The organism is Microcoleus sp. AR_TQ3_B6, assembly GCF_036702785.1.
Classification (GTDB): Bacteria; Cyanobacteriota; Cyanobacteriia; order Cyanobacteriales; family Microcoleaceae; genus Microcoleus.
The window spans coordinates 1-57,671 of the sequence record NZ_JAUBVJ010000014.1 but is presented as its reverse complement, the minus strand read 5'-3'; the positions used below and the strand labels follow the sequence as shown (position 1 = coordinate 57,671).

Below are 57,671 nucleotides of genomic sequence, written 5' to 3'. Positions count from 1 at the left end.
TTCCCACTTTGCCGAACAGTGGCAGGTTAAAGGTGGCGATGTAGAAAAGCAGGTACAAGAGAAAGTCCTGCAAGATGTCCTCGAATACTGTCGCGCACACCAACTCGGAGATGCTTATCGAACCTATCGGAAACTAATTATCGATCGCCCCGTCCTCCCCTACCCCGAATACCGCCGCCTCCTATCTTCATCCCAACTCAGACCCCTGCGCGAATTCTTATCGCAAACCTATGTCGATTTAGTCGATTTAGCAGAAGAAAACACCTATCATTTTTGTCCTCGCTGCAACTATTTAATGCGCCGCCGCCGAGATAGAATCCATAGCTGCCGAAACAAAAATTGCGAACAGCTAAGTGCCAAACTTCATCTGCCACCGCTGCCGCCAATTCCCAAACACGAGGCAGAAACTTGGAAAGCCGTTACCCCAGGCGTATATCGCTACGGAACAATCCCAGGAATTTGGGAAATTCAATTAGCAGAAAGTCTCACAAAATTGGGCATCCGCGTCACCCTGTGGCCCGAGATAGATGAATTTGACTTGCTGCTGGAATTTAGCAAAAAAATTCGCTGGGCGATCGATGTCAAAGATTGGGAATATCTCGACGAGGAACGCTTGCACAAAGTGAAGTACCGGCCTGATGCCACCAAAACCTTTATTGTGTTCCCAGACGAGCGAGAAGACAAACTGCGGATTCAAGTGGTACGCCAACAACTCGAACCAGAATTAGGTGGCGTGCGCTTAATGCTGATTAGCGAAATCATCTCCCAGGCGGAAAAAATTATGGAGGATAGAAACCGTGCGCGATCTTGCTAAATGGAGTAAACAATTGCGGGAATCACTCCGCAACTCTGAGGACTTAAAAGCTTATGCCGCTTCTAGCCTTTCCGACGCTGATCCCAAGGTAAAGCAGCGAGAAATTAGCCGCCTTGCCCAACTGATTGCCGAAGTGGAATTAGGGCTAACACTGCTGAGGGAAATAGCTCCTGAAGAACCCGCCGCCTCAGTCTCAGCTTTACTTTCAGGATATCGGTTTCCGGTTGAAGCACTCTTAAATGATCCTAACTGGCGCATGGTAAAAAAAGCCCGTTTTTATCTCCTGCGACGGAAAGGGAATCAATGGGAGCGATCGCTCTGCGAATACATCAGCATTCCTGAAATTTTGAGAATATTCAGCTTAACAGACATCAGCGAAGTACCCCAATTAATTCCCTCAAGTACATACCCCCGCCGCTTGCAGCTATATCAGCAAACCCTATCAGCAACCCCCCAGCACAAAAAACGACAAACCCAACTGGCAAAGCCTGGGTATTGGTATGCCAAAATTTCCCACAAAGGTAACTCTCCCGCTGAAGTTCCTGTCAATATTCCTCAAGCTGTTGCTAATCTTGCACCCGCGCCACAGGTATCTCTTCACCCCAGGCGCACTAAGGACAATCCCTCTCATACCGTCACCCTAGAAGAGTTGCTGATTTCAGCCCAGGAAATGGATTGTAAGCTGGCTGAATCGGGGTACAGCCAAGAAAACTATCACCATCGCCTTCAAGGAATTGCCTTGCGGTTGTACGACGCATCAACCGATGATTTTTCCCCTGGTAGCGAACTGAAACTAGAGCAACTCGTCCACATTGTCGGTTTATTGAACGTTGGCAAATCCACACTGTTAGAAGTTCTGGTTTACCATTTGGCAAAACAGGGATATCGCTGCGGCTTAATTGTTAATGATGTTGTTGCACAGGTGCGCCTCGCATCCTTGTTTTGGCACGGAATGGGCATTTCTGCGGCTCCCGTACTGGGAACCACCGATCGCTCTCAACATTTGGAAAAAATTTACGAACCCATCCTCGCAACAATGGGCGAGGCAATTGCACAAGGAGCCATTCATCCCGCGTGGCGCTGGTTTAGTTTTGTTTGTCCATTATTAGCTTTAGTACAGTCAGAAGATAAGTGGGAATTTGGCGAGGAACCCTGTCACAATCTTTACCAAAAAGTGACCGCTAACCCAAAGGAAAAAGCAATAGACAGTGAAGACTTAGAGGATTGGGAAGAAAGCGATACCGAAGATAAATATACCTGTCCTTTTTATTATAAGTGTCCGCGCCACCAACTAGAACGAGACATCGCTCAATCTTTGGTGTGGGTGCTAACAACCGCCAGCTTCATTCATAGCCGCGTTCCCCGTCAGGTATTTGAGGAAAATTTTACTTTTGCTGAAGCTGTTTACCGCGAATGCCACTTTCTCTTTGTTGACGAAGCTGACCGGGTACATGTGCAATTTGACGAAGCTTTTGCACCGGATGAAGTGTTAGTCGATGCTTCGGGAAACTCCTTATTAAATAAACTCGGAAATAAATTTGCCAATGCTATCTACAATTCCGATCGCCGCAGCATGGCGGCTGAATTAGTTGCAGCAGCAAAAAAAGCGCACGACTACGCTCAAATTGCTGCTGACATCATCCTTCCCAAGCTGCACAACCAACCCGAACTCGTTGAATGGTTGGGTTCAACTCCCTTCACGGGCCGTTCTGTATTTGCCCGCATTATCCGCGACATCCTAGAACCTCCACCGGAGACAGAAAATAGCGAACCCAAAACTAAACTTACCCGCAAAGAACGCAGTCAGCAGCGGCGGAACCGGATTGAAGCCGGTTTGCCGCCTTTCGAGGAACGCCAGCGCCGCAAACAGGTTATGCAGACAATAGAGAATTTTTTGCAAGCACCTCTCAACCGCCGCCAAGGAGGAGAACTTTCAGATATTGCCTTTACCTTGTTGAGTGCAGAAAGCGAGACTTTGGCATTAGCTGAAGTAGCTAATTGGCTAAACAGGTGGCTTGAATCTTTGGGAATTTCTCTTGCCGATAAAAGTAAGTTTGGTGAAGTTTCGCGCCACTTGTACTTTGCAGTTCTCGTGGCTGTGCTGAGTAATCGGTTAGGCTTTTTGGTTGACCATTTAAGCGCCTTAATGAGGTCGCGCGTTATTGATTTGCACGACACCAGTCTTTCCCTAGTGCATCGCCCGCCCCGCGACTATCTGCCCGTGCTGCCATCTGCCCCTGTGGGGAATATTTTGGGGTTCAAATATACGCCGGATCCCAGCAGCAGAGGCGGTAAATTGGAGTATTTTCGCTACGTTGGAGTCGGTCGCGATTTACTCCTGAATTTCCCCACTATTTTTGCTGTTGATGGTTGGCAGGGCCCTCATACAGTGCTAATTTCAGGCACTAGCTACGCTCCGGGTGCTCCCGCTTATCACATTCGGAAAAGACCTACAGTATTGTTAGAACCTGCCTCTAACAATCACCAAGCTGGCGATGCTGGAATTGGCGAAAGTGAGTTTTTTTTCACACCGCAGCAGAATGCTGTTGGAAAGGAAATCGCTCTATCGGGATTGCCTCCTGCGGCGCGGAAAAAAGCAGCAAAGGAGATGGTTGAGGCTGTCTGTAAGAGAGCGGGACAAGCTAATAGCTTTCTCGATCGCCTATTTGAGACGTTAACAGATAAAGGACAGCAAGACCCGCAGCGGTGGGACGATCGCAAACGCCTTTTACTCATCGTTAACAGTTACGACGAAGCTGCACAGGTTGAGTCTGTTTTGAAACCCATTTACCCCGTTGAAAATATTGACGGAATTAAAGTTCTCCGCCGCGACAATGCTCCTGCTGACTTAAGCGGGATTCGCCGGGGTAAAATTCGGGATTTAAACAAACTTCCCACTGAGATTGTAATTGCACCTTTAATGGCTTTAGAACGCGGTCACAATATCCTCAACGATAACCGGATAGCAGCATTTGGAGCAGCGGTATTTTTGAGCAGACCGATGCCTGTTCCCGATGACTGGCAAACCACTGTCCAGCAACTCAACAATTGGGCGCTGGAAAATTACTTTAATTTCGCTTTGTACGAGCCAATTGGGCGGCGCGGCGACACTCTAACCCTGGCAAATGTTCACAGTGAATTTTACAGATATGCAATAGACAAGATGCTCGATTTGAACTGTCGGGCGATGTCTTTCAAACAGTTGACTGATGATGAACGCTCTGTACTTTGTTGGACTCAATTAGTGAGTATCTGGCAAATCATCGGGCGTTTGGTGCGGGGCGGTGTTCCTTGCATTGTTCACTTCCTAGATGTCAAATTCGCGCCGAAATCAGCCTCCGGGGAACGCGACAGCGTTGTTACCTCACTTTTGGCCGGAATTATCAAAGAACTTCAAGATTCGGTTGAGGGGGAAGGAAAACCACCCTGTGACAGAACCCTCGCGCGATCGCTCTACGGAGCTTTCTTAAACGCACTCAAAGAAACAAAGGAGTTGCACTATGAAATTTAATACCATTCTTCCCGGAGCCTGGAAACTGACTCAGGACTTAGAATACAATCTCTTTTCCCTAATTGTTCCTACTGCATGGCAGCAAGTTGCTAAATCCCTGGCACAAAAGCGCGCCAAACTGCTTGGCAAACGTTATCCGTCTGTGCCTGTATACTCGCTCGATCGCATCATAGCGGCGAGTTTCCCGCAAATTATCCAGACGGTGCGTTATGGCTGGCAGCATCCGGGTGCAACTTGGCTGTTTGCAACAGAAAAGGCTGACCTTTCTGATTTGTCAGAATTCATCAAAGATTGGCTTCGAGAAGAATTTAGCACGAGTTTGGGAGAGGCGGAAGTAGATTCCTGTCTCGAAAAGCTAGACGATCGAGATTGGCATTGGAAAAAGCCTAAAACTTATTCTCTGCTGCGGCAGCCCGAACATCAATATGATGAGATCCGTTTCCAAGCAATTCCCGATTACCTAGCTGTTGAATTTCTCAAAAATCCTCAAATCTGCTTTGGTGAAAACGATCGCTATCAACTAACCTTCTACCGAGTTGTCAGCCTCAATAAGGGTGCTGAACTGATGTCGTGGCCTCCCCATCCGGTGTCGCTGATTGAGAAAAACGAACAAGTAGGGACAACAGATATCTCATTTGTCATCCGTTTTAAGCTGCAAACAGTTCCTTGGCGTCGGGAACCCATTATTTACCACCAACTTTCAATTCGGCGGTGGATTGTGGAACCTCTAGAGCGTCTGCCGTACCGAGGAGCCACTGCCTTTATTGGCGATAATCACCGATGGTTAGATGGTGAGCGACAACCGTTCTGTTTTATGCCTTTGCCTGTGAAAAAACGTTCTGGTGGAGAACTTCTGTGGCCTAGAGCCGTCAGCGAGTTACTTCTGATCAATGACTCCCCACTTCCCGACCCAAAAGAGTTAGTTAAACAGCCAAAGCACGATTGGTCTGTGTTTGGCCAAGAACCGGAGGGAATGCAAATAGCCATTGCCTACGACACTCGGCATTCCGGGAATGCACCTTGTTTGCCCGGTGTCAGTCCGCTGGATTTAGCAAGTATCGATCGGGCAATTCAAAATCAGATCGAGCAATCTAATTTCCCTATTCAACGAGTGGGTGAAGCAAAAAAGATATCAGGCAGATCCTTGCCTTTCTGGGAGCCTGGAAAACCCAAAAATAGAGGCGATAAGTCACCTAAAAACCCTGATGATTTATCTACCCCTATGCTGCGACCCCAAATTGCTGCACCGGCTGTATTTAGTTCCGCCGAAAATCCCCTGCATACAATACTTATCCTCTGGGAAACCAAAGAATGTCGAGATAAACTCATTGCTGAAATCTGTAAGCTACTTTCTTTATCACAAAAAGGGGATACTCAGATTTATAAACTCGAAGTTCAAGGGGAACAAACTATCTATGAAAGCCCATTAGGTTCTCTGCAAATCAAAACTCAGCACGTCGAAGACTTGACGCAAAGACTCGATTTGGATAGTGCATCAGTCAAAACTAACGACCGCCAAAAACAGCGAGTTAATCTCATTGAAGAGCGCGTTTTACAGATTGTTTCATCCCTGCCAAAAGCGGAAGGAAGCAGCGGTGCCTTAATTGAAATCAAGCCTAAAAAATCATTCTTTCCGCCCGAGTCCGATCCCAAGTTAGCATTAAGAATTGGAGCCATGCAAGCTGGCTATGTCAACCAACACATTCACGGAGTAACGGCTCACAATAAAAAGGGTGAAGAATATAAAATTAAAAATTTCCCCCATCGAGTACAAAAAGCTGTCTCGGATTTATTTCGACAATTCGGGATTCTGCCTGCTCCGATAATTGATTTAGAGAAGGATGGCATCGATCCGAATTTGTGGCTGACTTGCTTCCAAGTTTTGCGCCGAACTCGAAAAACAACGGCTAGCAATGCCCCTGCGACTGTTGCATTAATGGTGCGAGTTAATCCACTCACGGGAACCGTACAAGTTACCATTCCTTCTTTATTTCCTACATGGGTATCGTATCCAGTCGGACTTGGATACCTGATTAAGGAAAAATGGGACTCGGATTCCGATATTGGTGAAATCACGAGCGATATCGGCGAAGAACAGCAGTCTAGCGACAAAAAAGGCGAACAACAGTTTCTCAATAAATTCGTTGCTGACTGTTTGAAAGATTGCCTAAATACCCCCATAGAAAAGGATAAACTACCCCGCCTACTATTTCTAGCAGAAGCGCAAAATGCTCGAAAAATGCTGGCGTGGCTGCAAAACCCCAAATTACCTGCCAACAATTTACCAGATGAACTAAAACGGCACATGACAGAATCTGAACAAAATCGTCTGTGGGTTGTGCGGGCGCGAATTGTAGTTAACGGTGAAGTTCCTGCTTGTATTGTTAAGGATTCTCCAGGTAGCAGAACCAGCGGTTTATTTTGTTGGGATGGTGCGTGTGATGGCCCAGAAAATGCGCTTTACCTAAGCATGAGGAAGCTGTTAACTACTGAACAAGGTACAAGCACATTGCAGAAGAAGCAGTCTCGGCTCGATAATGGCAGCACACAAGCTGGAAACCCCAAACCTTTAGAGATAGCCGTTGTTCATTCGCCAGGAATTGAGGGCAGCAAATTAGCTTGTTTCGTCCACAATCTGAGAGACCGCTGGCCGTATTTTGCGGATGAGGTTTCTCTGCCGTTTCCTTTTCCCTTTGCCACTTTAGCCAAAGAGTATGCGGTGAGTGCCAAAGATATTGTGGAATTAGAGGAGTCAGAGGAATCTGAGGAGTCAGAAGACTTAGAAGACTCCGACTAATATCTGTTAATTCACTAGCGCGACGCGGCCCGCACCAACAACAATCCCCCGATTCCCAAACCAAACACGATCGGCAGCCAAGCCGACAGAATCGGTGTCAAAACAGCTTTCACGCCCATCGAACTGGTCATGAAAGAAAATACGTAGTAAGTAAAAATCACAACTACGCTAATACCAAAACTCGTTCCTCGGCCGGATCGGCGCGGCTGAGTTCCCAAAGCTGCTCCCACTAAACCAAATACCATGCACACGAAAGGAAAAGCATATTTTTCTTGAATTCGCACCTTTAATTTGCGAATTTGCGGTTCGTCGCCGCTGTTTTTAATGATCTCCAAACGCTCTAAAGCTTGGGCAATGTTCATTTCCTTGAAATCCCGCGCTCTAGCAGCTAAATCCAAGGGCGTGCGGGGGAGTTGCAACTGCTGGTGTTGAAACCTAACTATATTGCGGTAAGAGCCGTCCGGAGAAACTATATAAGCGGTTCCGTTGAAAAAATCCCAGGTATTTTCTGAGGGATTCCAAGTAGCTGATTCTGAAGAAACGATTTGATTGAGGCCTGGGGTAGAGCGATCGATAATTGTTAAACCTTTCATTCGCTGGCCGTCAAACTGTTCTGCATAAAAAAAGCGGGCCAGGGTTTCGTCGCCGCCTTTTTCGGGTTTGCGAAATTCTGTGTAGATAATATTTCTATCTTGAAATATCGGTTTTTCTCGCTTCAGGGCTCTGTCTAAAGTCAGAGTAGCTCTGTAGCTGGCGGCGGGTACGACTAACTCTTGCAAAGCAAAGGTGAAGCCGGCAACAATTAAACTCATAATCACTGCAGGCAGTATCAATCGGTAAACGCTAACTCCGCAACTGCGGAGGGCGATGAGTTCGCTGTCGCTGGACATTCGGCTGTAGGCCATTAATGTTGCTAGCAGCATTGACATGGGGAAAGCCAATACTACGAAGTACGGAATTTGCAGGAGAAAAATTTCTATGGCGGCGCTGTAGGGGAGGCCGGATTCTGTTACTCGGCGGACTAATTCAAATAAGGCTCCAACTGTGACTGCCACGGATGTAAAGAGTCCGACGCCAAAGAGAAATGGTCCGATTAGTTCTTTGGTAATGTACCAGTCCATTACTGAAATTCTCGGCAGCCAGTTGATGGGATTCAAAGAATTGGATATTGCTATTTTCATAGTGGCGCGTTGTCGCAGATTGCTCCTCAATCTAAAATCTAAAATCTCAAATTCGACTGTTTGCCGAAGGCATTAAAAAGACTATCGCACAAAGCTGTCGCCCAAGTAATACTGCCGCACTAAAGGGTTGCTGTAGAGTTCTTCTTCAGCCCCGGAGGCTAAAATCTGGCCGTCTCGCATGATGTAGGCTCGATCGGTAATTTCGAGGGTTTCTCGGACGTTGTGATCGGTGATGAGGATGCCGATTTTGCGATCGCGCAGTTTAGCAATAATGGTTTGAATTTCGTCTACGGCGATCGGATCGACGCCTGCAAACGGTTCGTCTAACAATAGGAACATCGGCCCGTCTCGCCCAGCGGCTAATGCTCTGGCCAGTTCAGTCCGCCGCCTTTCTCCCCCAGAGATTTGAATTCCCAAACTCGATGCTATTTTTTCTAAGCGAAATTCTTGCAACAGGAAATCGACTCGCTCGCGCCATTCCCAGCGCGGCACTTGAGTTTGTTCTAGGACTAACAAAATGTTGTCGCGCACGCTCATGTTCCGGAAAATGCTTGCTTCTTGAGCCAGATAGCCAATTCCCAAATGTGCTCGCTGGTGCATCGCCAATTTAGTGATGTCTAAATCATTTAGCCAAACGGTGCCTTGATTTGGTTTTTCTAATCCGGTTGCTATGTAAAATGTTGTGGTTTTACCGGCACCGTTGGGGCCGAGCAGTCCTACGATTTCTCCTTGGGCTACCGAAAGGTTGACGCGACTGACTACATTGCGTTTTCCGTAGGATTTGTGAATATTTTCGAGTACAATTTTCATTTTCGCTCCCGGCAACCTCTACAAGGTGACATACTCCTACATCGAGCTGAGTACAGCTACGATGTAGGCTTCTTTGCAGCCCGATGAAGGGTATACAAAATTTCCTTCGTGGTACTGTTATCCATAGTTCCTGCTACCGAAAGATTCCCACTACGGCATTTTATACTGGGGAAAACGTCCAACCCCAGTCTTTTCAGATTGATCGCTGCGTTAAGATCGCGATCGACCATTAAAGAATTTTGCTCATCCCAATAGTCTCGAATACCGCAATCGGTGAAAATAATTTCATTCCGATAACTGAGAACCATTGAGGTGTAGGCAGGCTTTTGTGAAATGACGACTGCTCCAGCTTTTTCGGCTATGTAGTCCAGCGTCTTAAAAAATTGACCAAATGCAGCGTCCAACCAAGACTTATTTAGCCCTGACTTAGCTGACTGACCGTTCGGCAGGTAAGTTCCATCATCATCTTGCTTGGCTTTGTTTCGTTTAGTTAAGCCCTTCAATTTTAAGTCTTCATGAAAAAAGAATTTAGCTCCCGACCTCACCAATTTATGAGCAGTCTTATAGTGGAAATCTTGACGAGAACGAGCTATTTTTTGATGTTGTTTTGCTTCTTTTTTAGCTAATTTACGTCTCGACTTAGAACCTCGTTTCCGTTTATTTCGTTTTGTTGAGATACGGTCTAACTTGGCTTGGTTTTTACGAAGCGGTTTTAACGAGGGTAATTTCTCGCCTGACGACGTTGCCAAATAGACATCTTCATTCAGCACTGCATCCAACCCAATTGAATTATTCCAATTTGGGCTAATTTTGTCAGGTGTGAACTCGGGAACAGAAGAGTCTTCAAGCATTAATTGAATAAACCAACCATCAACCTTTCTGGTTACACTAGCTTGCTTGATGGTAAATCCATCGGCGATTGAGCGGTGCATCCGAACTTTTATGACCCCTAATTTCGGCAATCGAATATAAATCCACTTCTTGCGAACCAATTTAATCCAATCATTATTAGCCGTAGAAAAAGTCATCGTTCGGTAATCTGCTTCAGTTTTAAATCGGGGTCTACCCGACTTTCTACCCTTACTATCACCTACGATAAAGCGTTCAAATGCTTTATCTACTCGCTTAGATACATCTTGCAGGATAGTTGAATCTACCTGTTTCAAGTCCAATAGCTCGCCACTATAAAAAACTTTTACTAAGTCTTTCTTGATGACGGGCAATTGTTGTTTTTGAGAGTAGTAGTTTGGCTTTTTCCGGGGCGCAGAAATGCTGGCTATTAAGGGACAAGCATTCACAGTAGTGCGGTTCATCTCCCACCAATCAAATCGATCTCCTAACTGTCTGTTATACCAATAACGGCAAATTCTCAGCCAGTGGTTAAGGCTTAACTTTTGATTAGTGTCGGGATAAAATTGATACTGGTATGTTGTCTTCACTGCGCTACGAGTTTTACGCATTTATTTAGCAATAATGTACCAGAAAATGCTATTTTGTGTCAAGTAATTTAAAAATTATATCGAAAAACAAAATTTGCTCATTAAATAAAGATTTTGTTGATCTCGTCATTCACCTGTTCAGTGCTCAAGATTATACTTTTGAGGTCATAAACAGGTGGAATCCTCGTCTTACGGGCCTTTCATCCCACACTAACCTTCGAGCGGTATAGTGTGGGGATTCCCGTCTGGTTAGCTAAATTTCAGACTGCAGCTTTGTGCGATCGAGTCTCAAGTTGATATTTTACAATCTCCAATTTTTTATTTATAAAAGAGGAAATTTCGCATCTATCCCAAGTAGTATGTTTTTACAGATGCGAAATTTCGCTGCCACCAGCTATTTTTACCTGGGAGCTGTTGGGGGGCTTGCGGGCGGTTTAACAGCGGGCTGAGGATTTACTGGGGGACGTTGGGAGCCAACTGCATTTTGGGCTGCCGCATCTTGTTCTGGGGCAACCAGATAGACCGATTCTACCTGTCCTGGGTTGTCCGGCAGGGCAATAAACCGCCCTTCGTCGATGAGGTATGTTATGGTTTCGCCCCGCAGGCTGTTGCCCTGCTGCAATACGTAAACATCTCCGCTGAGAATGATCCGGCGCTCGCGGCTGAAGTATTGAGCTTGAGCTGCGGTTGCTTGTATTTGGCGGGCTGGATAGTTGATTTGGACGTTGCCGCGGGCTGTCACGATGCCGGTTTTGGAGTCGGCTTCTTGAATGTCCGATCGCACGCTGAGAGTGCGGGGCGGTCCGGCTTGCGGGTAGGTAGGAGAGGCGATCGCGCCTGCCAGAGTCAGGGGCAACAGCAGCGATAATCCTTTAAATATTCGGGAATTGAGCAGTTTAGCGGAGGGCATCATAAGCTTGGAGCCTCAAAATTTTTGAAATTGCTGAAGGGCATTATTTCCACTTAGGTATTTTATCTTAACGGTCAGAAAGATTTTCGTGAGGTCGATTTATTGACCCGAGAGTCTCAACCAATTATCGTAGCAAGACAACCGCGAATTTTATTGGCTGTTTTGCTGAGTGGCTGGAACTGTGTTGACCGAGAACGGGCAAGATGCTAGTTCCACAGCAAATCAATCTGCTTGTCCAGCGGGCAAGAAAGCCAGCCATCCTCTGTGTAGAGGCAAAGTCTGCTGCCCACTCTAATACAAACATTTATTTAACTTTTTGGTACTTTGATAAGGAGCGCGAATTAAATAACTTACAATTTTAATTATTATTGTGGGATGGGCGTCCCGCCCGTCCCACTTTCAAGAGTGGAAGTTATTTAATTCTCATTCCTAATTTGTGGCAATTGCAAGCCTGCAACTTCTGTACCTGCGAACAACGGCACAAATTCTACTACTTTTTCCGGGCCCGCTTGTTGCAAAGCGCTCAAAAGTTTAGCACTTTGTCCGAGCAAGTCTTCAACGGCAATTCCGGCATAACTGGGCTGATAATAACTGAGCCGATTTATTCCTTCTCCTAGCAAGATTACGGCACCGCGCCAGTTGTGATTTCCTAAGTGATAAAGCGCGACGGCAATTTGCAATATTCCCTGATAAAACCTTTTTTCCGGCTCGCCGGCCTCCATCCACAAAGCCTCTAAAGTATCGTGACAAGCGTAAAATTCTTGGCTGTTAAACTGTTCGATACCTTGCCAAAAGTCGAGCGGCATTTCCTCTGTCATTCGATTGGAGATTGGGGATTTTTGATTGCCGATGTGTGTTTGAGTAGGCGGCGATCGATTTTTTTAAAATAGCTAAGTCTTAAAAATAGGAAAACTAACGACCTGTTTTCAAAACTATTGCCATTTCACGACCGCCTACTTAACCGATTACATAGTGTCTCTGACAGCTTGAATCTGATCCATTCCTATTTCCTGACTAGTTCCAGCGAAATCGTTATCTGGCGTCAGAAATAACATACAGTGACACTCTTTGCGCTCGCGCATGGGAATGCAGGGACAGTTCCAGTAGGCGGCTTTTACTTCGGCTTCTTTATCTTCGTAATGGCGACAAGGGCATAAGGGAGCGCCTAGTTCATCCTTGTGTTTTGCTAGTCCTTCTATCACGACAGCAGTGACGGAAGGCTCGGAACAAAAGTATGTTCCCGTGCGCTTGGCGTAGGTTTCGGAGAAATTCTTCATCGCCTCCAAAGTTTTTTCGTTGGAAAGTTTAGATTTTTCTGTTGTGTTCATAGTTAAGGATCGGAGTTGAGGATGCTACGAGCTTTTAATAATTGTAGCGCAGTATGTGATTTTAAACACTTGTATATTTCTGTTTACTTACAAGGAGGAAAACCTTGACAAAGATTGAGTTTTAGGTTGTTGGTTTTTTAGTGGTTTTTGTCTATCCCGGAGGGTGCGGGAAACTGGCGGCAGACCCGGTTTTTGAAGCAGCCCAAAGATTTGGGCGATTGAGGACCCCCAACAATCATCCCCCAAAGGGGATAAAAATCGGATAAGATAGCACAGCCCTGTCCCTGTTAGTGGCATCTGATGGCAACTTCCCCGAACCGTACCAGCACCCGCGATCGAAAATCTCTTCCGTCTGGGCTGATTTGGCCGGCTGACACCGAGTTAGTCGGATTAGTGTTTGAATTGACTCCCGGCACTGCTAGCTATCTGTACGCGCAGTATGCTATAGGTTTGCACGCTTGGTTTTTAGGTCAAGTACACCAAACTGACCCGGATTTATCGAAACTTTTGCACGATGAACAGTCAGAAAAAGCCTTTACTATTTCGGGATTGGAAGGTGATTTGCTCCCCGGTGGCAAAGAATTTCAGCTTTTGGGCGATCGAATTTATCGCTGGTACGTAACAGGACTTTCAAAACCAGTAGTGCAGTGGCTGAGTCAGTGGCTGCAAAATTTGCCCGAAGAGATAGATTTGCGAAATGCTCCGCTGCTAATTCGCTCTTGGGATATTGCTTTTGCTCCCACAACTTACCAGCAATTATTAATCGCAGGACCCCCATTGTCGCCCACCATCAAACTTAGTTTTGTGACTCCTACAAGCTTCCGTAGCAAAGGCCATCACTTCCCTTTGCCAGTTCCCGAAAAAGTTTTTCACAGCTATTTGCGCCGCTGGAATAACTTTTCGGGGGCAAATTTTGACCAAGCAGAATTTTTGAATTGGATTGATGAAAATGCAATTATTAGCCGCCACAAATTGGAGTCGCAAAAGGTAGCCGCGGGCAAAAAAGGCATGGTAACGGGATTCACTGGGGCTGTGGAATTTGGGCTAGGGCGATCGGCTCACAATCGCCCTGATTTTGTACAATTATTTTATGCTTTGGGACGGTTAGCGCCTTATTGCGGCACTGGCCACAAAACAACTTTTGGATTGGGACAAACGCGATCGCAATGGTTGACAGAAGCGCTACCTGAAGTGTCGATACAAAGCGTATTAGCGGCGCGAATAGATGAATTGACACAGAAGTTTATGGCACAAAGAAAGCGTACAGGTGGAAGTCGCGCTGCTGAGATTGCTGAAACTTGGGCGACGATTTTGGCGCGCCGGGAATTGGGGGAATCTTTATTTGATATTGCTGCTGATTTGGAAATGCCTTATGAAACAGTGAAAACTTACGTGAAGTTGGCAAGAAGGGCTTTGAAAGTGGAGGATTAGCACGAATTTGTTGAGTGTTGACTGTTGACTGTTGACTGTTGACTGTTGAATGATGAGTGATGAGTGATGAGTGATGACTACTGACTACTGACTAATGACTGATGACTGCTGACTGTTGAATGATGAGTGATGAGTGATGACTGCTGACTACTGACTAATGACTGATGACTGCTGACTAATGACTCTTAGTAAATAGATATATGTCGTCTCGCTGATATTTTAGTTGAAATTGAGGGGTGTTTTTTAATTTAGTTACTAGGTTTTTTACAAATTCTCGATCGCTCATCCAGCCAGGATATCTGAGGTTGAGCAATACATAATCAAATTCTGCGAGATTTGCGGGCGGCGCCTGAGCCTGAGTTAATTTTACTACAGGGCGGTGCGCTAAGTGCGGAGCAATCTGAGCAGTTGTTAAAACACTACCTTTTGTGTTGACGAGAGCGATGGCTTCTCTGGTAGCGGGCAAAGTGTCGCTCCCATTCAAATAAATAGTCCAAAAATAGCCGTATTTCGCTAAAGCTAAAAAAGCAATCAACGACCAAATTACAATGACTCTAGGCCGTGGGTAATTAGGAAGTGGCAATCTATCAAATATTGTCTTTCCCTTTTGCTGATTGCTAGCTGCTAAACTAGAAATTACGGCAACCACCAAAAACGGCAATATCGGCACAGAATATTGATGAATTAAATCCCGCTGAGCGGGGATATCGGAAAGAATATTCATCGCCAACATCGGCACAGCACTAATTAAAGATGACAGATGAGGCGGGGACAGCCACCAAATTACTGGTAATAGCAATAACGCTAAATATTCAAAAGTATCTAAAGAAAACAAACGCTCTAAAACTAGATTTGGTTTCACTATTAAATTAATAGCAATTTCAAAAACCGAGTTGCCTAAATATTGATATCGCCCGATTCCCGCGTGTTCTCTTCCCTGATTAAAATACGGTATAACTGCCTGAGTAGCTACCAGGAACCAACCCGCGCCTAGAAATAGAGCTATGAGTCCACAATTGCGTTTTTTATCAAAACACAACAGCCACAAACCCATCGCAGCCACAGTTAAAGATAGCACGGCTTTGCAGCTCAAAACTAATACAATAGCAGCACAAAACCACAATGTTTTATTCAGCCTAGCGGCTAAGATTGCTGCTAGCAGTGCTGGTAAAGCAATTACTTCTGGGTGGAAGTCGAAGAGATTGACATTAAAGACTGCGGGATAAAGCAGATATACGGCTGAAATTGCAATTGCTTTTCGTTCGTTTAATCCGGCTTGACGTGCCAAACTCCAAGTGGGCCAAGCACCTAAAGCTAGGGAAACAGCTTGCACTAATAAAAGCCAGTGAACATCGGGATATATTTTGTAAAGTAAAGCTAGTGGATAGAAAATAAAAGCGGCGTGATCGCCCCAAATATTTATTGCCATTAAAGAGGAAAATGGCGTTTGATTTTGGGAGATTAAATAAATTGCTTGGTCAAAAATTGCTAAGTCGAATGCAGTTGACTGAAACAAAGCGTGCCGCGCGCTGCTGGCGGTTAATAAGACTGTCGTTGTCACGACAATCATTAAAAATACTGGATGAGATTTTAGGGATTTTAAAGTTACCATTTTAGTGGTTTAATCAGCGATTCGTTTAAATAGCAGAACTTGGTTTTTTTGATAAGTTAATTTAAAATCTGGAGAGTTTTTAAGTTGATTTGCTAAGGTATCACCAATTTTTTCACTATCAGGCCAGGGATGCCGCAGGTTTAATAATATGTATTGAAAATCAGCTAAATTTGTTTGGGGCGAAATTTGTGAAAGCAATTTTACTATTGGGCGGTGGGCAAAGTGAGGGGCAAGTCTATTATCTGTTAAAATACTGCTTTGGGGTTGAACTTGTGCGACTGCTTCGCGTGTAGCTTGCCAGGTATCTAGTCTATTTAGGTACAGATAAAAATCTTTATATTCGCCCAGAAATAGGAAAATTATTAACGACCAAATTATCATAACCCTCGGCAATTGAATTCCCTGCCTGAGTTGAGCAATTTGGAAATTTTTAAAGGGTAAATTTGCAATTTTGCTCGAGGGGAACTTTGGCACATTTACCGATGTTAAAAGTTGGTTATTTGCTTTATCCTCTTCCTTGTTTTCTCTTATTTCTTCCCTCTTTCTTGTTTCTTCTTTTGCGATAACTGCTAACAATAAAAATGGAATTACAGGCAGTGAATACTGATAGGCTAAGCTGCGTTGAAATGGCAAGTCAGAGAGGATATTGATGAGCAGGGTAGGGATGGCAGGAATTAGTGCTGTTAGATATTGTATCCGTAGTTTGCCCGAGAATGGCAATAGCAGCCAAATCACAGGTAAGGTGAGGAGAAATAAATATTTGAATGTATCGAATGAAAGGAGTTTTCCTAAGACTAACTGTGGTTTTAATATGAGATTGATGATGATTTCGAGTACGGATTTGCCTAAATAGCTGTACCGCCCGACTCCAGCGACTTCGCTGCCGCTAAAGAATGGGATAATTTTCTGGGAAGCTATCAAAAACCAAGCTGCACCCAGCAAAAGTGCGATCGCCCCACACCGTTGCTTTTTTTCGCAAAAAAACAGCCATAAACCTATCGCAGCAACGGTTAGAGACAAAACCGCCTTGCAACTCAAAACTAACAGAATAGCGGTACAAAACCACACAATTTTATTTAAACGCGCCGCCAAAATTGCGGCTAAAAGTGCGGGTAAAGCGATTACTTCCGGGTGAAAATCAAATAAATTGATGTTAAATACCACCGGATAGAGCAAATAAATCAATGCGATCGCACGGGATTGTTCTTGATTTAAACCTGCCAAACGCGCTAAACTCCAGCTAGGCCAAGCGCCCAGGGATAATGCAACTGCTTGTACCAACAGCAGCCAATGCACATCCGGGGAAATTTTGTACAGCCAAGCTAGGGGATAATAGATTACCGCTGCGTGATCGCCCAAAATATGAATCCCCATTAAAGAAGAAAAAGGCGTTTGGTTTTGGCTGATTAAGTAAATTGCTTGGTCAAAAATTCCCAAATCGAAAGCAGTTGATTGGAATAAAGCGTGCCGTAAACTGCTACACAAAAAGAAAATTGCTGCAGCTGTAGCGATCGCCCAAACCAAACTCGACGGTAGCTGCGATCGACCTTCCTCTCTATTTTCGGCGATCGAGACACTGATGTCCTCACGGTCATCAGCAAAATTTTCCCTATTCTGCATGAAATCTGGCACCTTGTGGTCACTCAAAATATGATTCCGTCGAATGTGCTTTCCACGCAATAGTTAACGACTAATTTTCATCCCCGCAATCGTAATATTAGAATAATCCACAAAACATTAAAAAATTGTGAAAGCACTAACTCTTCTCGGATCTACAGGCTCGATCGGCACTCAGACTCTGGATATTGTAGCTCAATACCCCGAGCAATTTAGGATTGTCGGGTTAACCGCGGGACAAAATGTAACGTTGCTGGCCCAGCAAATTCGCCAGTTTAGACCGGAGATTGTCGCGATTTGCAACGAAGATAAATTACAGGAATTGAAGGAGGCGATCGCAGATCTCGACCCTCAACCTATTTTACTTGCTGGCGAGTCAGGCGTTGTCGAAGTTGCCAAATATGGCGACGCTCAAGCCGTCGTCAGTGGCATAGTTGGCTGTGCTGGTTTGCTGCCAACAATTGCGGCTATCAAAGCAGGCAAAGATATTGCCTTAGCCAATAAAGAAACATTAATCGCAGGGGGCCCCGTTGTCAACCCCTTAATCGAAAAATACGGCGTTAAACTCTTACCGGCCGACTCAGAACATTCAGCAATTTTTCAGTGTCTGCAAGGCTTACCTGCTGGAGGGTTGCGGCGAATTATTCTCACTGCTTCGGGGGGTTCTTTTCGAGATTGGCCCAGCGACCAATTAGCAGCAGTAACAGTAGCCGAGGCTTTGAAACATCCGAATTGGTCGATGGGACCGAAAATCACGATCGATTCTGCTACTTTGATGAATAAAGGATTAGAAGTAATTGAGGCTCATTACTTGTTCGGGATGGATTATGACGACATTGATATTGTCATCCATCCTCAGAGCATAATTCACTCGTTAATTGAGTTGCAAGATACTTCGGTTTTGGCGCAATTGGGCTGGCCGGATATGCGGTTGCCGCTGCTTTATGCTTTGTCTTGGCCGGAGCGAATTCATACAGATTGGGAACGGCTGGATTTGGTAAAAGCTGGGGATTTGACTTTCCGAGAACCCGACCACAAAAAGTATCCTTGTATGCAGTTGGCTTATGCGGCGGGACGTGCGGGCGGTTCGATGCCTGCGGTCCTGAATGCGGCAAATGAACAGGCGGTAGCGCTGTTTTTGGAGGAGAAGATTCAGTTTTTGGATATTCCGAAGTTGATTGAGAAGGCCTGCGACAAACATCAAGCCGATAACTGTGAAAGCCCTGGTTTAGACGATATTTTGGCGGCGGACCGGTGGGCGCGGCAGGAAGTTTTGGCAGAGACTATGGAATTGGGCGATCGTATTCTTTCGGTTCGCTAATGGTATCAGCCGACTTGCACTTACCCACAAGCCCGCCGGGGAATTAATTCCCCGTCTCATAGCTAAAGTCGGTTCAAACCGACTGCCCAACCTTAATCAATATTCAGTTTTCTTGGAGAGGACTTTAGCTATGAGACAGGGGTTCCCCCCCCTGACGGACTCGGCCAAAAATTGCAAAATATCGGCAAAACCCTATAAAAAATTGACCTGGTTGTAGTCTTTTATTGACTAACTCCCAACTTGTGTAGCAAAATCAGCCGCACTCATCTTTTCGTACATTTCAAAAGGTTGGTGAATCCAAGGATTGTCAGCCAAATAATCTACATAATAATCCGGCTTTGCAACAGAACAAGCTTTGTACCAGACTACAGCAGTCCGAATTTCCTGAATATCCTCGCCGTAGCGACTCTTCAGCCAAGCGATACCTCGATCCAAACTAATTCCCGAATCCACCAAATCGTCAACCAGGACAATGTGGCTGCCCAAATTATCGCCCACCATTGTCAAATCGCGGGCGAACTCGATCGCACCCCGGAATTTTCCCTCTGCCCCACCATAGGACGAGGCCGCTAAAATCGCCAGAGGTTTGTCGAAAATCCGCGACAGAGTATCCCCAACCCGCAGCCCTCCCCTCGCCAGACAGACAATTCGATCGAATTTCCACTGAGATTTATCAATTTTTACAGCCAAATCCTCAATTTTTCGATGGTATTCAGACCAAGAAACGTAAAGGTCGCTCATGCCTAATATTATTGAAATATCAAAGGTATTATTAAATATTTTGGGGGAAATGACATGGATGCAGATGAACTTCTCAGACGGTATGCAGCCGGAGAACGGGTTTTTCACAAAGTAGACCTGAGCGGTGTCCATATGTCAAGGACAAATTTGCGCGATATTGACCTGAGTCAATCTAGTTTAAAGGGTGCCAGTGCGGTGGGTCTCACCCTCTACAGAGCCAATCTGTATCAAGCAGATATCAGCGAAGCCAACCTCTCCCAAGCCAACCTCATGTCGGCTAATTTTGGCGAATGCGAGGCGGTGGGAACAAACTTGAGCGGAGCCATCTTGCGGAGTGTCTTGCTCAGCGGGGCTGATTTAACGGGGGCGAGTCTCAGGGGTGCAGACATGAGAGATGCAAACCTTCAGCGGGCAATTTTGATTCAAGTTTATGCAGTTAACGCTAACTTGCAAGGTGCAAACTTGACAGAAGTAAAACTTTGTTCCATCAACCTGAGCAAAGCAAATTTAACCGACGCGAACTTAACACAAGCTGACCTCAGCCATGCTAACCTAACTCAAGCAAATCTGAGTTGGGCAAATTTGACGGAAGCAAATCTCGAAAAAGCGGATTTGAAGGGTGCCGATTTGAGCGGAGCTAACTTGAGCTGTGCAAATCTCCATCTAGCTGATTTGAGCGGAGTTTCTCTCAAGGGAGCAAATCTCCGGGGTGCAAACTTGCATCAAGCTTCTTTGCGCGGGACAAATCTGAATGAAGCGAATCTGAGAGAGGCGATGATGCCTGACGGTCAAATCTCTGCCTAAATAAGCTTGCCACATAGAAGTTAAAACTGCAGGGTGCTTGTGGCGCACCCTACATTTAGGCTAAGGCCTAATTTTATTAAGAGAATTTAATTCTGCGTTCATCGGACCGGGCCCAAAAATCGATACAAGCCCCGGACTCCTGTGGTGGAGAGGCAAAAATTTTAGACTCTTGTTCAATATCCCCGATTCATCTGTGGAGTAAATCTCAAATCTCAAATTGTTCGAGTGAGCGCGACTTGACGGCTCGACGCTCGCGTGACTCGACGCTTGCGCTCGCCGAAGCCTCACGCGGAAGCCTAAAATCTAAAATCGACTGACAGTTCTTGTAGAGAGGAGCGACAAAAAAATATTTGGGCGAGAATTTAATCTACAACTTTCAGCCAGCCCCGGCGAACGGCGTGGAGCAAGCGGTTGATGGCTGTTTGATCTTCTTCGGTAAGAGAGTCACTTAACAGCGCTGTCTTGAGCTGTTGTCGGTGAGTGGGAGTCAGCAGACCTGAGTGATATACCTGAAAGACTAACTCTGCAATAGTAAATTGAGGTAAAAATGTTTGGGTGATCATAGGTTTTTTTGTTTGAACTCACTTTTGATAGTATTGACTTATTTTTCCACTATTTATGTGATTCAACTACGCGAGGAAATGTGATCGATTGGGTTTTGATTAGTGATTTGTGTCAGCGGGGCTTGGGGAGCGGATTTTTCCTCGATCGCCCTGCAACTCGAAACACAAACCCTGTCCAGATTCCTCGCTTTTGGCAATTCCCAAATCTCTACTTTTTGTTAAGAGACTGTGACAAATAAATTAAGATGTATCTATTTATAGATTACTACTGAATTCTAGGTATATCGCTAGGCTTAATTCAACGTAAAGGTTTTACGGTGTTTAGAAACCTGCTTTTACGTGCATTTACCTGGTTTCTTGATGTGGGGATTTTTCCGTGTATCTACTTAATTACGCCCAAAGACGGATACAAGTTTCAGACAGGAGTCGCCATCCGTCCAAAATTTTAGGCCCTAGTTCAAGCTCCCAGATTCATCTATAGAGTAAATCTCAAATCTCAACTCTAAAATCTCCACTCTAAAATCTCCACTCTCAAATCTCAAATCTCAAATCTCAACTCTAAAATCTCCACTCTCAAATCTCAAATCTCAAATCTCAACTCTAAAATCTCCACTCTCAAATCTCAAATCTCCACTCTCAAATCTCAAATCTCCACTCTCAAATCTCAAATCTCCACTCTCAAATCTCAAATCTCAAATCTCAACTCTAAAATCTCAAATCTAAAATCTCAAATCGACTGGCTGCTTCAAATCCCAAATCCCGGCTTCTTCAAGAAACCGGGTTCGAGCTTTTCGATCGCAGTAAAATTTTTTTTGAGAGGGTTAATGGAGCGACCTACTCACTTCAATCTGATTGTTGGCAAAGCTTGACAGGAGAGAAAGTAAAAATACCGATCTCAACTTCCTGTGTGAGGGGACTAATCGGAAATCCTGACCCATCCGCGGCGGATGGCGTGAAGCAGGCGGTTGGCTGCATCTCGGGCGTCTTCGCTGAGAGCGCTTTCTCCGAGTGCGCGCAGTCCGTAGCTTTCAGTGCGAGTCAGATTGCCTGAATGGGTGACTTGATAGAACAGTTCAGCGATCGCGCGATCGGATTTTAAAGTCAGAGCTTCCATGAAATCTTGTTGAACTCGACTATTCTAATATCGAGCATTTGAGGACAGAGTAGGGTGATTGCACTCGACTAAGCTGTGTGATTGTTCTTAGCTCGATTTGTGACCGAAGTCTGCGAGTATACCTCTGTTAAATCACAGAGAACCAAAGACCTCGATCACATAAGCTGTCATTGCGGTGGTAGCCTCAAGGTTTGACGAAATCTCGAAAACTTCTGAGCGCAAGACTTTGAGCGCCCCGCGCCGCAGATACTGCGGGAGTGCGTCCGCTCGACATCCCAGGCTCTGAACTCCCAGAGGTGTGAAACTTTGGGTTTTAGACATTTGCAACTTGCACCCCAGGGTCTAAAGTTGCGATCGGCGATCCCAACGCTGAGTTACAATAATTATCAAGACTTCTATCTCCTCTATAGGCAGGCAGGTAAAAAAATGATAATGATTATCTACTTTTCGATTGCCTTAATCGTTTTTCTTGTTTGGTTCAAAATTTTTTGGAACGATACTGCGACATCTAAAAATGACTTGATATCTTGGATAGCCTTAGTAATCGGTCCTCTGGTTTGGCCTGTTGTTCTGCCCCTATCCATTTGGCAAATTACCAGCAAAAAGTCTGTTGTACAACCAGCTACATGCGAGCAAAACTTCTCATAAATTGTTCAAGTAACTAGCTTACACACAGTCGTTTATCTCATCCTAAATTATCCGGGTGCATCTATCATCGCAGCGAGTTAATCATCTTGTTTCATTGTAAAAAAATGCAGCTATAAGGTAGACTTAAATATAATTATTTCTGAATCATAAAACTGTATTTTTTTACCAATCTAAAATTCGGTCTTCTGCTTTTTAATACCGCCCAAATACAAATACAAGTTTCCGACAAAAGTCGCCAGCAGCCCCAAATTTTAGACTCTTGTTCAAGCTCCCAGATTCATCTGTGGAGTACATCTCAAATCTCAACTCCTTCGACGACTCGCGCGACTCCACGGCTCGCGATCGCTGAACGTCTGGGCCCGAAGTCTCAAATCGACTGACCCCTACTTTTCTTCTGTCACCTCGTGATTTAATGGTGTCACGAGGGTCAAAATTGTCAGAACCCAAGTGTCAGACCCAAATTGTCGGACAGCGACCGCAACATTTTATTACTCAAAAATTACCGGCAACCTCAACCAAGCTCAAAATAAATATGCAAAGTAAGACGGCCTGTTGCTTGGGAAAGTATAACTTCAGACATATTTTAGCCTGCCGCTGAGCAACTTAAGAATTTTTATTACCTCCGGTCACTGCGCACCCTTAATAGAATTTGGGAAAATCCTTGTTTGGCGTTGAAAAACAACTAGGCTCCTTGCCCTACAACCTTTTCCAGCTCGATTTCTTCAAATTGTAGCAGATCTTAACAGGCAATTGTAAAGTTTTTTTGCGCCCAAATTGCCTAACTCTTACCACAGTTAGATAGACAATCAAAGGCAGAGAATGCAATATGAAACAGGCAACAAAAACTGTTTCAACTCTCAAGTACGACTTATTTGGGGCGATCGGGCATCAGGAGTGTATAACGCAAGCGAAATTTTTAGAGGTGCTGGATGTTGGGGAACTTCTCAAAAAAAGTGTCGTCACTGTACCCAAATTTGCTATTTGCATAAAAAGTAGGAGTAAAAATGAACGAAGTGTCTGAGAAACCAATTTATAGAATTCTTAATCTAGTGTCGCTGCTAGCGCTGGCCTACTATGCAGCTACTTCCATCAATTATATTTTCCAGAGCGACGAGTACCTCTATAGGTACGACAGCCAGAGCAATTTCAGCGGGTCAACAGCGCAACTAAAAGCACACCATCGGACTAATTAGTAGAGCTTTTCTATGAAGGCAGAACCAAAAGTCCGGGAGATTGCTAATCGTTAGTGAGCAGCTCGAAGTTAACAATTAGCAATAAAATATTGGCGGAGAAGTTAATATTTTAACTTCCAGCTATTTGCCATATAATCTACCACAAAAATTAACAATTTAATTGGCTCTAAAAATAGACCACCGCGCTCAAACCAGTTCAAAGCATTTTCATCAGTAATAGCATTAATAGCTTTAGTAATCGCTTCATCAAGAACATTTGAAGTTCAAGCTGCTTCATAAGGGAGAATTACTTGGATTTTTGACCAATACAACTCGATGGGAAATAAATCCGGCGAATGGGGAGATAAGAATTTCACTCTCTTCTCCGACAGATTCAATCCTACTTTCGAGGGCTTCGGCATGATGAACAGATAAATTATCTATAACTACAATTGCGCCAACCCATAACTGCTGCAGTAAGATTTTCTCAAGGTAAGCTAAAAAACTAGGCGTCTTTAGACCACCGGCTAAAGTCATATCGGTTATTAAACCCTCATCACTCATTACCCCAACTAAAGTGACATTTTTTTCCGGATTTCCTGGTCGCTCATCCTAGACTCGTTCTCCTCCTTTACATCTGCCATACCTTCACACCTGTGGCTAGATGTACACCAGTCTCATCGATTAATACAATGTTTCTTGCATCTATACTATCTAGCCAAATCCTCCATTCATACCGCCGCTTTTGAACTTTTTCAGAGAGCTGTTAACTGGCTATAAAACTTTTTTTTGCGCCCTAATTTTAGTCGATTGAGCTAGCGATATAAACTAGATTCACTAACTTCTAGACCTGGGGGGTCTAAAAGGGAGCCTTGAGGTCCTCGCAGATGTATATCATTTTTATCCTTTACAAGTTTTTGTAATAATTGTTCGTCTTTTCCTTTAATCTTAGAACGACGAGTTCGCCTTTGCGACTTCGCTGCTATCTCCCCTGCCTCTCGATACCGACGCAGAAAGTTGCATAGGAATGCCAAGCTGACTTTAATTAGTGCTGGGCGTGGCGGTCACAGGAGTAAGTGTTCTTGAACATGAAGCGAGTAAACAGGTTCTCTCTTTCGGTCTACCAGATGGGACAAAGGGTTTCACGGGTCTATTCGATCTGGGTCGATGGGGTGACAGCGACCATCCGTTTTTCAAATCGGTGATGGATAACTGGGGATCGATGATTCAGGTGGTTTTATGATTGCAACAGACCAAGGCTTTGTTTTACTGAAAAAAAGATCGGTGGTTGAACAAACTTTTGGTGGGATCAATTGGTATCGAGGCTTGAGCAAGGATGATCGGTTCCATGATTCGGCTTATCGTCAGGCGATTAGCCTAAATTGGTATCCTTTGCCACTTTTCATACAGCCTCTGAGGTTGGCTGTAAATTATCAAATCAATACTTCGGACTGTTGCATTACCCAGGTATCGGTAGCTAGAAACCCGGTTTCTACAAGTTTTGCGTTTGGTAACGATAAATCTCCCAAGCAACCGGGTTTAGCTTTTGCCACGAGTCCGCACAATTGAATGTAGGTATTGAGTTTGTAGTCTTTGTTGTCCTGTGCAAGCATATTGGCCTGGAACCATGATTTTCCTGTTGGCAATCCACAACTGTCGGAAGTATCGATCGAATCTAATTATATAAAAACTTACGGAGGCTCGGGGCAGGGCGATCGCATATTTTTGTTTTTGACACTGTCTCCGGAACCAACAGACAATTAATACGATTTGAGATTCTCGATTTGAGGTTTGAGATGGGGAATGATTGATAACGGGGTTTGGATCACGGGCCTGCTGTTACATTCTGTTTATAAACTGGTACCTGATGCGCTGCAGCTTATTCTCAGCTTTGACCCCGCCCAAAAACGGATACTTGTGAACGACAGGAGTTGCCCGAAGCCCAAAATTTTAGATCCTAGTTCCAGTTCCCAGATTCATCTGTGGACTCAATCTAAAATCTCAAATCTCAAATCTAAAATCGACTGACTGTACCGTCACAAATCTACCGACCCACCGTTCATCCCAACTTCAGAAAACAAGCGCTGCATTGTCAGATTGTCGGGATGGATGCGGCTCATGGGAACCCAAATGACGGATTTTGGTTGAGAAACTGGATTTTTTAGCCAAAATCCTGCGTTGAACGCGAGGGATTTCGGTGGAAACATCAAGGTGATGAGCCTCAAGAGTCCGTCCGGGACTGTGTTGGGACGCACTTTTGATTGAATGCAGGCTCGAGCTGGCGCGGGCTTCCTTTGAAAGCCCGCTAAAAAATTTTGATTTCTGGGGAACTATTGGCGAAAACCAAAAGTCTTGTCAACAAAAGTGTACTGAAAAACCGCAACTAAAGTTCCAGCCCCATTGCGGGCGATCGAACTTCCCGGCGATCGACAGTGCCAGCGGGCCCGGTGCTATTTCTCAATCTTGAGAGCATACTCCGATTAAAAAGGGTTTATGTGTATTTCCCGGCTATTGTTTTAAAAATGACTAGCCGCATCGAAGCTCGGTATGGTACACTCACAAACGTTTAGCTGAAATATTTTGGTGTTATAGGAGGGAGGGAGTGGTGGAGTCGAGAGTCCAAAGCAGGAAACAACCGATATTTGCTGCTCAAGGAAGACAGAATTCCACTCGCGATCCCGGTCTCCTTACGGACAATTTAAATTACATGACAACTTATGGCAGCCGGGTCAATTAGGGTCTCAACCGATGTCCGGTTTCATGGGCTAAAAGCTTCAAAAAAAATAGTTGTACATTTGTACTCATTTGAAAAATAGGGTGCTGCTCCACCCGAATTTACGCCTGTGGACAAGTAGGAGCCTACTCCCTTGGTAGAAGCAGGAAGCAGACCATCTGGAAACTACTTCTAGTTGAATGGTGGAGCTTATATAAGCTTAGCCAGGTTTTGTATAGCAGACAAAAGTGTATTGTAGAAAAATGATTCATCTTTTAGGAGGAGTGTAAATGACACAGGTAACAAATCCAACACAACCAGCAAGTTCACTATCTGGAGGTGTAGGTGGCGGTGGCTTTACTGTTATCGGCACCCAAGGCGACAGCAGGTTGAACGGCGGCGGCGGCAACGATATCATCCAGACTTTTGCGGGCGCTGATGTCATCGCTGGTGGCAGTGGCAACGACCTGATTATTACCGACGGCGGCAATGACACTATCGGCGGCGGCGACGGCAACGATACCATCCTTTCCGGCAGCAGCAACGATGTGGTCGCTGGCGGCACCGGCGATGACTTCATCTTTGGCGGTAAAGGTGATGACCTCGTAGACGGCGGCGATGGCAATGACTTAATTTCGGGCGACAGAGGCAACGACACCGTACTCGGCGGATCGGGGAGCGATACAGTCTTTGGCGGCCAAGGCAGGGATATTGTCGACGGCGGCGACGGCAACGACAGCCTGTTCGGCGGTAAAGACAACGATACTGTCAATGGCGGTTCGGGCAATGACTTTATCTCTGGCGACAGAGGAAGTGATGTGCTTACGGGCGGTGCTGGCAGCGATACGTTCTACTTCTTCTCCAGCGGTGGCGATTATGGGGTAGACACGATCACTGACTTTACCCCAGGCGAAGATAAGATCCGCTTGAAGCAGGGCGGTGTGTTCGCTGGTTTGGGCAGCACGTTCGAGGCGAGCGAGTTTGTTGTCGTTTCTGGTTTCAACGCAGCCACCCCAGGCTCGACCACGACGAACAAGTTGATCTACGACCCAACAAACGGTGCGTTGTACTTCAACGGCAGCAACGGAGTGCTAACTGTTGCTCAGTTGCAGCCTAACCTGACAATTACCTCGAACAGCTTCGAGCTGTTCTAAAACAACTGGCAGTTGTGGGGCAGCACCGGATAACATCTGGGGCTGTTCTCACACTGAAAGTCTTGGAAGCTTTCAACTTCATTCTGCCTGCGGCGGAGCGAAGTTGAAAGCTTTAATGTAGAGACAGAATTTACGCAGGCGGAGCCAGAAACCCGGTTTCTTGGTAAATACTTCGCTAGAAAACCTAAGATACAGCAGATTCCAGGTTAATTAAGTACACCTCAGAAAGCTGGAGGGCGCGCGCTATTGGCACCGCCCCGGAGCGAAACCAGTTTTTTGTACTTCATTTACCAGCAAAAGTGCGGTATCTCGTAGAAACGGGGTTTATGAGGCTGGAGTCTCAGAAGCAAAAGAAAGTAGGAAGTAAAAGGCGGGGATTGGTGTGAACTTAAGGTCAAAGGTAAAAATTTTAACAATTTATTAGTGAAATTAATCGATCGCCCGATCGCCTAAAATATAAATAGTCGGAAAATATCAAACTTTCAAATTAAAATTTATCGGGTTTACTGAAGCGGTAAAGTAACCGCAACTGCTGGCGATCAATGAACACTCAAGAATATATCCGGCAAGCCCAAGTTTATTTGAACAGGGGGAAGTTAACTGAGGCGCTCGATTTTTGTAAAAGGGCGATCGAACTTCAACCATTTTCGCCCTCGGCTTACACGACTTTAGGCGAAATTCTGGAAGCGAGCGGCGATCCGACGGCGGCAAGAGACGCTTTTGTGCAAGCTTTGGAGATTTCGCCCCAGTTTTTTCTGGCTCATGCTTATTTGGGTCAACTTTACAGCGAGTATTGCTGGCTGGATGAGGCGGTTTTTCATTACCGGCAAGCTCTGGATTTGAAACCAGACTGGCCGGGACTTCATTATAACTTGGGAAATGTTTTTCACAAGCAGGGTAATTTGTTGGGGGCGATCGACTGTTACCGAAAGGCGATCGCTCTTAACCCCAATTATCTACTTGCTTTCTACAATCTGGCTGTGGTTTTAGATGAAAATAATCAGCTCCAAGCGGCAATTGATACCTACCGACAGGTGATTGCCAAACAGCCGGATTACGTGGAAGCTTACAGCAATTTGGGTGTGATTTTGCTCAAGGACGATCGCGCTGCTGAGGCCCTCGAGGTTTACCAGCGGGCGCTCGAGATTAAGCCAGATTGGGCGACGCTGCACAATAATTTGGGTCAAGCGTTGCTCAATAAAAACCCCGAGCGGGCGATCGCATCTTACCTCACAGCTATTGAGTTGGAGCCGGACATGGTTTTGGCTCACTACAATCTGGGGAAAGCGTGGCAAATACAGGGAGAACATTCGGCGGCGGTTGCTTGTTTCGATCGCGCGATCGAGCTGAATCCCGAACATATTTCGGGCTATACAGATGCCGGGTTTTCTTTGATGGTTTTGGGCAAAATTGCTGACGCCATGCCTTATTTTAAGCGGGCGATAGCTCTGAAGCCCGATTTTGTTGAGGCTTACTGCCGTTTGGGAAAAAGCCGCAGAGTTGCTGATGTAGAAGATGATGAATTGTCAAGGGCGATCGCTGCGTGCGATCGATTTCTCACAGCATTGATGGGAAGTTCGGCAACGGATCGTATAACGGATGTTACGGATGTCACCGATGTCACGGATGTCACAGATTTTAGGGATTTAAAAATAAAGAAAAAAGAGGGTGCGGCTAGATATCTGTCAAGTGCAGAGCGCGAATTGCCTGTTGCTGAAATCTGCGATAATTTAGCCGAAATTTACTTGCATTTGGGAAATGCTTTAACAGAGTACGGCGGACACGAATCGGCCGCCGCTTATTATCAAAAAGCTTTGCAAATTCAGCCACAAAATGCAGAGATTTACTGGCGGGTGGGAAATTCCTTAGCCCAGCAACATCGGTTCATTGCAGCAATTGCAGTTTACCGCATGGCGTTGACGATTCAACCTGCTTTACCGCAGGTTTATTTTGAGTTGGCAAAACTGCTGGAAAAACAGGGACGCTGGGAACGGGCGATCGATTATTATCAAAAGGTTTTAGAGTTGCAATTGCACGGGTACGGGGAGCAGAAAGAGTGGAATAAACATAGTTTTATCTCGCCAGACCGCAATTCTCTAGCACCTCCTCGCGCTATTTATTTATCGAGTTGGGATTGGCTGGTTAATGCTAAGTTGGATGCGGGCAATTATGTGGAAATAGTTTGGAAATCTGCTCCAGAATCCTGTACCGCAAATATTCAACAATCCCAATTTTCGCTAACAAATTCGCAAGGGGGAAATACCGATTGTACAGGTTTAACTTGCGGGCTGTGTTTGCAGAGGATTTCTAAGTGGTTCGATCCGGTGCATTTGGGTTGGGGAGTTTGCCGTTTGTCAAACTTGCAGCCGCTACCTGTGGAGTCACCAAAGACTTTTGTGGCACAGATTCCCAACGGGCGAGTTTGGATTGTTCCGCAGGAAAATTATTGGCTGATTTGCAAGGCGATCGCTGTAATTACTCCTGACAATTATTTGTTGGCTGATGTGTCGAGAGATTATCCGGGGTTTTTACCTGGATGTGAAAAGCATGATGTTAGAAAACACAGCGTTTTTAAGTTAGAATCATTTCCTGATTTAAAGCAAATTGACGGCAGCGTGGCGGTGCTTTCTGGTTTGTCGGGAAATGTCTATTTTCACTGGATGGTTGATGTTTTGCCGAGGATAGAATTGCTGAGGCTCAGCGGTAAGGATTGGGCGGAGATTGATTGGTTTTTGGTGAATAGTTGTCAGCACCAATTTCAGCGGGAAAGTCTAAGAATTCTGGGCATTCCCGAAGAGAAAGTCTTGGAGAGCGATCGCTTGCCTCACATTCAAGCAACGGAGTTAATTGTGCCGTCTTTTGCGGGATATTTGGGCTGGCCTCCTGGGTGGGCGATGGATTTTTTGAGGCGCGAGTTTCTCAAGGGAATTATACCTAGTTCGAGCTATCCAAAACGCATTTATATCAGCCGCAGCAAAGCGAGATACCGACGAGTTTTGAACGAGGAAGATGTGGTTGAGGTTTTGGAGCAATTTGGCTTTGTTTCTATTTTGCCGGAGTCGATGTCTTTGGTTGAGCAAATTGCTCATTTTTACCACGCTGAGGTGATAGTTGCTGCCCACGGCAGCGGCTTGACAAATACGATTTTTTGTCGCCAAGGAACTAAAGTAATTGAGTTGGTGTCGCCTCACTATATCAGCCATTATTACTGGGGAAGCAGTCAATATTTGCAGTTGGAACATTACTTTTTAGCGGGGGAGGCTTTTGAATGCTATCCTATTAGACAGTTGATGTATCAGAATTCCCTGACTGAGGATATTTTGGTGAACTTGAGTTCGCTCAAAAGGATGGTTGAAGTGGTGGGTTTGGGTTAGTTGGCGTCTGGAGTAAGTTTAATTATGCCCTCGATTGAGAAGATGGAAAAAGCAGCGGTTGATTTGAGTCGGCAAGCAGAAGTTTATTTAGCAGAAGGAAGGTTAAATGAGGCAGTTGCTGCTTGCGAGTTAGCGTTGAAAATTGAACCGAATTTGGCGACAGCTTGCCAAACGCTGGGAAAGGCGATGCAGGTTCGAGGTGAAATCGAACAAGCTAAGCAGTGGTATGAAAGGGCGATCGAGCATAATCCAAATTTGCCGGAAGTTTACGCTAATCTCGGCAGTTTGTATTCTCAAGAAAAACAGTGGTCTAAGGCGATCGCCAATTGTGAAAAAGCGATTTCGCTAGCGCCTAATTTTGCCGCTGCTTATCGGCAGTTGGCGAGAATTTGGACGCAGTTAGAGAAGCGAGAAGAGGCGGCAGACTGTTGGTATCAAGCTTTTAATATCGAGCCGAGTTGGGCAACTGCTGACGAGCACGTCTCTCTGGGAAATAGTTTTGTTGAATTGGGAAAGCTCGATCGCGCTATTGAATGTTATTCGCGGGCAATTAAGTTAAACCCGAAGCTGGCAACAGCTTATCACAATTTGGGGGAAATGCTGGTCGGGAAAAAACGGTGGGATGAGGCGATCGCCAATTACCGACAAGCGATTGCCATCAATCCAAATCTTTTTGAATCTTACCACAGTTTGGGTAAAACTTGGGCGGAGCGAGGAGAATTGGATCGGGCGATCGCCTGTTACCGCAAAAGCATCGATATCAATCCTAATTATGCTCGTGCTTACGTGGGTTTAGGTAATGTTTTCGCGCAAAAACGCGACTTTGATTCAGCCATTAAATGTTACCGTCAGACTCTGGAAATTAATGATAATTCCTACTGGGCATACAATTGCCTAGGGGACGCTTTGGCTCAAAAACAACTGTGGCAGGAAGCTATTAGTTGCTACCGCAAAGCTATTGAAATAAGTCCGAATATTCCTTGGTTTTATGTCAATTTGGGAATTGCCTTCACCTGCGCACAATCCTGGGATGAAGCTGTTAGCGCTTACCTGCACGCGGTTCAGATTGAGCCGAATTTGACCGGAATCAATCAGAGGTTGGGATATGTTTTGCGCAAGCGCAGCGAATCGGGCTTAGACAGCACAATCGAAACTTATTGTCAAGGTATCGAGGTACTTGCAAGCGGGAAAATTTACCACAAATTGCTGGGAATTGAGTTAGATGGAGCGGAGTTTTATATAAATTTAGGCAATAGTTTAGAGAAACAGAAGCAGCTTGAAGGTGCGATCGTATTTTATAGCATGGCACTGCAAATTGAACCCAATGCTGCGGAAGTGGTCGCAAAACTTCAGGAGGTTCGCGCGAAACAACAGGAGTTGTACGCACAAATTGCCACTTACCGTCGCCAAATTGATCTCGATCCGAGCAATTCTCAGCCTTACAACGATTTAGGAAATATTTTACCGCAATTAGGGGAATTAGAAGAAGCAATTATTTGCCACCAAAAAGCGGGCGAATTGAGGGGTTGGGCTGAGTGTGCGGCGAAAGATTATCAATTTACCCAAGATTGGTTTACGCACAATATTCCTATTTGGAAACGGCATTTGCAGGAATTTACCGGAATTGCGGATTTTCAAGTGGTGGAAATTGGCAGTTTTCAGGGAATGTCGGCTTGCTGGCTGCTGGATAATATTTTAACTCATCCGACGGCAAAAATTACTTGTATTGATTTGTATTTTCAACAACATTTTAAGGGCAATATTGTTAAAACGGGAGCAGCAGAGCGGGTAATAGAATTAGAAGGTTACTCTCAAGATTTGTTAATTAATTTGGCTTCGGAATATTACGATGTTGCTTACATTGACGGCTGTCACAAACCTACCAGTGCTCTGCAAGATGCGATTTTATCTTGGAGGTTGGTGAAAGTTGGGGGATTGATGATTTTTGACGATTACGAGTTTACGTTTCCCGACAGCCCCGAGCAAGATACTAAAATTGGGATAGATGTTTTTTTGGAGATGTTTGGAAGTCAGTTAGAAGTAGTACACAAAGGCTATCAACTGATTGTCAAAAAAATCGGAAATCAAAGTTTGGGCGAAGAGCCAACTCTGTTGTCTCTGGGTTGGGAAAAGTTGGGGGAGATTGCGGCAAATACGGGTTATTTGGAGGAGGCGATCGCTCGCTATCAAACAGCTATTAAAATTAAGTCCAGCAACTACTTAACTTACCACAAGTTGGGTAAAACTCTGCAAGAGAAAGAACTGTTTGACGAAGCTCGGGCAGCTTACCAACGGGCGATCGCACTAAACCCTAATTTTAGTTGGGCTTACCACTTTTTGGGGGAAACTTTGCAGGCGATGGAGGAACACGGCGAAGCCGCTGCTGCTTACCGCAAAGCTATTGAGTTAAATCCCGATTTTTGTTGGACTTACAACAATTTAGGCGATGTGCTGATGGAGCTTTCTGAGTGGGAGGAAGCTGCTGTTGCTTACCGCAAGTTAGTTGAACTAAATCCCGATTTTTGTTGGTCTTACGATAGATTAGGTAAGGCTTTGGTTCCACTGAAAAATTGGGCAGAAGCGACGGCGGCTTACCGCAAAGCTATTGAATTAAATCCCGATGATTGTTGGCTGTACAATAGTTTGGGGGAAGTTCTGGAATTACAAGAAAATTGGCCCGAAGCAGCAGCGGCTTTTGGTCGTGCTATTGAGCTAGAATCTGAGCATAGTTGGCTGTACAAAAAGTTGGGTGATGCACGGCGGAATCAAGGAGAATTAGAAAGGGCGATCGCCATTTATGAAAAAGGGATCGATCTCGATCCAAAATCCTGTTGGTGTTACGAAGGATTGGGTTTGAGTTTAATTGCCAAACAGCAGTGGGAACCTGCAATCACTAATTTAGTTCAAGCCCTGCAAATTAAACCCGATTTGTTTGAAGCTTACGATAATATAGGTTATGCTCTGGAACAACAAGGAGAAGTCGATGAGAGCGATCGGGCAAAATGCAGCAATCAAAACTTACCCTTAAGTATTCTCAAAAAATACTGTGGGTTTACAGAAGATTTGACAGTTGCAGCAGAATCCAATCCGCACCTCACCTGCATTGACATCCATCCTGCGAGTCAAATCAATTTATCTGATTCCAAAACAATCGACAGCAGCCGCAGATTTTGGGAACATCAAAGTCATTCCAGAAAAGCTTTTGTTGCCGTATTGCCAAACGGACGAGCTTGGGCAGATGTTGTGACTACCGCCGTGATTACTTCAGACAATAAACTTGTTGCTGATATTTCAATGGGTTGTGCTGAATTGGCAATCACTTCCGACAAATTGCCTCCCGCTGAACACGTCGATGGAAATGTGGCTTTTTTATCGGCTCGCTGGGGTGGAGCTGCTTATTTTCATTGGATGTTTGATGTGATTACGCGATTTGACCTTTTGCAGCGGAGCGGATTGATAGAAACTATAGATAAGTTTGTTGTCAATGCCTCGGATTCTTCCTATCAAGCAGAAACTTTAGATACTTTAGGAATTTCTCAAAATAAACTTTTAGAAAGTCACTGCAATTTACACATTACAGCCGATAAATTAATAGTTCCGTCAATATCATATGACGGCTCGGGGGCGGTTTCTCAATGGAAGTGTGAATATCTCAAAAAGACATTTTTAAATGAACAACAACCCCTAAATACAGACTATTCAGAGCGCATTTATATCAGTCGCCAACAAGCATCCTATCGGCGGATAGTCAACGATGAAGAGGTAATTAAATACTTAGAAAAATTAGGGTTTCGGAGTGTCAAGTTGGAAACGATGTCGGTAGCGGAACAAGCATCGTGTTTGGCTGCTGCTAAAGTAGTTGTCGCACCCCACGGAGGGGGGTTGACTAATCTAGTTTTTTGCTGTCCGGGAACTAAGGTTATTGAGATTTTTTCTCCCCTTTACGTTCCGCATTGTTATTGGATGATTAGCAATTTGTGCGGTTTGGAACATTACTATTTAATTGGTGATTTGGTTGATGATGGAACTCCGACAAAACCTTTACATAAAGATATGCGGTTGGATGTGAAATCGCTGGAAAAATTACTGACTGTTGCAGGAGTTTTGCATGGATAATGACTACCACGATTTGGGGAATTCCCTGCAAGAAAAGGGTCGGTTTGATGAGGCTGTTGCTGCTTACAAAAAAGCTATTGAATTAAATCCTAATTTTTCTTGGTCTTATCACAGTTTGGGCGATGTCTTGCTGAAACTTGAAAAATGGGAGGAAGCAGTCGCTGCTTACAAAAAAGCTGTTGAGTTAAATCCAGATTTTTCTTGGTCTTATCACAATTTGGGCGATGCTTTGCTGAAACTTCGGCAATGGGAAGAAGCTGCTGCTGCTTACCGCTGCGAGATTGCACTCAACTCTGATTTCGCTTGGTCTTTTTGCAATTTAGGCGACGCTTTAACTAAACTAAAACAGTGGGATGAAGCTATCGCTACGTATTTAAAAGCTATTGAAATTGACGGAGATTTGCCGGGAATTTACGAGAAGTTGGGATACGCTCTCGGACAAACAGAGTCGGATTTAAACTTACTGTTAGAACAATCTCAATTGCAAATTACACCGGAAAATTGGGAGTTTTATTTGCAGTTAGGAGAGAATTTAGCGAAGTACGATCGCCCAAAAAGCGCAATTATTTTTTACCAAGCTCTCTTGACAGCTATGCCGAGTTGTGGTAACGCATCAGCGGAATTAGAGGAGTTGTTGCAGAAGCAAGAAAAGTGCGTAAGCGTTGCCCTCGAAGAGGATCGGGCATTAGCCTCATCTCGCGCAACTGTCGCCCAAAAACCCGATGATTGCTGGTCTTATTACAATTTAGGTGCTGTTCTGAGCCACCAAAAATATTGGGAGGAAGCGGCGGCGGCATTTTTCCAAGCAATAGAAATAAATCCCGATAGTCCTTGGTGGTTTTATTACAATTTGTGGGAAGTTTTTGCTAGGCAAAACAAGTTAGATGAAGTTGAGAACTTCTGCCGCGAAGTTGTTGCAGCTAAACCGGAGGCTTTTTGGCCTTATCTGAATTTGGGGGAAGCTTTGACGAGGCAAGGTAAAATTGCCGAGGCGATTGATTTTTATCGAACTGTCAGTTACAAACAAAGTTTTGCATCTATTATCAGTAAGAGAACAGGCATTTTGCCTGTTCCACAAACAGATACAGGCAAGATGCCTGCTATACAACATAGGAACTTAAAACCAGTCAAAGTTCCTAACTTTATAATTATTGGTTGTCAGCGGTGCGGGACGACTTCTCTGTATACTTATTTAGCTCAACACCCGCAAATTTTGACTCCGATTAAAAAGGAGATGGATTTTTTATCGTGGCACTTTGACAGAGGGATTGATTGGTATTTGGCTCATTTTCCGCCAATGCCTGCGGGAGAGCAATTTTTGACGGGCGAAGCAAGTCCGAGCTATTTTGACTCTCGGGAAGCACCGGAACGGCTCTACAGGCTGTTTCCCGAGGCTAAACTGATTGTACTTTTGCGAAATCCGGTCGATCGGGCGATTTCTCAATTTTACCGCTTGACTGACTTAAATTGGGAAGCGCGATCGCTCGATCGAGTAATTAGCGCTGAAATTGAACGGTTGAATCAAAATCCAGAATACATCATCGGCGAGGAACCGGGGAATTATTTAGCTCGCGGTAGGTACATAGAATTTATCAAAAACTGGCGGACTTTCTTTCCCCGAGAACAGTTGTTAATTTTGAAAAGCGAAGATTTTTATGCAGGTGCGGCAACAACTGTCAAGCAAGTTTTAGAATTCTTAGATTTGCCGGAATATCAATTATCTGAATACCAAAATGCTAATCCCGGTTCTTACCAGCCGGTCAATCAATCGGTTCGCGATTGGTTGAGGGATTATTTTCGACCTTACAATCAGCAGCTAGAGGAGTATTTAGGCCGAAAACTTGATTGGTAATTGGGCGTGGGGCATATCGATTTTAGATTTTAGATTTTAGATTTTAGATTTTAGATAGGGGCATGGGGCATGGGGCATATCGATTTTAGATTTTAGATTTTAGATAGGGTCATGGGGCATGGGGCATGGGGCATGGGGCATGGGGCATTGTTAGCTGTTGACGGTTGACTGGAAAGCTGTTGACGGTTGACTGGAAAGCTCACCACAGTCAACAGTCAACAGTCAACAGTCAACAGTCAACAGTCAACAGTCAACAGTCAACAGTCAACCGTCAACAGTCAACTGACAACGGACTAAAAAAAACCCGCCTATCCTTGACAAGTCATACTCGTTATGAGTACGCTAAAGAAAGCAAAGGAATTTAACCCAACTACCCAAGAATTTAAAATCATGCTGACGAACCAAGAAGGTCAAAGAGTACCCAAAGTCACCTTTCGCACTCGCAAAGACAACGAGTGGGTGGATGTCACCACGGATGATATATTTGCAGGTAAAACCGTAGTAGTATTCTCGCTGCCGGGAGCTTTTACTCCCACTTGTTCGTCAACGCACCTCCCCGGTTATAACGAATTGGCCAAAGTTTTCAAAGAAAATGGCGTAGATGAAATTGTTTGTATTTCCGTCAACGACGCCTTTGTGATGAACGAGTGGGCAAAAGACCAAGAATCAGACAATCTGACGTTAATTCCCGACGGTAACGGGGAATTTACTCAAGGCATGGGAATGCTGGTAGACAAAACAGATTTAGGCTTTGGCAAGCGGTCTTGGCGTTATTCGATGCTGGTAAAAGATGGCGTGGTTGAAAAAATGTTTATTGAGCCTGAGGAACCGGGAGACCCTTTCAAAGTGTCTGATGCCGAGACGATGCTCAACTACATCAACTCCGCAGCAGCTAAGCCGAAGCTAGTTTCGCTGTTTACAAAAAAGGGCTGTCCCTTCTGCGCTAAGGCTAAGGCTATGCTGAGTGAAAAGGGCTTGGATTATGAAGAAATCGTCTTGAACCGGGATGTCACAACCAAATCGCTGCGGGCGATGACTGGGGCTACAACTGTGCCGCAAGTATTTATCGACGGCAAGTTGATCGGTGGTTCCGAAGCGCTAGAGTCTTATTTGGCAGTTGCTTAGTTAAACCAAAATACTTAGCTTGCGGGTGCCGAGTGCAAACCTTACAACGAGTAAGGTGTGCACTCGGCGCTTTTGCTGTATTTGGCGGTATTTAGCCCGCTCGAGCTTTCGCGTCCAAAGTTCGATCGGTCTATTGATCCATTCTCGTGCCACAATTACTGGGGAAGTAATATTAAAAACGCAAGAAATGGGAGTGAACGATCGTGGATTTGAGTTTAGTCGCGTCAAATATCTTAAATCCACCCATATTAGCTTTTTTCATGGGAATGCTGGCAATTTTTCTCAAATCTGATTTAGAAATTCCAGCGCCCATCCCCAAACTGTTTTCGCTGTACCTGCTGTTTGCGATCGGATTTAAAGGCGGCGTCGAACTGTCGCGAAGCGGAATTGACCAGCAAGTCGCCCTGACAATTTTGGCAGCGATGCTGATGTCAATGCTAGTACCCATTTATACTTTTTTCCTATTGAGGATCAAACTCGACTCTTACAATGCCGCAGCGATCGCAGCCACCTACGGTTCCATCAGCGCCGTCACATTTATTACCGCAACCTCCTTCCTCACAGCACAGGGGATCGACTTTGACGGTTACATGGTAGCCGCGCTAGCATTAATGGAATCCCCAGCAATTATAGTCGGGCTAATACTCGTGAGTGTATTCGGCGGGGAAGAAGGAAAACGCGAAATAGTTTGGTCAGAAGTTTTGCAAGAAGCATTCCTAAACAGTTCAGTTTTTCTACTGATTGGCAGCCTAATTATGGGCATAATGACAGGAGAACACGGTTGGCAAGTTATGAGTCCGTTTACTCAAGATTTGTTTTACGGAGTTTTGACTTTTTTCTTGCTAGACATGGGGCTGGTTGCAGCCAGCAGAATTAAAGATTTGCAAGAAGCAGGAATTTTTCTGATCGGCTTTGCAATCCTAATTCCCATAGTCAACGCCGTAATTGCTTTGGTAATAGCGAAATTAATCGGAATGCCACAGGGAGACACTTTGCTGTTTGCCGTATTGTGCGCGAGTGCTTCTTATATAGCAGTACCAGCAGCGATGCGCCTAACTGTTCCCGAAGCGAACCCAAGTCTTTACATTTCAACTGCCTTAGCAGTGACATTTCCATTTAATATCATTGTAGGGATTCCCCTGTATCTATACGGAATCAATATGTTTTGGAGGTGAGATGATGGAGTCAGTCAAAAGAGTAGAAATCATAGCCCACTCAGTGGAGCTCGGCAAGATTTTAGACGGTTTAGACAAAGCTGGCGTACCCGGTTATTCGGTGATTCGTGATGTCGCGGGAAAAAGCACCAGGGATCACGTTTCCCGCGATTCATCAATGACGGCGCTGGATAACATTTATGTGCTTGCTTTTTGTTCTCCAGCTCAAGTATCAGCAGTGGCAGAAAACATTAGACCAATTCTCAATAAGTTTGGTGGGTCGTGTTTTATTTCAGATGCGGTGGAATTGCTAATTACTAGGTGCGTCGGGTAGTCATTAGTCATTAGCCATTAGTGATTGGTGATGGTACTAATTCGGAAAAGTAGGGCTACATATAGATTGTACGCAATATGTGTAGGGACGCGGTCTTGCTCGTTGGTTTCAACTTAAGACCCAAACCCCTGATAAATGTCGCTTGCCGTCAAGTTTCGCTCCCCCTCTGGCATCCCGGGCGCCTGGGGGACAAAAGAGAAGACTTCTGTCCCCCCCGGAAGCCGGGGAGTAGGCGGCAAAAATCAGGGGGGATCGAACCCAAACCGTCAAACAGCAGACGGGTAGTACATTTGACGTTAAGTTGACACCAATAGGCACGGTGCGGTGTCCTGGCGCGGATCTGCGGCTTTAATCTTAGGCTTCGGGCACCGAAAGCAGCCCCTGGTGAGAATGCCAATCCATTTTGGCATTTGCAGAACTTTTTTATTATTACTTTAGCCTGATTTTAAAAAGGCGATTTTGAAAATAATTTCTGTCTATTATAGCACTTGTACAATCATCAGCCATCAGCCATCAGCCATTAGCCAGCGGTCATTTCAGGATTAATTGCCCTTCGCCACCGGGGCAGAATTCAGAATTCTTAAGAGATAGAAAAGAATCAGTTGCAAAAATCCGTTAGCGTGGTAAATTCTAAGCCACAACAGGCGATCGCCCGATCGAGTAGCGATATTTTCAATAGGAGTTTAAACATGGCTGCATTAAAAGTTGGCATCAACGGATTTGGTCGCATCGGACGGCTAGTTATGCGTGCCGGCATCAAAAACCCCAATATCGAATTTGTAGGCATTAACGACTTAGTTTCGCCAGAGAACCTGGCTTATCTTTTCAAATACGACTCCACCCACGGCATTTACAAAGGCTCCGTTGAAAGCAAACCAGACGGGATTGTCGTTGACGGAAATTTTATCCCCTGCACATCAATTAGAAATCCTGCGGAATTGCCGTGGGGTAAATACGGCGCAGATTATGTTGTAGAATCTACCGGATTGTTTACAGATTTTGAAGGCGCATCAAAACACTTGACGGCGGGAGCAAAACGAGTAATACTTTCAGCACCGACAAAAGACCCGGAAAAAGTTGCAACTTTTCTAGTAGGCGTCAACCACCACAAATTTGACCCAGCAAAAGATACTGTTGTTTCCAATGCTAGCTGTACGACGAATTGTTTAGCACCAATTGCCAAAGTTATTAACGATAACTTCGGCTTGGAAGAAGGTTTAATGACTACAGTTCACGCAATGACAGCTACTCAACCAACTGTAGACGGCCCCAGCCAAAAAGATTGGCGGGGAGGACGCGGTGCGGGTCAAAATATTATTCCATCTTCCACCGGTGCAGCAAAGGCTGTTACTTTGGTGTTGCCGGAATTGAAAGGAAAATTGACGGGAATGGCTTTGCGGGTGCCAACTCCCGACGTGTCTGTAGTTGACCTTACTTTCAAAACCGAGAAGGAAACTAGCTACAAAGAAATTTGTGAAGCCATGAAAAAAGCCTCTCTTGGCGAACTCAAAGGCATTCTGGGATATACTGAAGATGCGGTAGTTTCGACGGATTTTCAGGGCGACGCGCGATCGAGCATTTTCGATGCAGGTGCGGGAATTGAACTGAATTCTAAGTTTTTCAAAGTAGTTTCCTGGTACGACAACGAGTGGGGTTATTCTTCCCGCGTGATTGACTTGATGCTGTCGATGGCCGAGAAAGACGGAATTTTGAATAAGTAATATTTGGGGCAAATGTAAGGTGCGCCGGCTCGCGTACCTTACGTCTCAGTAAGCTGCTACGTCGAGGAGGCAAATGTGTGCGGCGGGTGCGCACCCTACGTCTTCTATCTTGCCTCTTCTTTCTTCCTTCTTCACGCTTGACTTCTTGCTTCTTCTATATGTCTGAATTACCACCGCTGAATAACGAAACTATTTGGGCTATCCTCAACGAAGAAATCGACGATGCTGCTGTGAACCGATTAGTTTGGCAGTATCTGGGCTACCGCCCTGATGCGGAGACTGGCAAGTGGAACAGTGCAGGTGTTGCACCCGAGTGGCGCCAAGAGTACCCGGAACCGCCGGATTTTATCGATTCTAGGCCGGCGACGGTGAAATTGACTCGATCGACCCCTCCAGAAAAAAAGCAGTTGCTGAAGGAAAAATTGGGGTTTAAGGGCTATAAAATTGGGGAATTCGGGCCGAGACAGACTCGCAGGGCGACGATGGCTAATTGGTTGATGGGTTTTATGGAAGCTGGGGCGTAGATTAAACAATCTTTTTTGTTTAAAAGTGCGTCTGTTAGTAGGTGTAAAAATCGAGGGGTTGGGTTTTTCGGCTGTAATCCAACTGCCGTAAGGGTTTGATGCCCCAACCGGGAACAAAAGGCAGACGCAATTGCTGAAACCTTTATCTAATAAGAGTTTCAAGCGATAGGTCAAAGTTGGGTATTGACAGACCGAGGCTGAAATGGTACTTTTAGTTTGTGCAGACGCAAACGAACCTTCAAAACTAAATACAGCAACGGTTTGAAATGCCAGCAGCCGGAAAACCCATAAAACCCTATCAGGGATTGAAACGAAGTTAAGAAAATCACCGGAAGATGAGGATGAGATAGCCGGAAAACCCATAAAACCCTATCAGGGATTGAAACGGAGAGTTCCGCCTCAATCTTCTGGCGATCGGCGCCGGAAAACCCATAAAACCCTATCAGGGATTGAAACATTTCTTTTATGCGCCTCTAGAAAAAAAAACTGTGGCCGGAAAACCCATAAAACCCTATCAGGGATTGAAACTTTAAATCATCGGCATCGCTTATGCTGGGCATATGCCGGAAAACCCATAAAACCCTATCAGGGATTGAAACATTGCGGCACGAGAGCAACTGCGAAAGATTAACGCCGGAAAACCCATAAAACCCTATCAGGGATTGAAACCGCTAAATACGATGGAGACCTTGCAATACAACGAGCCGGAAAACCCATAAAACCCTATCAGGGATTGAAACTTTTCTGAACCAGGCTTCTTTTTGTCCGAGCTTACAGCCGGAAAACCCATAAAACCCTATCAGGGATTGAAACGCCGTAGCCATCCACGTCCGATCCTTCGTTGCCTGTGCCGGAAAACCCATAAAACCCTATCAGGGATTGAAACCAGCCAAAACTGATTGGAACTCTGAAGTCAAGATAGTGCCGGAAAACCCATAAAACCCTATCAGGGATTGAAACTACGGTGGATATGTCCGAATCTCTGCACCGCAAGCCGGAAAACCCATAAAACCCTATCAGGGATTGAAACGAGATTGAGTAGATTTAAGCTTTAACAAAGGCAAGCCGGAAAACCCATAAAACCCTATCAGGGATTGAAACTGGCGAAAGAGCGATCGGGTAATGACGGCAAAAGCCGGAAAACCCATAAAACCCTATCAGGGATTGAAACATATAATTTCATTCTTCTACTCCTAACGCAAAACTGGCCGGAAAACCCATAAAACCCTATCAGGGATTGAAACTGACTTTTTTGCTGACAAAACCGTTGTCGTAGCTGCCGGAAAACCCATAAAACCCTATCAGGGATTGAAACGTAATTGACCTGAGTCCCCATAACTTCAGCAGAGCCGGAAAACCCATAAAACCCTATCAGGGATTGAAACGGATCTGACCAAGTCAGTGCCGGTAGCCGTTGATTTGGCGGCCAAGCCGGAAAACCCATAAAACCCTATCAGGGATTGAAACTCGACTCCCGCGCTGCCCGAGGACTTTGCTTTCCTAAGCCGGAAAACCCATAAAACCCTATCAGGGATTGAAACGTAATTGACCTGAGTCCCCAAAACTAAAGCAGGCCGGAAAACCCATAAAACCCTATCAGGGATTGAAACAGACTTGGCTCTGAGTATTTGTGGGACATTTTCGTAGAGCCGGAAAACCCATAAAACCCTATCAGGGATTGAAACGTGTGTCCCGATGGGAATGAATACCCATTTGTCTCGCCGGAAAACCCATAAAACCCTATCAGGGATTGAAACCTCAGGATAGATCAGCTCAGAAAGCGGATGGGTGGCAAGGCCGGAAAACCCATAAAACCCTATCAGGGATTGAAACAGAGATAACAGCGACAGACCCCTACGCATTAACTGGCCGGAAAACCCATAAAACCCTATCAGGGATTGAAACGATGGTAGCTCGCATAGTGGCTGTGTGTATGCCCGCAGCCGGAAAACCCATAAAACCCTATCAGGGATTGAAACAATACGTATGAAGCCATTGAAGAAAAAATGCGCTGGTGCCGGAAAACCCATAAAACCCTATCAGGGATTGAAACGGCATAAACCACAAGCGGAATGCGGGTGCTTTCGAGCCGGAAAACCCATAAAACCCTATCAGGGATTGAAACGTATTGGTTTGGATCTCGAATTCCTTTTGCAAAGAGCCGGAAAACCCATAAAACCCTATCAGGGATTGAAACACGCCGACGCCTTTTACTCCCGAAGCTTACGCCCTGCTGCCGGAAAACCCATAAAACCCTATCAGGGATTGAAACACAACCGCCTCGCCAGAATTGCGTCTAGAGGCGATCGCACGCCGGAAAACCCATAAAACCCTATCAGGGATTGAAACTTAGCCTCTCAGTATTCCCAAAAAAATATTTTATTGCCGGAAAACCCATAAAACCCTATCAGGGATTGAAACCAAGCTGCTCCTTCTCCTGAAGTTCAGGCAGTTGTTACGCCGGAAAACCCATAAAACCCTATCAGGGATTGAAACTTTTATCGATCGAAGCGGGGAGATATTATTCATAACGCCGGAAAACCCATAAAACCCTATCAGGGATTGAAACTAAAACAAAGTCAGACTCAAAAATCTGCAAACACTGCCGGAAAACCCATAAAACCCTATCAGGGATTGAAACATTTCGGCAAACATTTCTCGCTCAGGACTAATCAGTGCCGGAAAACCCATAAAACCCTATCAGGGATTGAAACCGCTGCACTACTGAACAAGTTAAGCTTTATTCGGTCGCGCCGGAAAACCCATAAAACCCTATCAGGGATTGAAACTCGTGAAAGAACATCACTTCGCGCACACCGGGGAGCCGGAAAACCCATAAAACCCTATCAGGGATTGAAACATCTTCCGTAGATCCGAATTGTCAACAGTTAGCTGCCGGAAAACCCATAAAACCCTATCAGGGATTGAAACAACAGGCAAAATGTAAGGCATTTGCACCTGTTGAAAGAGCCGGAAAACCCATAAAACCCTATCAGGGATTGAAACTTCTCAGTAATTCCCCCGGCCTGCCGCCCACAGCAAGGCCGGAAAACCCATAAAACCCTATCAGGGATTGAAACAAAATATCAATCAGACATTCTGCAAGCCGTGCAACAGGCCGGAAAACCCATAAAACCCTATCAGGGATTGAAACGTAGGATTCACCCCGCCGCTGATTAAAGCCGCCGTGCCGGAAAACCCATAAAACCCTATCAGGGATTGAAACAAGACGCGAAAACGGGATCTAGAAGTGGATTATGGCCGGAAAACCCATAAAACCCTATCAGGGATTGAAACTTGAGAGATGCCCAAATGTAAGTTATATGAGCCATCTAGCCGGAAAACCCATAAAACCCTATCAGGGATTGAAACGCAAGTCTATTTCATGAGTACAAATGAGGAGAATATGGCCGGAAAACCCATAAAACCCTATCAGGGATTGAAACTTCTAGTAGATTGTTTCTTTCTACTACATCAGATGCCGGAAAACCCATAAAACCCTATCAGGGATTGAAACTAGGGACTCAAACTGTATCATTTGGATAGTTAAGCCGGAAAACCCATAAAACCCTATCAGGGATTGAAACACGCTGCATAGTAACTTCAAACGATCGTAAATAAGCCGGAAAACCCATAAAACCCTATCAGGGATTGAAACATCGGAGGACAAACATATCCGGCTGATAGTTGGCTGCGCCGGAAAACCCATAAAACCCTATCAGGGATTGAAACCGTGCTCCCCCTTGTTGCGGGTTCCGGTGTACCCGCCGGAAAACCCATAAAACCCTATCAGGGATTGAAACTAAATTTGAACCAAAAACAAAAACACGATCGCGTTCTGCCGGAAAACCCATAAAACCCTATCAGGGATTGAAACACAGTAGGTGTTGACCAGACGGTATCTCCAAGCCGGAAAACCCATAAAACCCTATCAGGGATTGAAACTAAGCCAGTCTTGGTAAATTAATGTGAAAAATTGAGGCCGGAAAACCCATAAAACCCTATCAGGGATTGAAACTCAGCAGTCAACATTGATCGATATGCCAGCTTGAGCCGGAAAACCCATAAAACCCTATCAGGGATTGAAACAGCTTGGTAAACGACCAATGGCGGGATTTGAATGCCGGAAAACCCATAAAACCCTATCAGGGATTGAAACGGGCGATCGACTGGGGCACGCGCACAGTTACTGGGCCGGAAAACCCATAAAACCCTATCAGGGATTGAAACAAAGCAGACGGCCACTGCTTCTATAAAATTGGGCCGGAAAACCCATAAAACCCTATCAGGGATTGAAACCAAGATTTTGAGGATGACCACCCAGTATACGGCACGGGCCGGAAAACCCATAAAACCCTATCAGGGATTGAAACACGGGCAGGCGGTAGCTAACTACGGTCACTTTGGCCGGAAAACCCATAAAACCCTATCAGGGATTGAAACTCTGTCAGGGGTAATGGTTCGGGTTGTAGTTCTATGCCGGAAAACCCATAAAACCCTATCAGGGATTGAAACATGTCGAAACTCGGTGCGCCTATCAACCAATTAACAGTGCCGGAAAACCCATAAAACCCTATCAGGGATTGAAACTTTGCCGACTTGGTGCTAGACGGGGAGCGGTAGCTTAAAGCCGGAAAACCCATAAAACCCTATCAGGGATTGAAACATGGTAGCAGTAGAGCGACCAGACCGTATCAGGTCTTCCAGGGCCGGAAAACCCATAAAACCCTATCAGGGATTGAAACCAAGTTCAAGAACAACATGGTGAAGCATAAGATACCAGCCGGAAAACCCATAAAACCCTATCAGGGATTAAAACGACCACGGGCTCCACGGTAAGAAGGCAGTCAACCTGAGCCGGAAAACCCATAAAACCCTATCAGGGATTGAAACCTACTCCATAGATAGGGTGGGTGCTAGCGTGTACCAGCCGGAAAACCCATAAAACCCTATCAGGGATTGAAACCTGTATCGCAGAGGCCACCCTCGATGCCCTATCCGCCGGAAAACCCATATTTCCCTATCTAGGGCTTGAAATCTCGATCGAACTCTTCACCTCTTTCTCTGGGTCAAGAGCCTACTCTGCGGTTAATTAACAAAAATTAAGCCTTTTGAAAGTAAAAAAACACCAAAACCCGATCGCCCATTCCCACATTCCAACTCCCTCGCCCCCCAACGCTGACATCGGGCTGTTCCGTAAAGTATCCTAGAGTCGGCACAAAACAACTGTGAGGAAAGGTTTATGAAAACAACCACCATATCTCGCTTAACCAGCATTTCCCTCGCTACCCTAATGCTAGCGGGCGTTTCAGTAAGTGCGATTGCCACCCCAGCCACCACCCAACCCGCAAGCCAACTCGCCCAAGCGACTGCCAAAAAGCGCCTAGTCGTAATGGATTTCGACTACGGCACCACCAACAGCTATTACACTTCCTACAGAGGAGTCGGTGCCGCCAAAGGCATCAGCGAACTGCTAATCAACGAACTCGTCAACAATGGCACTTATACAGTAGTCGATCGTAGCAAACTCGAACAACTGCTCAAACAGCAAAATCGCAGCAGTACGATTGATGCCGGCAGCGCAGCAGAAATTGGCAAGCAGTTAGGAGTTGACGCCGTGCTCATAGGCACCATTACCAAGTTTAATATTGACAAACAATCAGGTGGCGGCAGTTTCCTGGGAATCGGCGCAGGTTCGGAAAAAACCAAAGCTACCGTTCAAATAGACGTGCGGTTAATCGGTACAGCTTCAGGAGATATTCTTGCTACCGCCAAAGCAGTAGGAGAAGCCGATCAAAGCGATTCTAATATTTCGGTCAGGGGAATCAGTAGCAATTCCGGCAGCAACAATGAGGATACACTTTTGAGCGCAGCAGTTGACAAAGCCGTATCACAAATGGTGACTAAACTTGCAGAGATATCTAAGAAATTAGGTTAGCAATCAGGCATCATATCAAATATGCTGATACCAAATCCGGCTTAAATATTCCCTCGATCTCGCTTGTCTGTCCGAGCCTACGTCGTATCGCGTAAACTCCGGCAGACTTTATTTGTATAGTTTGAGGCCAAAAGGTTTCAACCGCCTCCTTCATAAAGGGCGTAATAAACCCGGATTTGGTATTAATTATTTTCCGGGCGATTGTCCTAACAGATTTGATATAAGCGAAGGATTTTAAACTCGAATTCAATTAACTAGAAAGCCAACGCTTCAGCCTGGTTTTGCTGGTTCTTGCTGCACCTGCCAATTGCGTGAACCCAGGTACACGGTTCCACCAATTAGGACTGATGTCACTACGGGAAGTCCTTTGCCACCCCAGGTTTGGAGAAGCAATCAAGGTGACAACATCGGGATTTTGATGTCGGAAAGTAGAATAAGCTCCGTCGAGGTGCATCGGGCCGCCGTCGGGATGTCCCGGAGGTCGGTGTTGCAGTTCTTCCAGAAAGCCCAGGAGGCGATCGAAAATCCTGCCATTTACACCGTAAAAATGAGTGGTCATCACCCCCTTAGAAAAGGGCACGACGGCGAAAGGAGACTTTTGTTCAACCTCTTCGACGTGTCCGAAGTAGACGAAATCCCAATCTTGCTGACGCAGTTGTTCGACGATAACAGCTTGGTCTGTTATGAACTTTGCTGAAATTTCTAGGTCGTCTTCTACAATCAAAATATTGCTCAACCCCTCCTGTTTTGCCTGCTTGAGGATAGCTACATGACTGGAAAAGCATCCCCTCGCCCCAATGCTGGGGAAACCTCCCGCTTCGTCGGGGCGGATTGCGGGAAATATCTCAACCTTATGGGGCGTGAGGGGCATTCCTGCTTCCTCTAATTCCTTGACTATGAGTTGCCGTCGGTCTTTCCTTTCAGGGAGATTTACCGCATAAACTCCCTGAAAATAGTCTGTCATTTTCGTCATATTTTGAGCTGGAATCAAGAAGTTGATGAATCTGCGGCTTGAGCGGACTCAAATTTTATTTGAGCTCTGTGTCTGCCTATAAACTATTCTATTTTTAGCAAGCTGCATCTTCCATTTTCCTAAACTTACTCAAATTACCTCGGTCGGAGCTACCATTAACAGTTTAATTAGCATTGGGATTTGAGTCAGAAGCAACGCATTTACCCTGTTGAGTTCGGTTGAAGACTAGGTTAGACACTACTTTAGAAACGACCGCTTGTTCTTGAATCCATCCGATTTCCCCCGCTTGCAGCTTGGCGATTTCTACTTCACCTGTTGGCTTAACTACCGGGGAAGGCGAGGGAGTGGGAGTTGCCACAGCAGGAGATGGATTCAGTGCGGATTTGGAAACTGTAGAAAAATCTTTATTTGACTCGCGTTTGCGAGAGTTGGATGGCACAATTTCAGGAATCGAACAAACTTTCAATTCCAGCCAATTGCCTTGAGGCGTAAGCTGTTTGTTTGTCACCTGCAAAACGCTGCCGGCAGGGACTGTTCCTTTGACAGTCAACTCACCGATTGCGACTCGCAAATCCAAGCTCTCGCCCTCTTTTCCCAATTCCCCACCCGCAGAACTTTTAATCTCTATAAACGAGCCTGTTTCTAAAGATTGTATCGGAGAAGGTACAGATTCAACTCTTTTCTGCGGCGTGCTTCTAGCCTTAATTAAACCGCGTTTCCCGAAAATCGACTCCCCGGCAGTATCGATCGCCCGACCCACCGGAGGAATGAAAAAATAAGAAAATACACCTCCCAAACCTAACAAAAATACAATTTTCAGCAGCAGCGAAAATGAACTTTTGGTTTTGTCCGGCAGTACCAACTGCGTTTTCCCTTCAGAATTACCATTGCCAAGGATTGTGGGATCTGTCAAATCCGTTGGCAAATCGTCGGTGTCGGTAATTGGTTCCGGAGGCGTATCTAAAGGTGCGATCGACAATTCGGTAGTATTGCCTTCGTCCCTCAGATGTGCCTGACAGTGAATTAAAGCGACAGTGACATTATCGTGACCGTTTCTAGTATTAGCAATCTCAATCAGTCGATCGCGCGCTGCTGCAACACCAATACTGCCATCAAGAATGGGCAAAATCTCCGTTTCCCAACATTCCTCAACCCGGTCTTTATCGCTCAAACCGTCGGAGCACAGCAGCAAAACGCAGTCCTCATCCACCGGTAAACGTTGCACAGTCGGGTGCAGAGTGTTGGACGAAGTAATGCCCAAAGCTTGAATCAGAGCCCCGGCGGCCACTTGTTCCAAAGCATCCCGGTAGAGCGAGTAGCCCAAACGCACCTCGCGGCAAGCTACATCGTCGTCGAGAGTAACTTGATAGCAGCCTGTGCGGGTAATCCAGTAAGCCCGACTGTCTCCGACGTGGGCGACGTAGAGTTCGTGAATGTGGGCTAAAGCCATAACTAGGGTAGTTCCCATCCGCTGGCGGCCTTGGCGGTGTTCGCTGTCGTTGCGACCGGCTATCTTGTCGTTAGCAGCACAAGCGGCCCGTTCCAGCTTGGAAGTCAGGCTCAGCGGGTCCCAATTAGCCTGATGCAGGGGCATTTTGTCCAACTTGTCCCGCAGCACAGCAATCGCTTCGGCCGAAGCGATTTCGCCGCCGTCTTGTCCGCCGATACCGTCGCAGACGATCGCGCAAGCCGACGAGCCCGGGCTTCCCGAGAACACCGTACCGCTGGGCGGATAGCAAGCATCTTCGTTGTGAGCCCGCGCTCTGCCTACATCGGTACCCGTGGCAATCTCAACATGACGATCGTAAAATCGGCCGCACTTTGCCAGAGCTTTATCCAACTGACCCATCAGTTGTTCGCCGTTGCGCACTTGATTGGCCACCATTTGCTGGCAAAGTTGCCTCAAAAAATTGGCGATAGCTGGGTGGGCATCTTCGAGCCACTGCTGCCACAATTTGCCCAACTGCGACAAATTAGGCGGTTTGCGATCGGGCTGGAATTCCAGAAACCGCACCAATTGCCCTTCCACCCGCTGCAGTTCCGGAGTCAGCAGCGTGGAAGCCACGCCCTGAGCGATAAACGGCTGCCACAACTGGGAAATTTGCCACAGCCAATTGAGCTGGCGCATCGCTGTGGCTCCTTTCCAGGAGTCCGCCAATTCCGGCATTAAAGATTCCGTCACCTTCAAAATCGGCCCGTTTTCCAGCAGCCAGATATCTCCCGAGAGCTTGCTCCTCTGCGACGATACCAGCCCGTATACTTGAGGTACGTGCAACTGATAGGCAAATAGTCTCAGATAAGGAGTGACAACACTCGGAATCTCTTCGGGCATTTCCGGCAACTGTTCGGGTTGAGTATCGACAAGAAGTCGATCGCGCTTGACCAAGTAGCGACCAGCGATCAGATCGCCTGGCTTACACCCTTTGATCCCTTCACCTAAAGCCCATAAGTAGTGTTTTGCCACAGAGTTTTGCATAAGGGTTGCTGACGCCTTTGGGCCCAGTGCTGATCTGAACTATTTTAGCGCTTGAACCTCGACGGGTTGATACGTGGCGATTATTTTACACCCCCGCTTTCTCAACAAACGGCGATTCTTAAGACTTCGCAGTCCTAATATCCTGATTTTTCAGGTTCCTAGGCTCACTACGTTTGCACTGTTGTGTGCGTAGTGATATCTCCTGACAAGGTTTTAGGCGTGACTTTCCCCCTGTCCCGGGGTAGTTTTTAAAGTCTTGTACGGACACAAATAGTCTACCATTTGGTTGACCCGCCGATGAATCTTGCTATGAGCTTTCAGGGTTAGAGGATCGCGCGACGCCGAAGTCATCGGCTTGAAATCACGCTGTTTTCAGCATATTCCTGATAGTGGCCATTTCCGAAGAAATCGCCGCACTCAAGCAAATTGAGATTTTAGACTAACTATAATGGTATGATGAAGCTAGGTAGAAATCACCTGAGCCGACAGATATAAATAAATATCAATTCTCGATTTTCTCCCCAAGAGTGTTCCGTGCCTCGTGCCCGAGTTTCGCAAGTAAAGTTAAATTTAACCTTACCCAAAGACGAATACACGCTCCCAGATTCATCTGTGGAGTCCATCTAAAGTCTAAAATCTACAATCTACAATCTAGAATCGACTGACCGGCCTCTGCAAGCTGTTGAGTTTTTAACCATGCCCCTACATGAGTCAAGCGCCTTTCCCAATAATTTGCCCGATGCGAAGCTGCTGCCTGCACTTGAAATAGACGAAATACTCACTAGCGTTCAAAATTCTCACAGTTTTTCTTACAAACTGATAAATCTTGAGGTTTGGGCGCTGGTGGAAACCTTGGATGGGGTGTTTCCGGGCGCTTGGGGTCAGTTTATGAGCAACCGCCAACTTGCAGTTAAACAGTTTTTGGAGCGCGATCGCAATCCTACTAAGGGTGCGGTTGATGATGCTGGGGAGGCGGGGGAGGAGTCCGATGGCAGCCGTCAAGGGTGAAGAAGCCGGCACTCAGGAGTCAGGGAGTTCGGAGTTAGGAGTTAGAAACAAGCAGGAAGAAGAATAAAAACAGATTTTCCCCATCTGGACTTTTCGTTTGTATCGAAGTCTCTCCCGCCCTCAATCCCCCGGCGGGAGAGGAAACAGAACCCTCTGGTGGGGCCCCCTACTCTCCCACGTCCGGGGGAGTAGGGGGCCTGAATCAGGGGCGATCGAAACTCAGCTACAAGCGACATTTACGATCGGTTTCAATCTTAAGTTGAGATAAATGCCGATCGCCCTTACAGGTGAACTTTGGAATCTACTTGAGGCAATCCCATGCTGTAGTTGACAGCGCGGCCGTTGAGGTTGTAGCTGATTTGGCCTTTTTGGAGGAGCGATCGTACCAAGTGCTCCAACTCCGAACCGATGCGGCGGAGGTTGTACTCGGTCAAATCTTCGCCCTCGTAAGCGTCTACGAGTTGGTCGAATTTGGCATACACCTGTTTGACTGACTCGTCGTTCCAGTTAAGTTCGTTATCTGGGTCAATGTCGAGGGTCAAAAGGTCGTTGCTGGGGACGAGTTCGTTGTCTTCGAGGATGGCGGTGTATATGCGAATATGGCGGGTTGTTGACTTGAGCTGCATGAGTTCTTATGTGTAAAGATTTTTTGCTGAATTAATTGTAAGGGGTCAAAGGCCGTTGCAGGAGAGTCGGTCGCCTGTTGTGCGATCGATCGCGATATCTCACTCCCCCTCCGACTTCAAGGCCAAGACTTGGAATCGGTAGTTTTGAAACCTACTTAATTCAAGACTAAAAACGAAAGCTTTCGTAAAGTATAATAGTTCAGAATTGGCATAGGAGGACAAGGTGGAAGGCCAGAAATTTATTCACTCCCTGCAACTGCAAAACTTTCTTTCCTATGGAAGTGAAGGGGAAAAAATTGAACTGCAACCCCTGAATGTATTGATCGGTACTAACGCATCCGGCAAGTCTAACTTCATTGAAGCGATGGGAGTGTTGAAGGCAACACCTACAGACTTAGTTGCTCCGATTCGTCAAGGAGGTGGTATCAGCGATTTTCTGTGGAAAGGTGAAAAAGGTACTCCCACAGCAAAAATTGAGGCTATTTTAAATTACCCAGAACGAACGATGCCACTGCGCTATCAGATTAGTTTTACCGCAGTCGGTCAGAGACTTGAAGTAGTGGACGAAGCTATAGAAGATCTGGCACCGCGCCCTAGTTTTGAAAGCCAGCCATTTTTCTATTACCGTTATAGCGATCGGGGTCGCCCAGTTATCAATGTTACAGAGGACAACGAGCAGCAAAAAAGAAATCTGCGGAATCTGCGGCGAGAAGATATCCTTCCCGATCAATCTATCTTATCTCAAAGAAAAGATCCAGAACTATATCCCGAACTATCATATCTGGGAAATAAATTTGCAGACATTGGTTTATATCGTAACTGGCAGACAGGGAGAGATGCAATATTTAGAAAAGCTCAGCAAACTGACTTGCCAGAACATCCCCTCCTAGAAGATGGAGGCAACTTAGGACTGGTTTTAAATAACTTACAGTTACAATTAGGAAGTAGGCAGATTATTGAAAAATTACAATTGTTCTACGATGCAGCCGAAGAACTGAATATCAAGATTTATAGCGGTACGGTCCAGATATTTATCCGCGAAACAGGATTAAATAATCAGCCAATTCCCGCAACTCGTTTATCAGACGGTACGCTGCGTTATTTATTCTTAATAGCTTTACTTCTAGATCCAACTCCCCCGCCCCTTATTTGTATTGAAGAACCGGAGATTGGGTTGCATCCCGACATTCTGCCTGTTGTTGCTGAAATGTTGATCGAAGCCTCACAGCGCACACAATTGATTGTGACAACCCATTCCGATGCTTTAGTTTCGGCTCTGAGTCCTGAGTCAGTGTTAATATGCGATCGGGATGATAGAGGAAGTCACCTGAGGCGTCTCGATCCCGAACCACTGAAAAAATGGCTTGAGAATTACAGTTTGGGAGACCTTTGGCGGAGCGGAGAAATCGGGGGCAACCGATGGTAAATGAGGTTCGCATTTACATCGAAGGCGGCGGCGAGAGCCAGAATACAAAGGCAGCGCTCCGAAGAGGATTTAGCAGTTTTTTCAAAGAACTTGTGCAGGTTGCCAACAGCAAGAAAATCAAGTGGAATATCACTCTTTGCGGTTCCCGAAATAATGCTTTCAGGGATTTCAAGAATGCTTTGGAAGCTCACCCAAATGCTTTTATCATCCTTTTAGTTGACTCAGAAGCACCTGTAAAGCTAAAGCAGCGGCCTTGGGAGCATTTGAAGTCGAGGGATAACTGGGATTCGCCTGCTGGGGTTGATGAGACTCATTGCTATCTCATGGTTCAAGCGATGGAAGCTTGGTTCATCGCTGATATTGATACTTTAAAATTTTTTTACGGGCAGGGATTTAAAGAAAATGCGATTCCTAAAAATACGAATGTAGAGATGATTGAAAAGGATTTGTTAGAACGAAGTCTGGAAGCAGCTAGCCGCGACACAAAATCGAAAGGCGAATATAAAAAGATAAAGCACGCTTCCAAGCTGTTAGAAATCTTGGATGTTGACAAGGTTCGCAAGGCTTCTTCAGAGTGCGATCGTATTTTTACAACTCTCACCGAACTCATGGAACAAGGCAACTAGAACGGCTTACGGGCGAGGGTTCAGAAACCGGGTTTTTTCGCGAAAATATTTCGTTTTAGCCCGCAGATTCGGCAAAAAACCCGGTTTCTAAGAGTCGCAGTGCGTAAGTCCAGAAATATCAGGACTGAAGTCCTTACTACAAACATCGCACTTCGATTTATGCGTGTGTTGTCCCGTCTGGCATAATTGCGCCTGCGAGCTTTGCATTGTCCATATTTGCTCCAACCAAGTTAGCATCTTTCAGGTTAGCTTTTTCTAGGTTTGCATAACTCAAATTTGCTCCGCACAGGTTTGCTGAAGTTAAGTTTGCTCCACTCAAGTTAGCATTGTAAAAGCTAACTCCCGACAGGTTTAAGCCTGCCAAGTTTTGACTGCTCAGATTAGCTTGAACAAGACTAGATCCGATCAAGCTTACCGCTTTCAAATTTACGTTTGTCAGGTTTGCTCCATCAAGGTTTACTCCAACTAAACTTACCCCATTCAGCTTAACCCCACTTAGATTAGCATAAGATAGGCTAACTTTAGTTACTTTGGCTTGACTTAAATCTGCTCCTGTCAAATTAGCGCTATTTAAAATTGCCTGAGTTAGGTGGGCACTACTTAAATTGGCTGTAGTTAGGTTAGCAGTATTCAATTGTGTCTCGCTCAATTTTGCTTGACTTAAATTCGCTTGAATGAGTCTTGCATAATTCAAGTTAGCCTTAGTTAAGTTGGCGCCACTAAAGTTAGCTTGAATCAAATCAGCTTGTTGCAGATTTGTCGAGTTCAAATTTGCCCCTTGCAAATTAGCTCCAATCAAGTTTGCCCCTTGCAGGTTGGCATTACTCAAGTTGGCATTACTCAGGTTGGCTTGACTTAAACTAATGGGAGATGCCAGAATTTTTCCGCTCAAATCCACTCCTGCTAAGTTAACCCCTGTAAAATCTCGTTCTCCGTCTCTACACCGCCGCCAAAATTCCTCAGCAGTCAGCGCACTTTCCTGACTTTCTTCAACAGCACGATCGACATCCCCATCTACTTCCACATTATCCGCATTCACAGGATTAGCAACAGACTCTCCCGCCGCCTCTTCCCGCAATAACCGATCCACCCGATCGCTAAACCGCCTCACAACCTCAGCATCATCAACCTTCTCACCAGCATTCGAGCTTTTCTCAACCGCATTCTCAACATAATACTTATCTACAAAACTTTGCAACCCAGCATTATATCCCTGTCCTACCGCCTGAAACCTCCATTCGCCATTCTTCTTATACAACCGTCCAAACTCTAAAGCCGTCTCTTGGGAAAAAATCTGATTTAAATTGTAGCGAACCAATTCGCTAAGAGTTTCTCGGTTGTAAAGCCTGATAAAAGCATTTGTAACTTGACTAAAACTTTGATTTTTTTCCTGCCCCTCGTGAATAGTCACCACAAACACAATTTCCTGAATCGCCGAATTGATTTTACTCAAATCCACATAAACCGTCTCATCATCTCCGTCTATTTGCCCAGTCGCGCTGTCTCCTGAATGCCGCACCGCACCGTCCGGCGATGTCAGATTGTTGTAAAATACAAAATACTTTTCATCGGGAATCCGACCGTCCGCCGCTAACATAAAAACAGAAGCGTCAATGTCGCAGTTTTGCGCTGTCTGGCTGACTTGCCACCCCAGGGCGATCGCAATTTTACTGAAATCAGGAGTTTCTTTAGAAAGATTGAATCTTTCACCCTTAGTTAATTCGATACTCATGTGCGATAATTTCCTTACCTGAGAAATGGTATTAATTATCTTATCTATGTTAACCCGATCGCAAATTGGATTTTATCTCGAAGACATCGAAACCCCAATTGGCAGAACCGTCAATTTAACTATTACCGGACTCATTCTTTTATCTTCCGCCAGCTTCATCGCCGAAACTTACCCGCTTCCGGAAGCTGTTAGAATTAATTTTGAAACTCTCGATACAGCGCTTTTAATCGTTTTTGCAGTTGAGTATTTATTGCGCCTGTGGTGTGCCGAAAATCGAGTTAAATTTATTTTTAGTTTTTTTTCTATCATTGATTTACTGGCCATATTACCATTTTTTTTTGGATTTGTCAACGTCACTTTTATCAGAATTTTTCGCTGGTTTAGAATTCTCCGACTCATCCGCTTTCTGGAATTAAAAATTTCAGTTTTCCGCATCAGCAGCGACGATGGAGTGATTTTTGCTCGAATTTTGTTTACTTTGCTGGCAATAATTTTTGTTTATTCTGGTTTGATTTATCAAGTCGAACATCCGGCAAATCCCGAAGGTTTTGGGACTTTTTTAGATGCTGTTTATTTCTCCGTTGTCACGATGACTACGGTGGGATTTGGCGATGTTACTCCCATTTCGGAATCCGGCCGTTTTCTGACTATTTTGATGATTTTGACGGGAATTGCTCTGATTCCTTGGCAATTGGGGGACTTTATTAAACAATTAGTTAAAAGTACTCATCACGGAGAAGCTGTTTGTAAAAGTTGCGGTTGGTCTGTACACGATGCTAATGCTAGATTTTGTAAAATGTGCGGCACTCAATTAGATAATGGTTGACTGTTGACTGTTGACTGTTGACTGTTGACTGTTACAGCAGTTTTTAGGTAGGGACACAGCAATGCGGTGTCTTGTAGTTCATAACTGGAGTTTAGACTAAACAGCTATTAAACCGTGATCGTCAGTGTACTCAAGAACGGCAACGGTCGCTGGCGACAAG

Annotated in this window: 41 protein-coding genes, 1 pseudogene and 1 CRISPR repeat array (1 of these 43 running past the window's edge); of the genes and pseudogenes, 23 read left to right on the top strand and 19 right to left on the bottom strand. The window is 45.4% G+C overall.

Translation table 11 applies throughout. From position 1 onward, the window contains the following. The 3 genes in view from QUB56_RS09710 to QUB56_RS09700 are tightly spaced (each overlapping or abutting the next) and all read left to right on the top strand, a layout consistent with a single transcriptional unit that may run on beyond the window. Positions 1–814, top strand: the 3' portion of a protein-coding gene (locus QUB56_RS09710) for a restriction endonuclease-related protein (protein WP_332954941.1). It extends 506 nt beyond the left edge of the window; 814 of the gene's 1,320 nt are visible here — the last part of the coding sequence; its start codon lies off the left edge, out of view; it ends in the stop codon at positions 812–814. Continuing rightward, positions 798–4,325 (top strand): pPIWI_RE_Z domain-containing protein, encoded by a 3,528-nt coding sequence (locus QUB56_RS09705; protein WP_332954940.1) that lies wholly within the window; start codon positions 798–800, stop codon positions 4,323–4,325. The genes QUB56_RS09710 and QUB56_RS09705 overlap by 17 nt, the downstream gene beginning before the upstream one ends. After that, entirely contained in the window at positions 4,315–7,122 is a 2,808-nt protein-coding gene (locus QUB56_RS09700; protein ID WP_332954939.1) for a pPIWI_RE module domain-containing protein, read from the top strand. The genes QUB56_RS09705 and QUB56_RS09700 overlap by 11 nt, the downstream gene beginning before the upstream one ends. Before the next feature lie 14 nt (positions 7,123–7,136). Here QUB56_RS09700 and QUB56_RS09695 read toward each other — a convergent pair whose 3' ends face one another. The 6 genes from QUB56_RS09695 to QUB56_RS09670 form a co-directional block, all read right to left on the bottom strand. Next, the gene (locus QUB56_RS09695) at positions 7,137–8,303 is read right to left on the bottom strand and encodes an LptF/LptG family permease (RefSeq protein ID WP_332954938.1); all 1,167 of its coding nucleotides are present in this window, start codon (positions 8,301–8,303) and stop codon (positions 7,137–7,139) included. An 81-nt stretch (positions 8,304–8,384) separates the two neighbouring features. Further along, positions 8,385–9,113, bottom strand: a complete 729-nt coding sequence (gene lptB / locus QUB56_RS09690) for an LPS export ABC transporter ATP-binding protein (RefSeq protein WP_332954937.1) — start codon at positions 9,111–9,113, stop codon at positions 8,385–8,387. 56 nt (positions 9,114–9,169) lie between these two features. Continuing rightward, positions 9,170–10,573 (bottom strand): transposase, encoded by a 1,404-nt coding sequence (locus QUB56_RS09685; protein ID WP_332954936.1) that lies wholly within the window; start codon positions 10,571–10,573, stop codon positions 9,170–9,172. A gap of 379 nt (positions 10,574–10,952) precedes the next feature. Beyond that, on the bottom strand, positions 10,953–11,465 hold the full coding sequence (locus tag QUB56_RS09680; RefSeq protein ID WP_332954935.1) for an LptA/OstA family protein: 513 nt from the start codon (positions 11,463–11,465) through the stop codon (positions 10,953–10,955). 413 nt (positions 11,466–11,878) lie between these two features. After that, entirely contained in the window at positions 11,879–12,280 is a 402-nt protein-coding gene (locus QUB56_RS09675) for a DUF309 domain-containing protein (protein ID WP_332954934.1), read from the bottom strand. Positions 12,281–12,427: 147 nt separating this feature from the next. After that, positions 12,428–12,790, bottom strand: coding sequence for a ferredoxin thioredoxin reductase catalytic beta subunit (locus tag QUB56_RS09670; RefSeq protein ID WP_332954933.1), 363 nt, complete (start codon positions 12,788–12,790; stop codon positions 12,428–12,430). A gap of 300 nt (positions 12,791–13,090) precedes the next feature. Here QUB56_RS09670 and cas6 point away from each other — a divergent pair, with 300 nt between their 5' ends. Continuing rightward, positions 13,091–14,221: a CRISPR-associated endoribonuclease Cas6 gene (gene cas6 / locus QUB56_RS09665; RefSeq protein WP_332954932.1), complete on the top strand. Its 1,131-nt coding sequence runs from the start codon at positions 13,091–13,093 to the stop codon at positions 14,219–14,221. Positions 14,222–14,396: 175 nt separating this feature from the next. Here the strand turns inward: cas6 and QUB56_RS09660 are convergent, their stop codons facing one another. Beyond that, positions 14,397–15,833: a DUF2079 domain-containing protein gene (locus tag QUB56_RS09660; protein ID WP_332954931.1), complete on the bottom strand. Its 1,437-nt coding sequence runs from the start codon at positions 15,831–15,833 to the stop codon at positions 14,397–14,399. Positions 15,834–15,842: 9 nt separating this feature from the next. Next, positions 15,843–17,453 carry a DUF2079 domain-containing protein gene (locus QUB56_RS09655; protein ID WP_332954991.1) on the bottom strand — a complete coding sequence of 537 codons (1,611 nt, stop codon included), beginning with the start codon at positions 17,451–17,453 and terminating at the stop codon, positions 15,843–15,845. Positions 17,454–17,580: 127 nt separating this feature from the next. Here QUB56_RS09655 and dxr point away from each other — a divergent pair, with 127 nt between their 5' ends. Then, positions 17,581–18,771, top strand: coding sequence for a 1-deoxy-D-xylulose-5-phosphate reductoisomerase (gene dxr / locus QUB56_RS09650; protein WP_332954930.1), 1,191 nt, complete (start codon positions 17,581–17,583; stop codon positions 18,769–18,771). A 228-nt stretch (positions 18,772–18,999) separates the two neighbouring features. Here the strand turns inward: dxr and QUB56_RS09645 are convergent, their stop codons facing one another. Further along, positions 19,000–19,512: a phosphoribosyltransferase family protein gene (locus tag QUB56_RS09645; RefSeq protein WP_332954929.1), complete on the bottom strand. Its 513-nt coding sequence runs from the start codon at positions 19,510–19,512 to the stop codon at positions 19,000–19,002. 54 nt (positions 19,513–19,566) lie between these two features. On the opposite strand from QUB56_RS09645, the gene QUB56_RS09640 reads away from it, so the two are divergent. Beyond that, positions 19,567–20,316, top strand: coding sequence for a pentapeptide repeat-containing protein (locus QUB56_RS09640; RefSeq protein ID WP_332954928.1), 750 nt, complete (start codon positions 19,567–19,569; stop codon positions 20,314–20,316). A 362-nt stretch (positions 20,317–20,678) separates the two neighbouring features. Here the strand turns inward: QUB56_RS09640 and QUB56_RS09635 are convergent, their stop codons facing one another. The 3 genes from QUB56_RS09635 to QUB56_RS09625 all read right to left on the bottom strand — a co-directional run bounded on the left by QUB56_RS09635 (position 20,679) and on the right by QUB56_RS09625 (position 22,314). After that, complete coding sequence (locus QUB56_RS09635; RefSeq protein ID WP_332954927.1) at positions 20,679–20,879, bottom strand: hypothetical protein; 201 nt, start codon at positions 20,877–20,879, stop codon at positions 20,679–20,681. A gap of 916 nt (positions 20,880–21,795) precedes the next feature. Then, complete coding sequence (locus tag QUB56_RS09630) at positions 21,796–21,993, bottom strand: hypothetical protein (protein WP_332954926.1); 198 nt, start codon at positions 21,991–21,993, stop codon at positions 21,796–21,798. Positions 21,994–22,125: 132 nt separating this feature from the next. Then, positions 22,126–22,314, bottom strand: a complete 189-nt coding sequence (locus QUB56_RS09625) for a hypothetical protein (RefSeq protein WP_332954925.1) — start codon at positions 22,312–22,314, stop codon at positions 22,126–22,128. A 1,153-nt stretch (positions 22,315–23,467) separates the two neighbouring features. Here QUB56_RS09625 and QUB56_RS09620 point away from each other — a divergent pair. Beyond that, positions 23,468–23,662: a hypothetical protein gene (locus tag QUB56_RS09620; RefSeq protein WP_332954924.1), complete on the top strand. Its 195-nt coding sequence runs from the start codon at positions 23,468–23,470 to the stop codon at positions 23,660–23,662. Next, positions 23,646–23,834, top strand: coding sequence for a hypothetical protein (locus QUB56_RS09615; protein ID WP_332954923.1), 189 nt, complete (start codon positions 23,646–23,648; stop codon positions 23,832–23,834). The genes QUB56_RS09620 and QUB56_RS09615 overlap by 17 nt, the downstream gene beginning before the upstream one ends. A gap of 273 nt (positions 23,835–24,107) precedes the next feature. Here the strand turns inward: QUB56_RS09615 and QUB56_RS09610 are convergent. The 3 genes and pseudogenes from QUB56_RS09610 to QUB56_RS09600 form a co-directional block, all read right to left on the bottom strand. Beyond that, positions 24,108–24,398 (bottom strand): annotated as a pseudogene (locus QUB56_RS09610) (transposase); the annotation flags it as partial. An 848-nt stretch (positions 24,399–25,246) separates the two neighbouring features. Beyond that, entirely contained in the window at positions 25,247–25,426 is a 180-nt protein-coding gene (locus QUB56_RS09605; RefSeq protein ID WP_332954922.1) for a hypothetical protein, read from the bottom strand. A 423-nt stretch (positions 25,427–25,849) separates the two neighbouring features. Continuing rightward, complete coding sequence (locus QUB56_RS09600; protein ID WP_332954921.1) at positions 25,850–26,020, bottom strand: hypothetical protein; 171 nt, start codon at positions 26,018–26,020, stop codon at positions 25,850–25,852. Between the two features lie 796 nt (positions 26,021–26,816). On the opposite strand from QUB56_RS09600, the gene QUB56_RS09595 reads away from it, so the two are divergent. The 11 genes from QUB56_RS09595 (at position 26,817) to QUB56_RS09545 (ending at position 47,818) form a co-directional block, all read left to right on the top strand. Next, the gene (locus QUB56_RS09595; protein WP_332954920.1) at positions 26,817–27,680 is read left to right on the top strand and encodes a calcium-binding protein; all 864 of its coding nucleotides are present in this window, start codon (positions 26,817–26,819) and stop codon (positions 27,678–27,680) included. 542 nt (positions 27,681–28,222) lie between these two features. Next, positions 28,223–31,054: a tetratricopeptide repeat protein gene (locus QUB56_RS09590; protein WP_332954919.1), complete on the top strand. Its 2,832-nt coding sequence runs from the start codon at positions 28,223–28,225 to the stop codon at positions 31,052–31,054. A gap of 24 nt (positions 31,055–31,078) precedes the next feature. Further along, positions 31,079–35,170: a tetratricopeptide repeat protein gene (locus QUB56_RS09585; RefSeq protein WP_332954918.1), complete on the top strand. Its 4,092-nt coding sequence runs from the start codon at positions 31,079–31,081 to the stop codon at positions 35,168–35,170. Beyond that, on the top strand, positions 35,163–37,022 hold the full coding sequence (locus tag QUB56_RS09580; RefSeq protein ID WP_332954917.1) for a tetratricopeptide repeat protein: 1,860 nt from the start codon (positions 35,163–35,165) through the stop codon (positions 37,020–37,022). Before QUB56_RS09585 ends, QUB56_RS09580 begins: the two co-directional genes overlap by 8 nt. 164 nt (positions 37,023–37,186) lie before the next feature. Next, positions 37,187–37,387: a hypothetical protein gene (locus tag QUB56_RS09575; protein ID WP_332954916.1), complete on the top strand. Its 201-nt coding sequence runs from the start codon at positions 37,187–37,189 to the stop codon at positions 37,385–37,387. Positions 37,388–37,412: 25 nt separating this feature from the next. Next, positions 37,413–38,147: a glutathione peroxidase gene (locus QUB56_RS09570; protein WP_332954990.1), complete on the top strand. Its 735-nt coding sequence runs from the start codon at positions 37,413–37,415 to the stop codon at positions 38,145–38,147. 203 nt (positions 38,148–38,350) lie between these two features. Beyond that, entirely contained in the window at positions 38,351–39,322 is a 972-nt protein-coding gene (locus QUB56_RS09565; RefSeq protein WP_332954915.1) for a sodium-dependent bicarbonate transport family permease, read from the top strand. Between the two features lies 1 nt (position 39,323). Next, entirely contained in the window at positions 39,324–39,635 is a 312-nt protein-coding gene (locus tag QUB56_RS09560; RefSeq protein ID WP_332954914.1) for a P-II family nitrogen regulator, read from the top strand. Positions 39,636–40,324: 689 nt separating this feature from the next. Further along, the gene (gap, locus tag QUB56_RS09555; RefSeq protein ID WP_332954989.1) at positions 40,325–41,356 is read left to right on the top strand and encodes a type I glyceraldehyde-3-phosphate dehydrogenase; all 1,032 of its coding nucleotides are present in this window, start codon (positions 40,325–40,327) and stop codon (positions 41,354–41,356) included. A gap of 158 nt (positions 41,357–41,514) precedes the next feature. Next, a complete protein-coding gene (locus QUB56_RS09550; RefSeq protein WP_332954913.1) occupies positions 41,515–41,880 on the top strand; it encodes a DUF1823 family protein in 366 nt (121 codons plus the stop codon). 275 nt (positions 41,881–42,155) lie between these two features. After that, positions 42,156–46,846: direct repeats of the CRISPR family, unit length 37 nt; unit sequence GCCGGAAAACCCATAAAACCCTATCAGGGATTGAAAC. A gap of 276 nt (positions 46,847–47,122) precedes the next feature. Then, positions 47,123–47,818, top strand: a complete 696-nt coding sequence (locus tag QUB56_RS09545; RefSeq protein WP_332954912.1) for a CsgG/HfaB family protein — start codon at positions 47,123–47,125, stop codon at positions 47,816–47,818. A 250-nt stretch (positions 47,819–48,068) separates the two neighbouring features. Here QUB56_RS09545 and QUB56_RS09540 read toward each other — a convergent pair whose 3' ends face one another. Then, the gene (locus tag QUB56_RS09540) at positions 48,069–48,782 is read right to left on the bottom strand and encodes a glycosyltransferase family 25 protein (protein ID WP_332954911.1); all 714 of its coding nucleotides are present in this window, start codon (positions 48,780–48,782) and stop codon (positions 48,069–48,071) included. Positions 48,783–48,954: 172 nt separating this feature from the next. Beyond that, on the bottom strand, positions 48,955–51,267 hold the full coding sequence (locus tag QUB56_RS09535; RefSeq protein ID WP_332954910.1) for a protein phosphatase 2C domain-containing protein: 2,313 nt from the start codon (positions 51,265–51,267) through the stop codon (positions 48,955–48,957). A gap of 696 nt (positions 51,268–51,963) precedes the next feature. Between QUB56_RS09535 and QUB56_RS09530 the strand changes: the two genes are divergently transcribed. After that, entirely contained in the window at positions 51,964–52,275 is a 312-nt protein-coding gene (locus tag QUB56_RS09530) for a hypothetical protein (protein ID WP_332954909.1), read from the top strand. Positions 52,276–52,556: 281 nt separating this feature from the next. On the opposite strand, the gene QUB56_RS09525 is transcribed toward QUB56_RS09530, so the two are convergent. Beyond that, entirely contained in the window at positions 52,557–52,901 is a 345-nt protein-coding gene (locus tag QUB56_RS09525) for an NAD(P)H-quinone oxidoreductase subunit M (RefSeq protein ID WP_332954908.1), read from the bottom strand. A 223-nt stretch (positions 52,902–53,124) separates the two neighbouring features. On the opposite strand from QUB56_RS09525, the gene QUB56_RS09520 reads away from it, so the two are divergent. Continuing rightward, a complete protein-coding gene (locus tag QUB56_RS09520) occupies positions 53,125–54,327 on the top strand; it encodes an AAA family ATPase (protein WP_332954907.1) in 1,203 nt (400 codons plus the stop codon). Continuing rightward, entirely contained in the window at positions 54,321–54,953 is a 633-nt protein-coding gene (locus tag QUB56_RS09515; protein WP_332954906.1) for a DUF4276 family protein, read from the top strand. Before QUB56_RS09520 ends, QUB56_RS09515 begins: the two co-directional genes overlap by 7 nt. A 157-nt stretch (positions 54,954–55,110) precedes the next feature. Here QUB56_RS09515 and QUB56_RS09510 read toward each other — a convergent pair whose 3' ends face one another. Next, positions 55,111–56,685 carry a TerD family protein gene (locus QUB56_RS09510; RefSeq protein WP_332954905.1) on the bottom strand — a complete coding sequence of 525 codons (1,575 nt, stop codon included), beginning with the start codon at positions 56,683–56,685 and terminating at the stop codon, positions 55,111–55,113. A 25-nt stretch (positions 56,686–56,710) separates the two neighbouring features. Here QUB56_RS09510 and QUB56_RS09505 point away from each other — a divergent pair, with 25 nt between their 5' ends. Beyond that, a complete protein-coding gene (locus tag QUB56_RS09505) occupies positions 56,711–57,511 on the top strand; it encodes an ion transporter (RefSeq protein WP_332954904.1) in 801 nt (266 codons plus the stop codon). Positions 57,512–57,671 lie beyond the last annotated feature (160 nt).

Coding starts and splice junctions, on each gene's coding strand:
- QUB56_RS09700 (WP_332954939.1), top strand. CDS start 4,315: ATGAAATTTAATACCATTCTTCCCGGAGCCTGGAAACTGACTCAGGAC.
- QUB56_RS09695 (WP_332954938.1), bottom strand. CDS start 8,303: ATGAAAATAGCAATATCCAATTCTTTGAATCCCATCAACTGGCTGCCG.
- lptB (WP_332954937.1), bottom strand. CDS start 9,113: ATGAAAATTGTACTCGAAAATATTCACAAATCCTACGGAAAACGCAAT.
- QUB56_RS09685 (WP_332954936.1), bottom strand. CDS start 10,573: ATGCGTAAAACTCGTAGCGCAGTGAAGACAACATACCAGTATCAATTT.
- QUB56_RS09680 (WP_332954935.1), bottom strand. CDS start 11,465: ATGATGCCCTCCGCTAAACTGCTCAATTCCCGAATATTTAAAGGATTA.
- QUB56_RS09675 (WP_332954934.1), bottom strand. CDS start 12,280: ATGACAGAGGAAATGCCGCTCGACTTTTGGCAAGGTATCGAACAGTTT.
- QUB56_RS09670 (WP_332954933.1), bottom strand. CDS start 12,790: ATGAACACAACAGAAAAATCTAAACTTTCCAACGAAAAAACTTTGGAG.
- cas6 (WP_332954932.1), top strand. CDS start 13,091: ATGGCAACTTCCCCGAACCGTACCAGCACCCGCGATCGAAAATCTCTT.
- QUB56_RS09660 (WP_332954931.1), bottom strand. CDS start 15,833: ATGGTAACTTTAAAATCCCTAAAATCTCATCCAGTATTTTTAATGATT.
- QUB56_RS09655 (WP_332954991.1), bottom strand. CDS start 17,453: ATGCAGAATAGGGAAAATTTTGCTGATGACCGTGAGGACATCAGTGTC.
- QUB56_RS09645 (WP_332954929.1), bottom strand. CDS start 19,512: ATGAGCGACCTTTACGTTTCTTGGTCTGAATACCATCGAAAAATTGAG.
- QUB56_RS09640 (WP_332954928.1), top strand. CDS start 19,567: ATGGATGCAGATGAACTTCTCAGACGGTATGCAGCCGGAGAACGGGTT.
- QUB56_RS09635 (WP_332954927.1), bottom strand. CDS start 20,879: ATGATCACCCAAACATTTTTACCTCAATTTACTATTGCAGAGTTAGTC.
- QUB56_RS09630 (WP_332954926.1), bottom strand. CDS start 21,993: ATGGAAGCTCTGACTTTAAAATCCGATCGCGCGATCGCTGAACTGTTC.
- QUB56_RS09625 (WP_332954925.1), bottom strand. CDS start 22,314: ATGTCTAAAACCCAAAGTTTCACACCTCTGGGAGTTCAGAGCCTGGGA.
- QUB56_RS09620 (WP_332954924.1), top strand. CDS start 23,468: ATGAAACAGGCAACAAAAACTGTTTCAACTCTCAAGTACGACTTATTT.
- QUB56_RS09615 (WP_332954923.1), top strand. CDS start 23,646: ATGAACGAAGTGTCTGAGAAACCAATTTATAGAATTCTTAATCTAGTG.
- QUB56_RS09605 (WP_332954922.1), bottom strand. CDS start 25,426: ATGCTTGCACAGGACAACAAAGACTACAAACTCAATACCTACATTCAA.
- QUB56_RS09600 (WP_332954921.1), bottom strand. CDS start 26,020: ATGTTTCCACCGAAATCCCTCGCGTTCAACGCAGGATTTTGGCTAAAA.
- QUB56_RS09595 (WP_332954920.1), top strand. CDS start 26,817: ATGACACAGGTAACAAATCCAACACAACCAGCAAGTTCACTATCTGGA.
- QUB56_RS09590 (WP_332954919.1), top strand. CDS start 28,223: ATGAACACTCAAGAATATATCCGGCAAGCCCAAGTTTATTTGAACAGG.
- QUB56_RS09585 (WP_332954918.1), top strand. CDS start 31,079: ATGCCCTCGATTGAGAAGATGGAAAAAGCAGCGGTTGATTTGAGTCGG.
- QUB56_RS09580 (WP_332954917.1), top strand. CDS start 35,163: ATGGATAATGACTACCACGATTTGGGGAATTCCCTGCAAGAAAAGGGT.
- QUB56_RS09570 (WP_332954990.1), top strand. CDS start 37,413: ATGCTGACGAACCAAGAAGGTCAAAGAGTACCCAAAGTCACCTTTCGC.
- QUB56_RS09560 (WP_332954914.1), top strand. CDS start 39,324: ATGATGGAGTCAGTCAAAAGAGTAGAAATCATAGCCCACTCAGTGGAG.
- gap (WP_332954989.1), top strand. CDS start 40,325: ATGGCTGCATTAAAAGTTGGCATCAACGGATTTGGTCGCATCGGACGG.
- QUB56_RS09550 (WP_332954913.1), top strand. CDS start 41,515: ATGTCTGAATTACCACCGCTGAATAACGAAACTATTTGGGCTATCCTC.
- QUB56_RS09545 (WP_332954912.1), top strand. CDS start 47,123: ATGAAAACAACCACCATATCTCGCTTAACCAGCATTTCCCTCGCTACC.
- QUB56_RS09540 (WP_332954911.1), bottom strand. CDS start 48,782: ATGACAGACTATTTTCAGGGAGTTTATGCGGTAAATCTCCCTGAAAGG.
- QUB56_RS09535 (WP_332954910.1), bottom strand. CDS start 51,267: ATGCAAAACTCTGTGGCAAAACACTACTTATGGGCTTTAGGTGAAGGG.
- QUB56_RS09530 (WP_332954909.1), top strand. CDS start 51,964: ATGCCCCTACATGAGTCAAGCGCCTTTCCCAATAATTTGCCCGATGCG.
- QUB56_RS09525 (WP_332954908.1), bottom strand. CDS start 52,901: ATGCAGCTCAAGTCAACAACCCGCCATATTCGCATATACACCGCCATC.
- QUB56_RS09515 (WP_332954906.1), top strand. CDS start 54,321: ATGGTAAATGAGGTTCGCATTTACATCGAAGGCGGCGGCGAGAGCCAG.
- QUB56_RS09510 (WP_332954905.1), bottom strand. CDS start 56,685: ATGAGTATCGAATTAACTAAGGGTGAAAGATTCAATCTTTCTAAAGAA.
- QUB56_RS09505 (WP_332954904.1), top strand. CDS start 56,711: ATGGTATTAATTATCTTATCTATGTTAACCCGATCGCAAATTGGATTT.